The 57,024-nt window shown below is 59.5% G+C and carries 50 protein-coding genes and 1 pseudogene (1 of these 51 only partly in view); 27 read left to right on the top strand and 24 right to left on the bottom strand.

The window, feature by feature from the left end; genetic code table 11:
* The 4 genes and pseudogenes from ACIQU2_RS17375 to ACIQU2_RS17360 form a co-directional block, all read left to right on the top strand.
* Positions 1 to 1,097 carry the 3' portion of a hypothetical protein gene (locus ACIQU2_RS17375; protein ID WP_403142821.1) on the top strand. The gene continues 10 nt to the left of window position 1, outside the view, so the window shows 1,097 of its 1,107 coding nt (coding positions 11-1,107); its start codon lies beyond the left edge, outside the window; it ends in the stop codon at positions 1,095 to 1,097.
* A gap of 418 nt (positions 1,098 to 1,515) precedes the next feature.
* Complete coding sequence (locus ACIQU2_RS17370) at positions 1,516 to 1,911, top strand: DUF6124 family protein (RefSeq protein WP_403142818.1); 396 nt, start codon at positions 1,516 to 1,518, stop codon at positions 1,909 to 1,911.
* 283 nt (positions 1,912 to 2,194) lie between these two features.
* Positions 2,195 to 2,560, top strand: coding sequence for a DUF2388 domain-containing protein (locus ACIQU2_RS17365; RefSeq protein WP_403142816.1), 366 nt, complete (start codon positions 2,195 to 2,197; stop codon positions 2,558 to 2,560).
* A 37-nt stretch (positions 2,561 to 2,597) separates the two neighbouring features.
* Positions 2,598 to 2,699 (top strand): annotated as a pseudogene (locus tag ACIQU2_RS17360) (DUF6124 family protein); the annotation flags it as partial.
* 253 nt (positions 2,700 to 2,952) lie between these two features.
* On the opposite strand, the gene ACIQU2_RS17355 reads toward ACIQU2_RS17360, so the two are convergent.
* From ACIQU2_RS17355 to ACIQU2_RS17345, 3 genes are all read right to left on the bottom strand, one after another.
* Positions 2,953 to 3,228: an HU family DNA-binding protein gene (locus ACIQU2_RS17355; protein ID WP_003213368.1), complete on the bottom strand. Its 276-nt coding sequence runs from the start codon at positions 3,226 to 3,228 to the stop codon at positions 2,953 to 2,955.
* A gap of 194 nt (positions 3,229 to 3,422) precedes the next feature.
* Positions 3,423 to 4,571, bottom strand: a complete 1,149-nt coding sequence (locus tag ACIQU2_RS17350; RefSeq protein ID WP_403142814.1) for an NAD(P)/FAD-dependent oxidoreductase — start codon at positions 4,569 to 4,571, stop codon at positions 3,423 to 3,425.
* 22 nt (positions 4,572 to 4,593) lie between these two features.
* Positions 4,594 to 4,761 (bottom strand): rubredoxin, encoded by a 168-nt coding sequence (locus ACIQU2_RS17345; RefSeq protein WP_347802562.1) that lies wholly within the window; start codon positions 4,759 to 4,761, stop codon positions 4,594 to 4,596.
* A gap of 200 nt (positions 4,762 to 4,961) precedes the next feature.
* Here ACIQU2_RS17345 and ACIQU2_RS17340 point away from each other — a divergent pair, with 200 nt between their 5' ends.
* Positions 4,962 to 5,525: a chorismate--pyruvate lyase family protein gene (locus ACIQU2_RS17340; protein WP_403142812.1), complete on the top strand. Its 564-nt coding sequence runs from the start codon at positions 4,962 to 4,964 to the stop codon at positions 5,523 to 5,525.
* Complete coding sequence (gene ubiA, locus ACIQU2_RS17335) at positions 5,525 to 6,415, top strand: 4-hydroxybenzoate octaprenyltransferase (protein WP_403142809.1); 891 nt, start codon at positions 5,525 to 5,527, stop codon at positions 6,413 to 6,415. Before ACIQU2_RS17340 ends, ubiA begins: the two co-directional genes overlap by 1 nt.
* Before the next feature lie 49 nt (positions 6,416 to 6,464).
* Here ubiA and ACIQU2_RS17330 read toward each other — a convergent pair whose 3' ends face one another.
* Complete coding sequence (locus ACIQU2_RS17330; protein ID WP_403142806.1) at positions 6,465 to 6,857, bottom strand: hypothetical protein; 393 nt, start codon at positions 6,855 to 6,857, stop codon at positions 6,465 to 6,467.
* Between the two features lie 153 nt (positions 6,858 to 7,010).
* Between ACIQU2_RS17330 and phoB the strand changes: the two genes are divergently transcribed.
* The 3 genes from phoB (at position 7,011) to ACIQU2_RS17315 (ending at position 10,532) form a co-directional block, all read left to right on the top strand.
* Positions 7,011 to 7,700: a phosphate regulon transcriptional regulator PhoB gene (gene phoB / locus ACIQU2_RS17325; RefSeq protein ID WP_129439913.1), complete on the top strand. Its 690-nt coding sequence runs from the start codon at positions 7,011 to 7,013 to the stop codon at positions 7,698 to 7,700.
* Positions 7,701 to 7,781: 81 nt separating this feature from the next.
* A complete protein-coding gene (gene phoR / locus ACIQU2_RS17320; protein ID WP_403143008.1) occupies positions 7,782 to 9,068 on the top strand; it encodes a phosphate regulon sensor histidine kinase PhoR in 1,287 nt (428 codons plus the stop codon).
* Between the two features lie 123 nt (positions 9,069 to 9,191).
* Positions 9,192 to 10,532 carry a hemolysin family protein gene (locus ACIQU2_RS17315; protein ID WP_347804077.1) on the top strand — a complete coding sequence of 447 codons (1,341 nt, stop codon included), beginning with the start codon at positions 9,192 to 9,194 and terminating at the stop codon, positions 10,530 to 10,532.
* Between the two features lie 131 nt (positions 10,533 to 10,663).
* Here the strand turns inward: ACIQU2_RS17315 and ACIQU2_RS17310 are convergent, their stop codons facing one another.
* The 8 genes from ACIQU2_RS17310 to ACIQU2_RS17275 all read right to left on the bottom strand — a co-directional run bounded on the left by ACIQU2_RS17310 (position 10,664) and on the right by ACIQU2_RS17275 (position 21,450).
* On the bottom strand, positions 10,664 to 11,560 hold the full coding sequence (locus tag ACIQU2_RS17310) for a peptidoglycan DD-metalloendopeptidase family protein (RefSeq protein ID WP_403142802.1): 897 nt from the start codon (positions 11,558 to 11,560) through the stop codon (positions 10,664 to 10,666).
* A 232-nt stretch (positions 11,561 to 11,792) separates the two neighbouring features.
* Positions 11,793 to 12,743: a response regulator gene (locus ACIQU2_RS17305; protein ID WP_347804079.1), complete on the bottom strand. Its 951-nt coding sequence runs from the start codon at positions 12,741 to 12,743 to the stop codon at positions 11,793 to 11,795.
* A gap of 167 nt (positions 12,744 to 12,910) precedes the next feature.
* Positions 12,911 to 13,672: a phosphate signaling complex protein PhoU gene (phoU, locus tag ACIQU2_RS17300; RefSeq protein ID WP_008150055.1), complete on the bottom strand. Its 762-nt coding sequence runs from the start codon at positions 13,670 to 13,672 to the stop codon at positions 12,911 to 12,913.
* A 71-nt stretch (positions 13,673 to 13,743) separates the two neighbouring features.
* Complete coding sequence (gene pstB / locus ACIQU2_RS17295) at positions 13,744 to 14,577, bottom strand: phosphate ABC transporter ATP-binding protein PstB (RefSeq protein WP_347804081.1); 834 nt, start codon at positions 14,575 to 14,577, stop codon at positions 13,744 to 13,746.
* A 129-nt stretch (positions 14,578 to 14,706) separates the two neighbouring features.
* On the bottom strand, positions 14,707 to 16,377 hold the full coding sequence (gene pstA / locus ACIQU2_RS17290) for a phosphate ABC transporter permease PstA (RefSeq protein WP_347804082.1): 1,671 nt from the start codon (positions 16,375 to 16,377) through the stop codon (positions 14,707 to 14,709).
* A gap of 15 nt (positions 16,378 to 16,392) precedes the next feature.
* Positions 16,393 to 18,675: an ABC transporter permease subunit gene (locus tag ACIQU2_RS17285; RefSeq protein WP_403142797.1), complete on the bottom strand. Its 2,283-nt coding sequence runs from the start codon at positions 18,673 to 18,675 to the stop codon at positions 16,393 to 16,395.
* Positions 18,676 to 18,908: 233 nt separating this feature from the next.
* Positions 18,909 to 19,910, bottom strand: a complete 1,002-nt coding sequence (locus ACIQU2_RS17280) for a phosphate ABC transporter substrate-binding protein PstS (protein ID WP_347804084.1) — start codon at positions 19,908 to 19,910, stop codon at positions 18,909 to 18,911.
* Positions 19,911 to 20,151: 241 nt separating this feature from the next.
* Entirely contained in the window at positions 20,152 to 21,450 is a 1,299-nt protein-coding gene (locus tag ACIQU2_RS17275; RefSeq protein WP_347804085.1) for an MFS transporter, read from the bottom strand.
* A gap of 364 nt (positions 21,451 to 21,814) precedes the next feature.
* Here ACIQU2_RS17275 and ACIQU2_RS17270 point away from each other — a divergent pair, with 364 nt between their 5' ends.
* Entirely contained in the window at positions 21,815 to 22,219 is a 405-nt protein-coding gene (locus tag ACIQU2_RS17270) for an acyl-CoA thioesterase (protein ID WP_003177184.1), read from the top strand.
* 57 nt (positions 22,220 to 22,276) lie between these two features.
* The gene (locus ACIQU2_RS17265; RefSeq protein WP_347804086.1) at positions 22,277 to 23,176 is read left to right on the top strand and encodes a D-hexose-6-phosphate mutarotase; all 900 of its coding nucleotides are present in this window, start codon (positions 22,277 to 22,279) and stop codon (positions 23,174 to 23,176) included.
* Between the two features lie 86 nt (positions 23,177 to 23,262).
* Here ACIQU2_RS17265 and ACIQU2_RS17260 read toward each other — a convergent pair whose 3' ends face one another.
* From ACIQU2_RS17260 to ACIQU2_RS17240, 5 genes are all read right to left on the bottom strand, one after another.
* Positions 23,263 to 23,799, bottom strand: a complete 537-nt coding sequence (locus ACIQU2_RS17260; RefSeq protein WP_347804087.1) for a DUF3299 domain-containing protein — start codon at positions 23,797 to 23,799, stop codon at positions 23,263 to 23,265.
* 88 nt (positions 23,800 to 23,887) lie between these two features.
* Positions 23,888 to 24,133 (bottom strand): GlsB/YeaQ/YmgE family stress response membrane protein, encoded by a 246-nt coding sequence (locus ACIQU2_RS17255; protein WP_347804088.1) that lies wholly within the window; start codon positions 24,131 to 24,133, stop codon positions 23,888 to 23,890.
* 107 nt (positions 24,134 to 24,240) lie between these two features.
* Positions 24,241 to 25,323: a 5-(carboxyamino)imidazole ribonucleotide synthase gene (locus ACIQU2_RS17250; RefSeq protein ID WP_403142793.1), complete on the bottom strand. Its 1,083-nt coding sequence runs from the start codon at positions 25,321 to 25,323 to the stop codon at positions 24,241 to 24,243.
* A gap of 11 nt (positions 25,324 to 25,334) precedes the next feature.
* Positions 25,335 to 25,826 carry a 5-(carboxyamino)imidazole ribonucleotide mutase gene (purE, locus tag ACIQU2_RS17245; RefSeq protein WP_008150032.1) on the bottom strand — a complete coding sequence of 164 codons (492 nt, stop codon included), beginning with the start codon at positions 25,824 to 25,826 and terminating at the stop codon, positions 25,335 to 25,337.
* A gap of 329 nt (positions 25,827 to 26,155) precedes the next feature.
* Positions 26,156 to 27,064, bottom strand: coding sequence for a LysR substrate-binding domain-containing protein (locus tag ACIQU2_RS17240; protein WP_347804090.1), 909 nt, complete (start codon positions 27,062 to 27,064; stop codon positions 26,156 to 26,158).
* Positions 27,065 to 27,244: 180 nt separating this feature from the next.
* On the opposite strand from ACIQU2_RS17240, the gene aspA reads away from it, so the two are divergent.
* The 6 genes from aspA (at position 27,245) to ACIQU2_RS17210 (ending at position 35,155) form a co-directional block, all read left to right on the top strand.
* Complete coding sequence (aspA, locus tag ACIQU2_RS17235; protein WP_403142790.1) at positions 27,245 to 28,669, top strand: aspartate ammonia-lyase; 1,425 nt, start codon at positions 27,245 to 27,247, stop codon at positions 28,667 to 28,669.
* A gap of 500 nt (positions 28,670 to 29,169) precedes the next feature.
* Positions 29,170 to 30,621 (top strand): alanine/glycine:cation symporter family protein, encoded by a 1,452-nt coding sequence (locus tag ACIQU2_RS17230; RefSeq protein ID WP_403142787.1) that lies wholly within the window; start codon positions 29,170 to 29,172, stop codon positions 30,619 to 30,621.
* A 98-nt stretch (positions 30,622 to 30,719) separates the two neighbouring features.
* The gene (locus ACIQU2_RS17225) at positions 30,720 to 31,724 is read left to right on the top strand and encodes an asparaginase (protein WP_403142784.1); all 1,005 of its coding nucleotides are present in this window, start codon (positions 30,720 to 30,722) and stop codon (positions 31,722 to 31,724) included.
* 100 nt (positions 31,725 to 31,824) lie between these two features.
* On the top strand, positions 31,825 to 32,823 hold the full coding sequence (locus ACIQU2_RS17220; RefSeq protein WP_403142781.1) for an AraC family transcriptional regulator: 999 nt from the start codon (positions 31,825 to 31,827) through the stop codon (positions 32,821 to 32,823).
* Between the two features lie 172 nt (positions 32,824 to 32,995).
* A complete protein-coding gene (locus ACIQU2_RS17215; RefSeq protein ID WP_403142779.1) occupies positions 32,996 to 34,027 on the top strand; it encodes a histone deacetylase family protein in 1,032 nt (343 codons plus the stop codon).
* Between the two features lie 12 nt (positions 34,028 to 34,039).
* Positions 34,040 to 35,155 (top strand): polyamine ABC transporter substrate-binding protein, encoded by a 1,116-nt coding sequence (locus tag ACIQU2_RS17210; RefSeq protein ID WP_347804096.1) that lies wholly within the window; start codon positions 34,040 to 34,042, stop codon positions 35,153 to 35,155.
* A gap of 22 nt (positions 35,156 to 35,177) precedes the next feature.
* Here the strand turns inward: ACIQU2_RS17210 and ACIQU2_RS17205 are convergent, their stop codons facing one another.
* Positions 35,178 to 36,728, bottom strand: a complete 1,551-nt coding sequence (locus ACIQU2_RS17205) for a PLP-dependent aminotransferase family protein (RefSeq protein WP_403142777.1) — start codon at positions 36,726 to 36,728, stop codon at positions 35,178 to 35,180.
* A 90-nt stretch (positions 36,729 to 36,818) separates the two neighbouring features.
* Between ACIQU2_RS17205 and ACIQU2_RS17200 the strand changes: the two genes are divergently transcribed.
* The 3 genes from ACIQU2_RS17200 to ACIQU2_RS17190 are packed head-to-tail and all read left to right on the top strand — an operon-like array spanning position 36,819 to position 38,587.
* Positions 36,819 to 37,442 (top strand): FMN-binding negative transcriptional regulator, encoded by a 624-nt coding sequence (locus ACIQU2_RS17200; RefSeq protein ID WP_403142774.1) that lies wholly within the window; start codon positions 36,819 to 36,821, stop codon positions 37,440 to 37,442.
* Between the two features lie 9 nt (positions 37,443 to 37,451).
* The gene (locus tag ACIQU2_RS17195; protein ID WP_403142771.1) at positions 37,452 to 37,898 is read left to right on the top strand and encodes a GNAT family N-acetyltransferase; all 447 of its coding nucleotides are present in this window, start codon (positions 37,452 to 37,454) and stop codon (positions 37,896 to 37,898) included.
* A 17-nt stretch (positions 37,899 to 37,915) separates the two neighbouring features.
* Positions 37,916 to 38,587, top strand: coding sequence for a GNAT family N-acetyltransferase (locus ACIQU2_RS17190; protein ID WP_403142770.1), 672 nt, complete (start codon positions 37,916 to 37,918; stop codon positions 38,585 to 38,587).
* 125 nt (positions 38,588 to 38,712) lie between these two features.
* On the opposite strand, the gene ACIQU2_RS17185 is transcribed toward ACIQU2_RS17190, so the two are convergent.
* Positions 38,713 to 39,612 (bottom strand): homocysteine S-methyltransferase family protein, encoded by a 900-nt coding sequence (locus ACIQU2_RS17185; protein ID WP_403142769.1) that lies wholly within the window; start codon positions 39,610 to 39,612, stop codon positions 38,713 to 38,715.
* A 112-nt stretch (positions 39,613 to 39,724) separates the two neighbouring features.
* Between ACIQU2_RS17185 and ACIQU2_RS17180 the strand changes: the two genes are divergently transcribed.
* The 3 genes from ACIQU2_RS17180 (at position 39,725) to ACIQU2_RS17170 (ending at position 44,025) form a co-directional block, all read left to right on the top strand.
* Positions 39,725 to 40,546: an ABC transporter substrate-binding protein gene (locus tag ACIQU2_RS17180; protein ID WP_403142767.1), complete on the top strand. Its 822-nt coding sequence runs from the start codon at positions 39,725 to 39,727 to the stop codon at positions 40,544 to 40,546.
* Positions 40,543 to 41,379 (top strand): amino acid ABC transporter permease, encoded by an 837-nt coding sequence (locus ACIQU2_RS17175; protein ID WP_258618363.1) that lies wholly within the window; start codon positions 40,543 to 40,545, stop codon positions 41,377 to 41,379. Before ACIQU2_RS17180 ends, ACIQU2_RS17175 begins: the two co-directional genes overlap by 4 nt.
* 222 nt (positions 41,380 to 41,601) lie before the next feature.
* Positions 41,602 to 44,025, top strand: a complete 2,424-nt coding sequence (locus tag ACIQU2_RS17170; protein ID WP_403142764.1) for an autotransporter domain-containing protein — start codon at positions 41,602 to 41,604, stop codon at positions 44,023 to 44,025.
* A 78-nt stretch (positions 44,026 to 44,103) separates the two neighbouring features.
* On the opposite strand, the gene oadA is transcribed toward ACIQU2_RS17170, so the two are convergent.
* Both oadA and ACIQU2_RS17160 read right to left on the bottom strand, forming a co-directional pair.
* Positions 44,104 to 45,927 (bottom strand): sodium-extruding oxaloacetate decarboxylase subunit alpha, encoded by a 1,824-nt coding sequence (gene oadA, locus ACIQU2_RS17165; protein ID WP_403142761.1) that lies wholly within the window; start codon positions 45,925 to 45,927, stop codon positions 44,104 to 44,106.
* Between the two features lie 11 nt (positions 45,928 to 45,938).
* Positions 45,939 to 47,354, bottom strand: coding sequence for an acetyl-CoA carboxylase biotin carboxylase subunit (locus tag ACIQU2_RS17160; protein ID WP_282376359.1), 1,416 nt, complete (start codon positions 47,352 to 47,354; stop codon positions 45,939 to 45,941).
* A gap of 190 nt (positions 47,355 to 47,544) precedes the next feature.
* Between ACIQU2_RS17160 and ACIQU2_RS17155 the strand changes: the two genes are divergently transcribed.
* A complete protein-coding gene (locus ACIQU2_RS17155; protein WP_347804105.1) occupies positions 47,545 to 48,507 on the top strand; it encodes a LysR family transcriptional regulator in 963 nt (320 codons plus the stop codon).
* Here ACIQU2_RS17155 and ACIQU2_RS17150 read toward each other — a convergent pair.
* From ACIQU2_RS17150 to ACIQU2_RS17140, 3 genes are all read right to left on the bottom strand, one after another.
* Positions 48,449 to 48,658, bottom strand: coding sequence for a PA3496 family putative envelope integrity protein (locus ACIQU2_RS17150; protein ID WP_347804106.1), 210 nt, complete (start codon positions 48,656 to 48,658; stop codon positions 48,449 to 48,451). The two genes, ACIQU2_RS17155 and ACIQU2_RS17150, sit on opposite strands and share 59 nt — an antisense overlap.
* A gap of 208 nt (positions 48,659 to 48,866) precedes the next feature.
* Positions 48,867 to 49,733 (bottom strand): transcriptional regulator HexR, encoded by an 867-nt coding sequence (hexR, locus tag ACIQU2_RS17145; protein WP_008156648.1) that lies wholly within the window; start codon positions 49,731 to 49,733, stop codon positions 48,867 to 48,869.
* A 135-nt stretch (positions 49,734 to 49,868) separates the two neighbouring features.
* Positions 49,869 to 52,742, bottom strand: coding sequence for an EAL domain-containing protein (locus ACIQU2_RS17140; RefSeq protein ID WP_403142757.1), 2,874 nt, complete (start codon positions 52,740 to 52,742; stop codon positions 49,869 to 49,871).
* Positions 52,743 to 53,000: 258 nt separating this feature from the next.
* On the opposite strand from ACIQU2_RS17140, the gene uvrD reads away from it, so the two are divergent.
* The 3 genes from uvrD to ACIQU2_RS17125 all read left to right on the top strand — a co-directional run bounded on the left by uvrD (position 53,001) and on the right by ACIQU2_RS17125 (position 56,917).
* Positions 53,001 to 55,184, top strand: a complete 2,184-nt coding sequence (gene uvrD / locus ACIQU2_RS17135; RefSeq protein ID WP_010465377.1) for a DNA helicase II — start codon at positions 53,001 to 53,003, stop codon at positions 55,182 to 55,184.
* A gap of 313 nt (positions 55,185 to 55,497) precedes the next feature.
* Positions 55,498 to 56,373 (top strand): Tim44 domain-containing protein, encoded by an 876-nt coding sequence (locus ACIQU2_RS17130; RefSeq protein ID WP_347803312.1) that lies wholly within the window; start codon positions 55,498 to 55,500, stop codon positions 56,371 to 56,373.
* Positions 56,374 to 56,509: 136 nt separating this feature from the next.
* The gene (locus ACIQU2_RS17125; RefSeq protein ID WP_008156656.1) at positions 56,510 to 56,917 is read left to right on the top strand and encodes an SMI1/KNR4 family protein; all 408 of its coding nucleotides are present in this window, start codon (positions 56,510 to 56,512) and stop codon (positions 56,915 to 56,917) included.
* Positions 56,918 to 57,024 lie beyond the last annotated feature (107 nt).

Raw genomic sequence — 57,024 nt, 5'->3', positions numbered from 1 at the left:
GAACAATATTTTTCGCAGCGCTTGTGTGGCTGCCTTTTGCAAACGCCGCAGAGTCCCGCCCAATAGAGGGGGATTATTATTTGTACGGGGCCATGGAAATGGCCGCTAGGCTGGTTCTTCAAAAGGACGGATCTTTTGCAGCAGCTGCTGCGTACGGGAGTGCCAACGGTGCTGCGAAGGGAACGTGGAGTATCGAGAGCAATACGCTGACGCTAACAAGTGAAGCTGACCCTCATGCAGCTAAAAAACTGGCTTTCGAAATGCCCAGAACAAGGAACCTGGCTGAATTGGAGGAGAGTTATCGAATCCAGCACGGCAATTACGACGAGATCGATAACGACACGGCTAACTACGCACAGACTCACTACATTTTGCAGATGCAATACGACCAGCACCCAAAACCTCCGGCCATCGATCCTGTGTACCTTTATTTTGAGTTTTCCGCAGGCCCCGGGAGCCAGCAGTTATTGGAGTCAAATGAAACAACGGACCTCTGGCTGCCTTACGACCCACAAAGAACGCTGACAAAAATAGGCTTTGGGACCTCCCGTGATTCCGGCCCGACTCAATGGATTGACGTTTCGCCGGATAGCCGCTGGTTCGGTATCGGCTGGAAAAAAGAGAAAAGCCAGCCTATCGCGTTCACCCCGCGTAAAGAAAAGGGACTGGCCGAAATTCAACGTGATCTGAACGATGATGAACAAGGTCGAATTCTGAAGAATTACCTCATCACGGTTTATCACTTCGATCCAATCAGCACGCCCGCCATAACGCCTGTCGATGTGTACTTGAGATTTGACGACGGCTCTACCAAGCAACAGGTCTGGGCGGATTCGAAGCAAGAGAGATTATCCCTGCCCTACTCTCCCACGAGGACCTTGGAGAAGATCGGCCTGCACACTCAAGGCTCAAAGGACGAAATCGAGTGGATTCCTACCCTGCCTGATATGAGATGGATGCGTGTGGATTGGAAGGATTACGCCGTACCCGCCAATGGTGAGTTGTCTCTTCTGTTTCAGGACCTGCGACTCGCCATCGAGCCTGACTGCCTCGCGGTAGATTTTGGCAACGGCAAAGCATGCTTTCGCCGTCGTTAACATGCTCGGTCTGGTGAGGATTTTCAGGAAGCTCAGGTGTTGCTTCTCCACGGCTTAAACATCGCTCGACAACGACCGTTTAAAACGCCTCAAGGTTACGTCCTGCAAGCTACAACACCTTGCGCTGTTGCCTACGGCTACGCCAGAATCCGCCGGCTTGTGCGCCTTGGGGGCGGTCGGTAACTTGGTTCCTGTCACTGCTCATCAGTGATCGGGTTTAGTCGCTCGCTGGTAATTGAAGTTGCACAAGCTTCTGTCAGACAGGTATTTCCTACCTGCATTTGATGGTGGCTGTGCGTAGGGCACCTTCGGGTGCGCCGGCTTCTTCAATTCCCCGGTCCGACTAACCTGCGTACAGCTGCCACCCCTTCGTTTAGTCGGCGAAGTGTTGTCAGCATCATTCAAGGAATTGAAGATCATGTTCAAGGTCACACCAAACCCGCCGGACACCGACCCAATCTCCCCCTACGAAAGCCCCGATTCAAACAAACTCAACGAAGCCGCCGAGCGCGCCCTCGACCATCACTTCCCGCCAGCCGAACCCAAACCACCAAAACGCAACGGCCAGCTCTTCAGCGTCTGCCCGGGTATCAACCCTGAAACCCTTCTCGCCAATGCCTCGGAAGATTTGCTGTCCATCAGCGCCATCGCCGCGAACCTCGCCGACGATGTGGACGGTTCCCGCCGCTCCGTAGCCTTGGCGCTCAGCCGCATGGCTGACGGCGTGCATTTGTTGGTGGAGCGAACGCTGGATTATCTGGATGAGCCCGAGATGGCGGCGATTTTTGCCAAGCAACAAAGCAAAGTCAGCTAATTCACCAAGTCGTAAAGCAACCCCGATGGGTGTGTTCCTCGCCATCGGGGGTTTTCTCGTCAAGGTGCCCAGCACGCGGCTGGGCGCACAAAAACCAAAACATTTACCTTCTCTGTTTCCGGAACACCTGTAGGAGGCGTCCGGTTTGGTCTCCTTGGGCTTGAAGTCCCTATCTGCTTCGGTAGTTTGCACAAGCACTCTCAATGTTGAGTCGGTGCGGCACGTCGCTTATGGCAGCGCGCTCACGCTTAGGGCGACCACAGACAGGGAGTTCAACCAGATCATGACTACTCGACGCAATAAAAAATGGACTGTGGCCTTCGGGAGCGTATGGGGGGCCATGATCACACTCCTAGGTAGCGACTCTGTTCGGGCTGAGCCTACTTATACCCCCTCGTCATTCACTGGATACGGGTTGCTCATCACAACGGTCGGACCGTTTATTACGACAACGAACGACATCAAAAAAGGCTTTTCCAAACTCTACATTCAGGCAGTGAAAGACGGTGCCGCCGCTTATATCGCTACCGACGGCGATCTTGATGGCCCCATGCTTGAATCTGCATGGCGCGCGCATTTGGAGCAGCACGCTGATCTTCAGCCAAGCAAGAAAGAGTTTGCCCACATGGTATTAGCTACCTATGGATGAACAACCGAGTTTCTGGCAATTGAAAGGAATCACTTAACGCAACGGCCAACTCTTCAGCGTCTGCCCAGGCATTAACACTGAAGCACTGCTCGCCAACGCCTCGGGAGATCTACTGTCCATCAGCGCCATCGCCGACGATGCGACCCTGTAGCAGCCTGCGTTCGGCTGCGTAGAAGTCGTAAACGCTGAGTGCTCGGCGGGTCTGATACACCGCATTGTCTGATTTTACGACTGCTGCGCAGCCGAACGCAGGCTTCGCCAGCTGCTACACGGATCGCGTCTTGGCTTAACTGATTGGCGTTACCCTCGCCCCATAAAAAAATGGGCACCCAACCTCGTTGGCGTGCCCATTTTTTATCCCGCTCACCCGCTACGCGGGAAGTCGGTGCGTGTTACGGATTAACGCTGTCTTTCAACGACTTGCCTGGCTTGAACGCAACAGTGTTGCTGGCCTTGATTTTGACGGGCTCACCGGTTTGCGGGTTTTTGCCGGTGCGGGCACCGCGGTGGCGTTGCAGGAAGGTACCGAAGCCCACCAGCGTAACGCTGTCCTTGCGGTGCAGAGCGCCGGTGATTTCTTCGAGAACGGCGTTGAGAACGCGGTTGGCCTGCTCTTTGGTGAGGTCTGCTTTTTCAGCAATTGCTGCGGCGAGTTCTGGTTTACGCATGTTAGTGAAGCCCCTTTGACGGTTTTTTGTTGTTATGTCCGTGCTGTTCTCGTTGGAACAGCGCCCAAAGCGCCGCAGGTGCTCTACTCTGCGGCAGACGGGAGTGAGGATGGCACGCACGGAAGAGCCGCGCCAGTCTCGGCGCGACCTTTGTAAGGGCAAAAGAGGGGTGATTCCGACAGAACGACCGGTATTTACGCCAGCAGTGCCGGAAGCTCTTTGTTCAGGGCCAGTTTTTCCATCACCGCCGCGCCTGTCAGGGCATAACCCAGCAGTTTGCCGCTGGCATCGCGGCACAATACCTTGATGTCCGCGCCCTGCCCTTCGACTGTCCAGACGCCCTCCGAACCCCGTGGTGGCGGTGAAACCACCAAGGGGCAGACCGGCGTTTTAACGGTGATGGGCATCGGGCCATAGCTCACCGCCGTCGGGTTTCCGGCGAGGGTCTGGGCCAGCGCTCTCGCACAGCTCATGAGGGGCATGACGTACAACAGATTCAGCCCATCGACCTCGGCGCAGTCGCCCAAGGCATAGATATTGGCGTGGGAGGTTTTCAGCTGACGATCGACCACCACGCCGCGATTGACCTGCACACCGGCCGCAGCCGCCAGGTCGATGCGCGGACGCAGGCCAATGGCCGACACCACCACATCGCAAGGAATCACCTGGCCGTCGGACAGATGCGCCTCCAGTCCATCAACAACTCGCTGCAAGCGATTGAGCACCGGCCCCAAGTGGAAGCGTGCGCCCAGGCTTTCCAGACCTGCCTGGACCGCAGCGGCCGCCGCCGGGTGCAGCAAGGTCGGCATGACCTGCTCGCACGGTGCAACCAGTTGTACCTCGTAGCCGCCAAGGATCAGGTCGTTGGCGAACTCGCAGCCGATCAGGCCGGCGCCGAGCAACAACACCCGACGTTTGCCGTCCGCCGCTGCGCGAAAGCGTGCGTAGTCTTCCAGATCGTTGATCGGGAAGACTGCGTCAGCCGCATCGCCTTCGATCGGCACTCGCACGGTTTCCGCGCCCCAGGCGAGGATCAGGTCACGGTAAAACACCGCTTCCTCACCGATCCACAAGCGCTTGTGACCAGGGTCGATGCCGCTGATGCGCGTGTGTGTACGCACTTCGGCCTTCAACTGCTCGGCCATGGTGCCGGGTTCGGCCATGCTCAGGCCGTCGGCGTCTTTGTTTTTGCCGAAGCCGGTGGAGAGCATCGGCTTGGAGTAGGAGCGTCCGTCATCTGCAGTAATCAGCAGTAGCGGGGTTTCGCCATCGAGTTTGCGAAACTCCCGGGCCAGGTTGTAGCCAGCCAGCCCGGTACCGACGATCACGACAGGTGCGTTCATTCCTTACTCTCCTCTAAAAGTCTTAGTTGATTTCGATCATTTCGAAATCCATCTTGCCTACGCCGCAGTCCGGGCACAGCCAGTCTTCCGGCACGTCTTGCCACAGGGTGCCGGCCGCAATGCCGTCATCCGGCCACCCGTCGGCTTCGTTATAAATCAGGCCGCAGACCACACATTGCCACTTTTTCATTCACGTACATCCTCAAGATTCAGGCTTTTGCCGGCGCGAACGGTCGATGGTTGGAGCGCTGCCGTCCGGCTCAGCGCGTTTTGTACTGATCGGGCCCGGCAGATGCAAGCCTGTTCGACGCAATGGTCGGCCGGATCAATCAAAATCGCAGGCTGACATGGTAAGCTCGCCGCCTCATTTGCTGCCAATAATGACTCACTGTGCCGCACTCAAAATCCCCCGCCGCGACCCCGCTTTGGCTCCCTCGAGGCCAACTGACGCCCCTCCCCGACACGTCTACGCTCGACTGGCTGTTCGACGAAGGCTCTTTGACCCGACGGCTGATCCGTTTGTCGAATGACGGCTTCAGCGTCACGCCCCTTTTCGAAGGCTGGCAGCTCCTGCGCGCCGACGAATGTGCCGCGCTGGACCTGGCCGAAGGCAGTGAGGGCTGGGTGCGCGAGGTGTATCTGCGCGGCCACGGCGAAGCCTGGGTGTTTGCCCGCAGCGTGGCGGCGCGTAGTGCGTTGCAGGGCGACGGTCTGCACATGGACGAATTGGGCAGCCGCTCCCTGGGCGAATTGCTGTTTTGCGATCAGGCATTTCAACGGCGCGTCATTGAGGTTTGTCACTATCCTCAGGAGTGGCTGCCGATGGAGTCCCGAGCACCTGAACTGTGGGGCCGTCGCTCGCGTTTCGATCGCGGCGCCTTGAGCGTGCTGGTGGCCGAAATTTTCTTGCCGACCTTGTGGAACGCTACCCGCGCCCATCCGGAGAATTGCTGATGTACCAGAGCCTGCTCAAGTCCCTGAATCGCTTGAATCCACGGGCCTGGGATTTCATTCAGCTGACCCGCATGGACAAACCGATCGGCATTTATCTGCTGCTGTGGCCGACGCTGTGGGCACTGTGGATTGCCGGCAAAGGGTCGCCCTCGTTGGCCAACATCGTGATTTTCGTCCTGGGCGTGGTACTGACCCGCGCCGGCGGCTGCGTGATCAATGACTGGGCAGACCGCAAGGTCGACGGCCACGTGAAACGCACCGAACAGCGGCCATTGGTGAGCGGCAAGATCAGTTCCAAAGAAGCACTGGTATTCTTCGCGCTGCTGATGGGCCTGAGTTTCCTGCTGGTGTTGTGCACCAATGCGGCAACGGTCTGGCTGTCGTTCGGCGGTTTGGCACTGGCCTTCACTTACCCGTTCATGAAGCGCTACACCTATTACCCGCAAGTGGTGCTGGGCGCGGCGTTCTCCTGGGGCATGCCGATGGCGTTCACCGCCGAGACCGGTGAACTCCCGGCGGCGGCGTGGTTGCTGTGGATCGCGAACCTGCTGTGGACCGTCGGCTATGACACCTACTACGCCATGACCGACCGCGACGACGACTTGAAGATCGGCGTGAAATCCACGGCGATTCTGTTTGGCGAGGCGGACCGGGTGATCATCCTGACCCTGCAAGGGCTGGCACTGGGTTGCCTGCTGCTGGCCGGGTCGAAATTCGAGCTCGGTGGCTGGTTCCACCTCGGATTGCTGGCGGCGGCGGGCTGTTTTGCGTGGGAGTTCTGGTACACCCGCGGTAAAGACCGGATGCGTTGCTTCAAGGCTTTTTTGCACAACCACTGGGCCGGGTTGGCGATTTTTGTCGGGATTGTGCTGGATTACGGGTTGCGTTGAATCAAACCTGCTCCCGGCATGGGGGCAGGTTTGTGGTTTCTGGACTCGCTTACTTCTTCGGTCCGGTATTGGTGATGACGTGCCAGACGTCCTTCATTTTGTCGCCTACCATGTCACCGGGTTTTTTGTCATTCACGAACGTGTAAAGCGGTTTACCGTCGTAGGCATACTGACTCGTGCCGTCATCGCGCGTGATAACGCTCCACTTGCCTTCGGCCTTTGCACCCGCCGGAGCCATCATTGGCGGCCAGTTCTTGGCACAATCATCGTTACACATTGACTTGCCGCCAGCATCCTTGTCGAACGTGTACACCGTCATACCCTTATGATCGACCATCATTCCGTCTTTCATCATTGCTGGCTCAGCCGCGAAGGCCATCGATGGCAACGCCAGGGCCGCGGTCAGCATCAGAGCCTTGATGGATTGCGAGTATTGCTTCATGGAAACCTTCCTTTTGTGGTTGTCAGGATTCGGAATTAGAGCTTAGTTCAGGATCACAACAATCGCAGGGCGACTAAAATACTGTCACACGACTGCAATAATTCCGTTATCTAATGCGGCGCAAGACAGTTAAATGACAAGAGGATTAAAGGCATGGTTGGCAGGAGCATTCTGATCGTCGACGACGAAGCGCCCATTCGCGAAATGATCGCCGTTGCGTTGGAAATGGCCGGCTATGACTGCATAGAGGCTGAGAACTCGCAACAGGCCCACGCCATCATCGTCGACCGTAAGCCGGACCTGATCCTGCTCGACTGGATGCTACCCGGCACGTCCGGCATCGAGCTGGCCCGACGCCTCAAGCGCGATGAGCTGACCGGGGACATCCCGATCATCATGCTCACCGCCAAGGGCGAAGAGGACAACAAGATCCAGGGCCTGGAAGTCGGCGCCGATGACTACATCACCAAACCCTTTTCACCACGTGAGTTGGTCGCGCGCCTGAAGGCCGTGTTGCGCCGTGCCGGTCCAACCGATGGCGAGACGCCGATCGAAGTCGGCGGCCTGCTGCTGGACCCGATCAGCCACCGCGTGACCATCGACGGCAAACCCGCCGAGATGGGCCCGACCGAATACCGCCTGCTGCAATTCTTCATGACCCACCAGGAACGTGCCTACACCCGCGGCCAGTTGCTGGATCAGGTCTGGGGCGGCAACGTTTATGTCGAAGAGCGCACCGTCGACGTGCACATCCGCCGCCTGCGCAAAGCCCTCGGCGATGCTTACGAAAATCTGGTACAAACCGTGCGCGGCACCGGCTACCGGTTCTCCACCAAGGCCTGACACGGACCTTTCCCGCCCGACAAGCTGACAAGGACGCGCGCTCAAGTGAACCAAAATTGGCATGGCACCCTGATCCGCCACATGCTTTTGCTGGTGACCGGTTGCCTGGTGATCGGCCTGATTACCGGCTACTACGGCTGGAGCCTCGCCGCGGGCCTGGGCCTTTACCTGGCCTGGACCCTTAAGCAACTGCTGCGTCTGCACGAATGGCTGCGCCTGCACAAACCCGAGGAAGCACCGCCCGATGGTTATGGCCTGTGGGGCGAAGTGTTCGACAGCATCTACCATCTGCAACGTCGTGACCAACGTGTTCGTGGGCGCCTGCAAGCGGTGATCGACCGGGTCCAGGAGTCGACTGCAGCGCTGAAAGATGCGGTGATCATGCTCGACAGCGACGGCAACCTCGAATGGTGGAACCGCGCCGCCGAAACCCTGCTCGGCCTCAAGACCCCGCAAGACAGCGGCCAACCGGTCACCAACCTCGTCCGCCATCCGCGCTTCAAGGAATACTTCGAGCAGGACAGCTACGCCGAACCCCTTGAAATCCCCTCGCCGACCAATGATCGCGTGCGCATTCAGCTGTACATCACCCGCTACGGCAACAACGAACATCTGATGCTGGTGCGCGACGTCACGCGTATTCATCAGCTGGAACAGATGCGCAAAGACTTCATCGCCAACGTTTCCCACGAATTGCGCACGCCGTTGACGGTGATCTGCGGTTATCTGGAAACCCTGCTCGACAACGTCGAAGACGTGAACCCGCGCTGGTCCCGTGCCTTGCAGCAGATGCAGCAGCAAGGCGGACGCATGCAGACGTTGCTCAACGACTTGCTGCTGTTGGCCAAACTGGAAGCCACCGATTACCCGTCGGACAACCAGCCGGTGGCCATCGACGGCTTGCTGCAATCGATCAAGAGCGACGCTCAGCAGTTGTCCGCCCAGCGCAATCAGAAGATCACCCTGGAAGCCGACCCGACGATTCTGCTCAAGGGCAGCGAAGCCGAATTGCGCAGCGCGTTTTCCAATCTGGTGTTCAACGCGGTGAAATACACCCCGGCCGAAGGCAATATCCGCATTCGCTGGTGGGGTGATGAGCAAGGCGCACACCTGAGCGTGCAGGACTCTGGCATCGGTATCGACAGCAAACACCTGCCGCGCCTGACCGAACGCTTCTACCGCGTCGACTCCAGCCGCAACTCCAACACTGGCGGCACCGGCCTCGGTTTGGCGATCGTCAAACACGTGCTCCTGCGCCATCGCGCGCGGATGGAGATCAGCAGCGTGCCGGGCCATGGCAGTACGTTTACCTGCCACTTCGCCCCCGCCCAGGTCACCAAATCGCGGGTCATCAGCACCGCTGACTGATACCGGCCAGCACTCACCACTAGGCAATCGCCCGGTCAGCCGCTACATTGGCTGACTTGCGCCTGCTCTTCAGACGCACTTTTTTCTTTCCTTTCGAATACACGGAACCCGCAAAACTCCATCATGGACCCATCCCCTGGCTTGACCCTCGCGACACTCTTCGCCGATTTCGGCATGATTCTTTTTGCTCTGATCCTGGTTTTGCTCAACGGTTTTTTCGTTGCGGCGGAATTTGCCATGGTCAAATTGCGCTCGACCCGGGTCGAAGCCATCGCTGAAAAAAACGGCTGGCGCGGACACATCCTGCGCACCGTTCACAGTCAGCTCGATGCTTATCTGTCGGCGTGCCAATTGGGTATCACCCTCGCCTCCCTGGGCCTTGGCTGGGTCGGTGAGCCGGCGTTCGCGCACATCCTCGAACCGATCCTTGAAGCCGTCGGCGTGCAATCGCCCGAAGTGATCAAAGGCGTGTCGTTCTTCGCCGCGTTCTTTGTCATCTCGTACCTGCACATTGTGGTCGGCGAGTTGGCCCCGAAATCCTGGGCCATCCGCAAACCCGAGCTGCTGTCGCTCTGGACCGCCGTGCCGCTGTACCTGTTCTACTGGGCCATGTACCCGGCCATTTACCTGCTCAACGCCAGCGCCAACCAGATCTTGCGGATCGCCGGCCAGGGTGAACCCGGCCCCCATCACGAGCATCATTACAGCCGTGAAGAACTGAAACTGATCCTGCACTCCAGCCGTGGCCAGGACCCGAGCGACCAAGGCATGCGCGTTTTGGCCTCGGCGGTGGAAATGGGCGAGCTGGAAGTGGTCGACTGGGCCAATTCCCGGGAAGATCTGGTGACGCTGGAATTCAACGCGCCGCTGAAGGAAATCCTGGCGATGTTCCGTCGCCACAAATTCAGCCGTTATCCGGTGTACGACAGCGAAAGCCAGGAGTTCGTCGGCCTGCTGCACATCAAGGATCTGCTGCTGGAACTGGCGGCCCTGGACCACATTCCCGAGTCGTTCAACCTCGCCGAACTGACCCGGCCGCTGGAGCGGGTTTCGCGCCATATGCCGCTGTCGCAGTTGCTGGAACAGTTCCGCAAAGGCGGCTCGCACTTCGCCGTGGTCGAAGAAGCCGATGGCAACATCATCGGCTACCTGACCATGGAAGACGTGTTGGAAGTACTGGTCGGCGACATTCAGGACGAACACCGCAAGGCTGAGCGCGGGATCCTCGCGTACCAGCCGGGCAAGCTGCTGGTGCGCGGCGACACGCCGCTGTTCAAGGTCGAGCGCCTGCTGGGCATCGATCTGGACCACATCGAAGCCGAAACCCTCGCCGGTCTGGTCTACGAAACCCTGAAACGGGTGCCGGAAGAGGAAGAAGTGCTGGAAGTCGAAGGCTTGCGGATCATCATCAAGAAGATGAAAGGGCCGAAGATCATTCTGGCCAAGGTGTTGATGCTCGATTGAGTGCAATGCGGGAAACCGCATTGACCCCAAAAGATCGTCCGAACGCGGCCCGAGCCTTCGGCAGCTCCTACATGTGGATTGCGATTCCCTGTAGGAGCTGCCGCAGGCTGCGATCTTTTGCCTTTATGGCCTCACTGTTTGCCGAGCGCAAAGTTGGGCAGGCTGCCCACCGGTCGATTGAACTGGTACGGGATCGACACCAGCCCCAACCCGGTATTGCGCTGCACCACGAAATGCAGGTGCGGCCCGCTGCTGTTGCCGGTATTGCCCGACAAGGCCAGCGGACTCCCCACCGACACCCGTTGCCCCTCGCGAACGCTCACCGAACCTTGCTTGAGGTGCAGATACACGCCCATCGTCCCGTCATCGTGCAGCACCCGCACGAAATTACCCGACGGATCGGTGCCGCGCCCGGTCTGGGCATTCTCGGTTTTCACCACCACACCGCCACGCGCCGCGATGATCGGCGTGCCTTCAGGCATGGCGATGTCCATGGCATAGCGGTTCTTTGGACCAAAGTGGCTGTATTGACCGTTGGCGCCCTGACTCAGCCGAAACGGTCCGCCACGCCACGGCAGCGGGTATCGATAGGCCATGGCGGCCCCTGAGGGGTCGCCCAGGGAGTATTCGAATTTTGGGGTGTACGCGAGCGGCCTTTCGGGCTGCGTGGCTGTGAGCAGCGCCAGACGAATACTGCTGCGTGCCGGCATCACCCGGCGAATCGGTCGGCTCGGCGCACCACTGACGTTCTTCAGCCCGCCGAAGCTCAACTCGATTTCTACCGGCGCATACAGGTCATTGCGCACGTAAACGCTGTCCACGCCCTTCTTCTTCGTGATGACGAGGTACACCTGACGCTCAAGATTCTCGACCATGCGATCACGAAAAACGAACACCTTGGAGCCCGTCGTGGGGCGGTCGCTGTAGGAGACCACGCCATTGGCGTCGGTGGACTTGTAGATCGTCATGGCCAGCGCCGAGGCAGAGGCCATGAAAAGACCGCAGAAAAACAGCAGGCGCGCGAGCATGGGCAAGATTCTGTCGAGTAAGGCCTGGGTAGGAGCCTAGCAGCTGCAATGGACCCGGGTAGTCGGCAGATGTTTCAAAATGGGCAGTTCAGCGGATGTGTGGTGAATCTGATGGCCCCTTCGCGGGCAAGCCACGCTCCCACAGGATTTCGGTTGTTGTCGATGACATGAACGACACAAAACCTGTGGGAGCGTGGCTTGCCCGCGAAGACGGACTGTCTGGCGACGGGAATTACGCGCCGGGCACGAAATGCTTCTGCGCCGTGCCGCGGGCAATCAGGCGGGAGATGTAGTCGAGCTTCTGCGCATCCTGGTCGACAAAGCGGAACGTCAGTTGCAGCCATTCGCTGTCTGGTTTCTGCTCGTGGGCGACGATCGCGTGCAGGTAGCCGTTCAGACGGGCGGTTTCGGCGTTGTCGCCCTGCTCCAGATCGAGCACCGCGCTGTCGAGCACTTGCGGCAGCGTATCGGTGCGCTTCACCACCAGCAACGCTTCCTTGAGACTCAAGGCCTTGATCACACATTGCTGAATGCCGTTCGGCAGGCGCAGTTGGCCCTGGCCACGACCGCCCGTTGGCGCTGCGGAGGACGCTGGAGGCTTGATCGGCGGGCTGTTGAGCAGACCGCGAGACGGAGCAGCCGCCGGGGCCGGCGCAGCGGCGGCAGGTTTGGCGAACGGATTGACCGGCGCCGCGGCGGGTGCGACCACGGCAGCCTTGCCGCCCGTCAATGCGCTCAACGAATCGTTGCCGAACGCCGAGTTCATTTTGGTCGGCGCGCTGTTCATCAAGGTGTCGAGCTTGCCGACCTTGTTCAGGGCCTGCTTGACCTTGGTCAGCAGTTGCTCGTTGGTGAACGGCTTGCTGACGTAACCGGAAACGCCGGCCTGGATCGCCTGGACGACGTTCTCCTTATCGCCCCGGCTGGTCACCATCACGAACGGCATGGTCTTGAGGTTGTCCTGCTCGCGGCACCAGGTCAGCAGCTCCAGGCCGGACATTTCCGGCATTTCCCAATCGCACAGGACCAGGTCGAACGCTTCCCGAGCCAGCAAGGCCTGAGCCTTCTTGCCGTTGACCGCGTCTTCGATCCGGATCCCCGGGAAGTAGTTGCGCAAGCACTTCTTCACCAGGTCACGAATGAACGACGCATCGTCCACGACTAACACACTGACCTTACTCATCCATCACCCCTTTAAAAAATCCCGGCAAGCATACCGCTTTGCTGATGGCACATTGCCAAAAACCTTCAGTCACGCCGGGACTTTTCGTTCGCGGGTGCTGCTTTCGAATTCATCAACCACAAACAAAAACGCCCGGCCAAAAGGCCGGGCGCTTTTCTCAGGCAATCTTACTTATCGTCAGCTTTGCCCGGAACATTAGCGGTTTCGCCACTTGTGCCTTCAACTTCTTCTTTCATGCGCTTGAGGCCCAGGTGCCGCACGTCAGTGCCGCGCACCAGGTAAATCACCAGCTCCGAGATATTGCGTGCGTGGTCGCCGATCCGTTCCAGCGAACGCAGCACCCAAATGATGCTCAAGACCCTCGAGATAGAGCGCGGGTCTTCCATCATGTAGGTGGCAAGTTCACGCAGGGCGGTCTTGTATTCACGGTCGATGATCTTGTCGTACTGGGCCACCGACAACGCCAGGTCGGCGTCGAAGCGGGCAAAGGCGTCCAGTGCATCGCGAACCATGTTGCGCACCTGGTCGCCGATGTGGCGAACCTCGACGTAACCTCGCGGGGCTTCGCCTTCTTCACACAACTGGATGGCGCGACGGGCGATCTTGGTCGCTTCGTCACCGATGCGCTCCAGGTCGATAACCGACTTGGAGATGCTGATGATCAAACGCAAGTCCGACGCTGCCGGCTGACGGCGGGCCAGAATGCGCAGGCATTCTTCGTCGATGTTGCGTTCCATCTGGTTGATCTGGTCGTCGATCTCGCGAACCTGCTGGGCCAGACCGGAGTCGGCCTCGATCAGCGCGGTCACCGCGTCGTTGACCTGCTTTTCCACCAGCCCGCCCATGGCCAGGAGGTGGCTGCGCACTTCCTCGAGCTCAGCGTTGAACTGCGCGGAGATGTGATGGGTAAGGCCTTCTTTACTAATCATGTTGGCGTCCTTGGAGCGTCCGGTAAGGTGCGGTGGACCGCAGCGTCAGTTCAGTGAGCAACAACAGCTTCCTAGCCGTAGCGACCAGTGATGTAGTCTTCGGTCTGCTTCTTCGCCGGATTGGTGAACAGGGTGTCGGTGTCGCCGAATTCCACCAGTTTGCCCATGTACATGAACGCCGTGTAATCGGAAACCCGCGCGGCCTGTTGCATGTTGTGGGTCACGATGACGATGGTGAACTTGGATTTCAGTTCGTAGATCAGCTCTTCGACTTTCAGCGTGGAGATCGGGTCGAGTGCCGAGCACGGTTCGTCGAGCAGCAGCACTTCCGGCTCCACGGCGATGGTACGAGCAATCACCAGACGTTGTTGCTGACCACCGGACAAGCCCAGCGCCGACTCATGCAGACGGTCTTTGACTTCGTCCCACAGCGCCGCGCCTTTCAACGCCCACTCGACGGCTTCGTCGAGTACGCGTTTTTTGTTGATGCCCTGGATGCGCAGGCCGTAAACCACGTTCTCGTAGATCGTTTTCGGGAACGGGTTGGGCTTCTGGAACACCATGCCGACGCGACGACGCAGCTCGGCCACGTCTTCGCCCTTACGGTAGATGTTGTTGCCGTAGAGGTTGATTTCCCCTTCTACTCGGCAGCCGTCGACCAGGTCGTTCATGCGGTTGAAGGTACGCAACAGCGTGGACTTGCCGCAGCCGGACGGGCCGATGAAGGCGGTCACGCGCTGTTTCGGGATGTTCAGGCTGACGTCGTACAGCGCTTGTTTGTCGCCGTAGAACAGGTTCAGGCCCGGCACTTCGATGGCCACGGTTTCCTGCTCAAGGCTAAGGCTCTGCTTGTCGCGACCCAGTGCCGACATGTTGATGCCGTGGGTATGTGCTTCGTGCTGCATGGGAGGCTCCCTGTGCTAACAAATTCGGTTCGGTTTTGTGGGAGCGAGCTTGCTCGCGAAGGGGCCATCACTGGCGCCAAAAGCTTCGCGAGCAGGCTCGCTCCCACATAAAAATCAGTGCTGCATGAATCAGCTATCCAGCGCTTTGTATTTTTCGCGCAGGTGGTTACGGATATAGACGGCCGACAGGTTGAGCGTGGCGATCACCAGCACCAGCAGCAGCGCCGTGGCGTACACCAGCGGCCGTGCGGCCTCGACGTTCGGGCTCTGGAAGCCGACGTCATAGATGTGGAAGCCCAAGTGCATGATCTTCTGATCCAGGTGAAGGTACGGGTAGTTACCGTCCAGTGGCAGCGATGGCGCCAGTTTCACCACACCGACCAGCATCAGCGGCGCCACTTCACCGGCGGCGCGAGCCACGGCGAGGATCATGCCGGTCATCATCGCCGGACTGGCCATCGGCAGCACGATCTTCCACAAGGTTTCAGCCTTGGTCGCGCCGAGAGCCAACGAGCCTTCACGCACGGTGCGAGGAATCCGCGCCAGGCCTTCTTCCGTGGCCACGATCACCACCGGCACCGCCAGCAGCGCCAGGGTCAGGGAGGCCCAGAGCAGACCCGGGGTACCAAAGGTCGGTGCCGGCAGTGCTTCCGGGAAGAACAACCGGTCGACCGAGCCGCCGAGTACGTAGACGAAGAAGCCCAGACCGAACACGCCGTAGACGATGGCCGGAACACCTGCCAGGTTGTTCACTGCGATGCGGATCAACCGCGTCATGGTGTTCTGTTTCGCGTATTCGCGCAGGTAGACCGCTGCCAGCACGCCGAATGGCGTCACGACCATCGCCATGATCAGGGTCATCATCACAGTGCCGAAAATCGCCGGGAAGATCCCGCCTTCGGTGTTCGCTTCACGCGGGTCGTCACTGAGGAATTCCCACATCTTGCTAAAGTAGAAACCGATCTTGGTGAAGGTGCCCATCGCGTTCGGCTGGTAGGCATGAACCACTTTGCCAATACCGATTTCGATCTCTTTGCCGTTTGCATCGCGGGCCGTCAGGCTGTCGCGATTGAACTGGGCGTGCAGGTCGTTCAGGCGGACTTCGATGTCTTGATAACGAGCGTTGAGCTCGGCGCGCTCGGATTCCATGTCCGCTTGTGCGGCGGCGTCGAGCTGGCCGGCCAGTTCCAGTTTGCGGCCGTGCAGACGGACGCGCTCAAGACCTGCGTTGATCGCGCCGATGTCGGCTTTTTCCAGGCTCTTGAGCTGCGCGGCAAGATTGTTGACGCGATCGACACGGGCCTGCAACTCAGGCCACGCGGCCTCGCCTTCAGCGATGACCTTGCCATCCTGCTTGACGTTGACCAGGTAGCCGTAGAAGTTGCCCCACTCGCGACGCTCAATGGCCATCAACTCAGGCGGGGTCTTCTGGTTAGTCAGCCACTCGCCGACGATCCAGGTGAAGTCGTTGCCGTTCAAGTCACGGTTGCCGACCTTGATCAGCTCGCGGGTCATGAACTCCGGGCCCTGATCGGGCACCGGCAGGCCAGCGCTTTTCAGGCGCTCGCGCGGCACTTCTTCTTTCTGCACGATCTCGCCGATGACCAGGTGATTGGCCTGGCCTGGCACGTCGTAGCTGGCGTGAATCAAGTCCGCCGGCCAAAAATGACCCAGACCGCGCACGGCAATCACCGCCAGCAAGCCAATGGTCATGATGACCGCGATGGACACCGCGCCGCCGCTGATCCAGACGCCGGGGGCGCCGCTCTTGAACCATCCTTTCAGGGAGTTCTGTTTCACAGACTTCTACCTTTCTTAAAGCGACGAGTATTTCTTGCGCAGACGCTGACGAATCAGGTCCGCGAGGGTGTTCATGACGAAGGTGAACAACAGCAGCACCAGCGCCGAGAGGAACAGCACGCGGTAGTGGCTGCCGCCGACTTCCGATTCGGGCATTTCCACCGCAACGTTGGCGGCCAGGGTGCGCAGGCCTTCGAACAGGTTCATTTCCATGACCGGGGTGTTACCCGTAGCCATCAGCACGATCATGGTTTCACCGACCGCACGGCCCATGCCGATCATCAACGCCGAGAAGATGCCCGGGCTGGCGGTAAGGATCACCACCCGCGTCATGGTCTGCCACGGCGTGGCACCGAGGGCCAGGGAGCCGAGGGTCAAGCCGCGAGGCACGCTGAACACGGCGTCTTCGGCGATGGAGTAGATGTTCGGGATCACCGCGAAGCCCATGGCCAGACCGACCACCAGAGCGTTGCGCTGGTCGTAGGTGATGCCCAGGTCGTGGGAGATCCACATGCGCATGTCGCCACCGAAGAACCAGGTTTCCATGTACGGGCTCATGTACAGCGACAGCCAGCCCACAAACAGAATTACCGGGATCAGGATCGCGCTTTCCCAGCCGTCCGGCACTTTCAGGCGAATCGACTCAGGCAGGCGGCTGAAGACGAAACCCGCCACCAAAATGCCGATCGGCAAGAGCATCAGCAAGCTGAAGATGCCCGGCAAGTGCCCTTCCACATACGGTGCGAGGAACAGGCCGGCGAAGAAGCCGAGGATCACCGTCGGCATCGCTTCCATCAGTTCGATCACCGGTTTGACCTTGCGGCGCAAGCTTGGGGCCATGAAGTACGCGGTGTAGATCGCAGCGGCGACGGCCAGCGGTGCGGCCAACAGCATGGCGTAGAACGCGGCCTTCAAGGTACCGAAGGTCAGAGGAGACAAGCTCATCTTCGGTTCGAAGTCCGTGTTGGCGGCGGTCGATTGCCAGACGTATTTAGGTTCGTCGTAGTTCTCGTACCAGACCTTGCTCCACAATGCGCTCCACGAAACTTCCGGGTGCGGATTGTCCAGCAGCAGTGGCTGCACTTTACCGTTGGCCTCGACGATGATGCGGTTGGCACGCGGCGACATGCCGAAAATGCCCTGGCCTTCCACCACCTGATCGACCAGCAACGTGCGGTGAGCGGTACTGTGGAAGACGCCGAGCTTGCCGGACGCGTCGAGGGCTACGAAACCTTTGCGACGCTCTTCGGCGCTGATTTCAACAATCGGCGTGGTGCCCATCTGGAAGGTACGAATCTGCTTCAGACGCAGTTCGCCGTCCGGGTCGCGAGCCATGAACCACTGGGCCAGACCACCTTTGGAGTCACCGAGGATCAGCGAGATACCGCCCACCAGCTGGGTGCTGGCGGTAATCTCGGCATCGCCGTTTTCAAGCAGTTTGTAGCGACCGTTGAGGCTCTTGTCGCGCAGGCTGAACACGTCGGCCTGAGCACGACCGTTAATCACATACAGCCACTGCTGACGCGGATCGACGAAGATGTTCTTCACCGGCTCGTTCATCTGCGGCAGATCGATACGCTTCTGCTCGCTGGTGATTTCGCCGGTCATCACGTTTTCTTCGCTGGTCAGCGACAAAACATTGAGTTGTGAACCGGTGGAGCCGACCAGCATCAGGGTCGAATCGGTCGCGTTAAGGCTGACGTGCTCCAGGGCACCGCCCGCCTCGTTCAACGCAATCGGGGTTTCGCCGTACGGGTATTCGACCGCTGGCGTAATGGTTTTCTTGCCGTCCGGATAGCTGACTTTATAGGTGTGACGGAACACCAGTGCCTGACCGTTGGACAAGCCCACCGCTACCAGCGGATGGCCTGGCTGGTCTTCACCGATGGACGTCACGCTGACGCCAGCCGGAACCTTCAGATCGACACGCTTGAGTTCAGCGCCACTGTCGATATCGAAGAACAGTGCCTGGCCCTTGTCGGAAACCCGCATGGCGACCTGGTTCTGTTCTTCCAGGGAGATCATCAACGGCTTGCCGGCGTCTTGCATCCAGGCGGGCGTGATGGCGTCCTTGGCGGTCAGGTCGGCGCCCTGAAACAGGGGCGCGACAACGTAAGCGAGGAAGAAAAAGATCAGCGTGATCGCGCCGAGAACGGCGAGGCCGCCCACGAGGACGTACCAGCGGGTCAGGCGATCTTTCAGCGCGCGTATACGGCGCTTGCGTTGCAGCTCAGGCGTATTGAAGTCAATTCGCTTGGGGGGATTAGTAGTCATGGTGGAATTGGCCAGATCATTCATGCGCACACCCTAGCGATCCTATGTGACAGAAAGATGACAATGCAGTGACGCAACAAATCCGCCGCCCGTGGGAACTGGCAGCGGACCGAAAATTTGGGGGGTGTGTAGAAGCTGTCGAGGGAACCGAGGCTGCGATCTTTTGATCTTGCAGTTGGAAGCCAGATCAAAAGATCGCAGCCTCGGTTCCCTCGACAGCTCCTACACAGGTCCGGGTTTACCCCGGACCTAGGGTTTTACTTTTTTACGACTTCAGCGCCGCCTTCCGCAAGACCCAGGTCAGCCAGTGCTTTTGCAGCAACCTTGGCCGGCAGTGGGATGTAGCCGTCTTTCACTACAACTTCCTGGCCCTGTTTGGACAGAACCAGTTTCACGAACTCGGCTTCCAGCGGGGCCAGAGGCTTGTTCGGGGCTTTGTTGACGTAAACGTAGAGGAAGCGCGACAGCGGGTATTTGCCGTTCAGGGCGTTTTCTTCGGTGTCTTCGACGAACTCAGTGCTGCCTTTCTTGGCCAGGGCCACGGTCTTCACGCTGGCAGTCTTGTAGCCGATGCCCGAGTAACCGACGCCGTTCAGCGAGGAACTGATCGACTGCACGACCGAAGCCGAGCCAGGTTGTTCGTTAACGTTTGGCTTGTAGTCGCCTTTGCACAGGGCTTCTTCTTTGAAGTAGCCATAGGTGCCGGATACCGAGTTACGACCGAACAGTTGAACCGGCTTGTTGGCCAGGTCGCCAGTCACGCCCAGGTCACCCCAGGTTTTCACGTCGGTTTTAGCGCCGCACAGACGAGTGGACGAGAAGATCGCGTCGACTTGTTCCATGGTCAGGTGCTGGATCGGGTTGTCCTTGTGCACAAACACAGCCAATGCATCCACGGCGACCGGGATAGCGGTTGGCTTGTAGCCGTATTTGGTTTCGAAGGCTTGCAGTTCGTTGTCCTTCATTTTGCGACTCATCGGGCCCAGGTTAGCGGTGCCTTCAGTCAGCGCAGGTGGTGCGGTAGAAGAACCGGCAGCCTGAATCTGGATGTTTACGTTCGGGTATTCTTTTTTGTAGTTCTCAGCCCACAGGGTCATGAGGTTGGCCAGAGTATCGGAGCCGACGCTGGACAGGTTGCCCGACACACCAGTGGTCTTGGTGTAGCTCGGGATAGCAGGGTCAACAGCGGCAACCGCGTTGGCAGTCGCAACGCCAGCAGCGACAAAAGTCATTGCCGCCATCAAACGCTTCAGTTTCATGCCTTACTCCTAGCAGATAGGTGTGTTAAGTCGGGGCCAAGTATCAGCAGGCCGTGTGAACACTCTATGGCTGAAATATGACAATTAGATGAAAGGCCAGCATTCGGCTTTTTGCAGGATATTTCGAGTCGCCTTCATCGCGAGCAAGCTCGCTCCCACAGGGATTCTGCGGCGAACACAGAACCAATGTGGGAGCGAGCTTGCTCGCGATGGGCCCGTACAGGCGATGAAAAAGGTCGGCTTAGCGGCCCTTCTTCCAGAGGTAAGCACCCACCAGAATCCCGACACCGCAAATGATCGCCACGTAATAGGCAGGCCCCATCGGGCTTTCCTTGAGCAGCAGGGTGACAACCATCGGGGTCAGGCCGCCGAAGATGGCGTAGGCCAGGTTGTAGGAGAACGACAGCCCGCTAAAGCGCACCACCGCCGGGAAGGCTTTGACCATCACATACGGCACTGCACCGATGGTGCCGACCAGCAAGCCGGTCAAGGCGTACATCGGAAACAGCCAGTCCGGGTGGTTGAACAGGTTGTGGTAGAAGGTCCACGAACTGATCAGCAGCAGAGCACTGCCGAACACGAAGACACGACCCGCACCGAAGCGGTCAGCCAGTGCACCGGAGGCGACGCAGCCCAGGCTCAGAAAAACGATCGCCAGGCTGTTGGCCTGCAATGCGGTGGTTGGCGAGAAGTGGTAGACGGTCTGCAGCACGGTCGGGGTCATCAGGATGACCACGATGATGCCAGCGGACAGCAGCCAGGTCAGCAGCATGGAAATCAGGATCGCCCCGCGATGGTCGCGCAACACGGCGCGTAGCGGCACTTCTTCTGCCAGGGCCTTGCGCAGTTGCAGCTCGGCGAATACCGGCGTCTCGTGCAACCAGCGGCGCAGGTAGACCGAGAACAGGCCGAATACGCCACCCAGCAGGAAAGGAATCCGCCAGGCGTAATCCGAGACTTCGGCAGGGGTGTAAATGCTGTTGATCGCCGTGGCGACCAACGAGCCCAGCAGGATGCCAGCCGTCAGACCGCTGGTCAGGGTGCCGCAGGCATAACCGATATGACGCTGCGGTACGTGTTCGGAAACGAATACCCACGCGCCCGGCACTTCACCGCCAATCGCAGCGCCTTGAATCACCCGCATCAGCAGCAACAGGATCGGCGCCCACATGCCGATCTGCGCGTAAGTCGGTAGCAGGCCCATGATCAGGGTCGGCACCGCCATCATGAAAATGCTCAGGGTGAACATCTTCTTGCGTCCCAGCAGGTCGCCGAAGTGCGCCATGACGATGCCGCCCAGTGGCCGCGCCAGGTAGCCGGCGGCAAAGATCCCGAAGGTCTGCATCAAGCGCAGCCACTCGGGCATGTCGGCCGGGAAGAACAGCTTGCCGACCACCGTGGCGAAGAACACGAAGATGATGAAATCGTAAAACTCCAGCGCACCGCCCAGGGCAGACAACGACAAAGTCTTGTAATCGCTGCGGGTCAGCGGACGTGCGGATTGAGTGGACTGCGCGATGCTCGAGGGCGCTGTGGTCATGGCAAGGCTTCTCTTATAGTCGGATCTGCAACCCCAACAACGCTGGCTGAGGCTTGGGCAGGTCCGGCACGATAACAAATTGTTCGAAAAAGCACATAGAGGTGCGTATTTGACGGTCGAAATGAGAACCGGACGGTCGTCTCGGAGTCTACCGACCGATATACTCGCAATCCTGCACCTGCTTGTAAGGGGTTGCTGTGCGAAAACGTCGTTGGCAGCCGTCAGCCGATTTCGCAGAGTTTCCCTTTAGGCGCCTTACGAAAAACGTGACGAACGTAGTATGTTCGGGGCTGAATCGTTTTTCCTTGAGACGGCTATTCACCTGAAGTACCAATGAGAGTCACGGGTCAGAGGCACCCCCGGCATGATAGAGCTCGAACAAGAAGATCCAATCCCGCAAGGCGACCTGGCCCTGCAAATTACCGCGCTTCCCCGCGAAACCAACGGCTTTGGCGATATTTTCGGCGGTTGGCTGGTGTCGCAGATGGATTTGGCCGGCACCGCAATGGCCAGCAAAGTCGCGGGTGGCCGCGTGGCTACGGTTGCGATCGACCGCATGGCGTTTCTGGTTCCGGTCGCGGTGGGCGCTCAGCTCTCCTTCTATACCCAGGCGCTGGAAATCGGCCGCAGCTCGATTCAGATGATGGTCGAAGTCTGGAGTGACGATCCGCTGTCCAGCGAGTGGCGTAAAGTGACTGAAGCCGTGTTTGTGTTCGTCGCCATCGACGGCAGCGGTCGCACCCGTTCGGTTCCGCCTAGAGCTCGTTAAACACTGCGACCTTTCTGCGGTCCATTGCAGTCATTGTTCCTGATCGAGAGTTGCCCCATGAGCACGCCCAACGTTGAAGCCGTGAAACTGGATGAACTGAACTGCTGGCGCATCCGCCACGGTCAGGCCGAACTGCTGGTTGCCCAGCAGGGCGCGCACATCCTCAGTTATCAAGTGGCCGGGCAACCGCCGCTGATCTGGCTCAACGACGAGGCAGTGTTCAAGACTGGCAAGAGCATCCGCGCCGGGGTTCCGGTGTGCTGGCCGTGGTTCGGCAACTTGCCGCGCAACCCGCAGAGCGTTCAGGCGATGCGCGTCAGCAATGAAGCGCCGACCGCCCACGGGCTGGTAAGGGCGATGGACTGGGAACTGGGCGGCATTGAAACCGAGGGCGAAAGCCTCGAGGTGGAGTTTGTTCTGCCTTACCCTGAAGGCGGCTTGCCCGGCTGGCCGCATCAAGTGGATTTGAAGCTGAGCATTCGTCTGGATGAGCAACTGCACATCAGCCTGACCAGCCATAACCAGGGCGCTGACAAAGTCACCATCAGCCAGGCGCTGCACAGCTATTTCGCGGTCAGCGATGTACGCGAAGTGCATGTCGAAGGGCTGGATGGCTTGAGTTACATCGAAACCCTGGACGACTGGAAAACCGTCACTCAGACCGGCGATCTGCGTTTTGTCGGCGAGACCGATCGTATCTATCTCAATACCCCGGCGAAGCTGAGCATTGTCGATCCGGCCTGGGAACGGCGCATCGAGCTGACCAGCAGCGGCTCACGCTCGGCGGTGATCTGGAATCCGTGGATTGAACGCGCTGCGGCGTTCAGTGACATGGCCGACGATGGCTGGCAGCGCATGCTGTGCATTGAAACGGCGAATGTGATGGATGATGTGGTGACATTAGCGCCGGGTGCCAGTCACACGTTGGGCGTCAGCATCGGCAGCAAGCCGCTTTAAAGTCAAAAGATCGCAGCCTGCGGCAGCTCCTACGCCGATCTATGGAGGAGCTGCCGCAGGCTGCGATCTTTTGAGCCATCCTTCAATTACAGGTCAGACTCCTTCACCACTCTGACCTTCGCCGCATCCAGCGCATACGCTGCGTCAGCCAGGTCGTTGTTGACCTTCTCGACCTTCAGCGTGCCGGTCACCCACAGCGGTGTATAGATGTCATTCAGCTTCAAACCTTTCGGATAACGCACCAACACCAGTTGATTAGGCGGTGGTGGCGGCACGTGGATGCAGGCGCCCGGATACGGCACGAGGAAGAACAGCGTGCTGTGGCCCTTGGCGTCGGATTCCAGCGGCACCGGATAACCACCGATGCGGATGTTCTTGTCGTTCATCGACGGCACGGTTTTGGTCGAATACATCACCGCCGGCAAACCCTTGCTCTGCTTCATGCCACCCTTTTGGGTAAAGGTGCCATTGGCTTCGGGGGAGTTGTGGTCGATTTCGGGCATGGCCTCGAGGGCTTTCTGATCCGACTTTGGCATCAATTCGAGCCAGTCGGTTTCCGGCAGTTCGCCGGCGTGGGCAAGGCCCGTACCCAGTAAAAGGAGCGTGAACAGAAGACGGCGCATGGAGGTGCTCGGCAAAGGAGAGGACAGTGCAACGCCGAGCATTCTAGCCCTCCCGGCTTGCGCAGCAGAGAGGGCTTTGTCGCTTAAATCAGTTCCTTTTGATCAAGCCGTAGATCACCAGCAAGATCACGGCGCCCACCAGCGCACCCAGGAAGCCTGCGCCTTCCCCGGCCTGATAGAAGCCCAGAGCCTGGCCGCCATAAGTGGCCGCCAGCGAACCGCCGATACCGAGCAGGATGGTCATGATCCAGCCCATGTTGTCATCGCCCGGTTTCAGGAACCGAGCCAGCAGGCCGACGATCAAGCCGATAAAGATGGTTCCGATAATTCCCATGGCATTTCCCTCTGATTGAATGGCAATGCCCAAAGCCTAGTCAGACTTTGGCATCCTGCCATGAGAGAACGGCGGCCCCTGAATGGTTCCGCCGCTGCCACATGAAACTATTCGGCGATGAGCGCTTCGACCTTGAGGATCTGCTGCTCCAGCGTGGCCTTGTCGGCGCAGCGCAGGTTGGCGTGACCGACCTTGCGACCGACCTTGAACGCCTTGCCATAGTGATGCAGATGGCAATCGGCAATGGCCAGGACTTTCTCGGTCTCCGGCACTTTACCGATGAAGTTCACCATCGCGCTCTCGCCGACCTTGGCCGTCGAACCCAGCGGCAGACCGACAACGGCCCGCAGGTGGTTTTCGAACTGGCTGCACTCGGCACCTTCAGTGGTCCAGTGACCCGAGTTGTGCACACGCGGGGCTATCTCGTTGGCCTTGAGGCCACCGTCGACTTCAAAGAACTCGAACGCCATCACGCCGACGTAATTCAGCTGCTTGAGCACACGGCTGGAATAGTCTTCCGCCAAGGCTTGCAGCGGGTGGTCGGTGCTGGCCACGGACAGCTTGAGGATGCCGCTGTCGTGGGTGTTGTGAACCAGCGGATAAAACTTGGTCTCACCATCGCGAGCGCGCACGGCGATCAACGAGACTTCGCCGGTGAACGGCACGAAGCCTTCCAGCAGGCAAGCCACGCTGCCCAGTTCGGCGAAGGTGCCGACCACGTCTTCAGGCTTGCGCAGGACCTTCTGACCCTTGCCGTCGTAGCCCAGGGTGCGGGTTTTCAGCACGGCCGGCAGACCGATGGAAGCCACGGCAGCGTCCAGATCGGCTTGCGATTGAATGTCGGCGAACGCCGGGGTTGGAATCCCCAGGTCCTTGAACATGCTCTTCTCGAACCAGCGATCACGGGCGATGCGCAAGGCTTCGGCGCTCGGGTAGACCGGGACGAATTGCGACAGGAAAGCCACGGTTTCGGCCGGGACGCTTTCGAACTCGAAAGTCACCAGATCGACTTCATCGGCCAGCTGACGCAGGTAATCCTGATCGCCGTAATCGGCCCGCAGGTGTTCGCCCAACGCGGCTGCGCAAGCATCCGGCGCGGGGTCCAGGAAAGCGAAGTTCATGCCCAGCGGAGTGCCCGCCAGCGCCAACATGCGACCCAACTGGCCGCCACCGATTACACCGATCTTCATCGTCAACAACCTCAGGCGATGCGTGGGTCTGGATTTTCCAGGACGCTGTCTGTCTGCTCAGCGCGGAATTTTTTCAGCACCGCGTGGAACTGCGGGTGCTTGGCGCCAAGGATGCTTGCCGAGAGCAGCGCTGCGTTGATCGCGCCGGCCTTGCCGATGGCCAGGGTGGCGACCGGAATGCCCGCAGGCATCTGCACGATAGACAGCAGCGAATCGACGCCCGAGAGCATCGACGACTGCACCGGCACACCCAGTACCGGCAGGTGGGTCTTGGCCGCACACATGCCTGGCAAGTGGGCCGCGCCGCCGGCACCGGCGATGATCACCTCGATGCCACGCGCCTCAGCCTCTTCGGCGTACTGGAACAGCAGGTCCGGGGTGCGGTGGGCAGAGACCACTTTCACCTCGTAAGGAATGCCGAGCTTTTCCAGCATATCGGCGGTGTGGCTAAGGGTGGACCAATCGGACTTGGAGCCCATGATCACGCCAACCAGTGCACTCATCGTCGTGCCTCTTCTCTCTGGGCGCCCGCAGGCGCGTCAAAAAACAACAAGCCACGCAAAATGCGTGGCTTGATTGTACGAATTATGGCCGGACGAACCGGCCGAAGGCCGCGCAGTATACCTCAATGAAGCAGATAAACAGCCCCCGATACGACCATCTGTCATTCGGGGCAAAGTGCCGGTTTTATTGACTTGAAGGTCAATCAATTACACCACCAATCCCTGTGGGAGCGAGCTTGCTCGCGATAGCGTCGGGACAGTCACTATTGATGTTGAATGTTAGTCCGCCATCGCGAGCAAGCTCGCTCCCACAGGGTTAGTCGATGTGCTCAAGTACCTTGCGCGGCGCCACCCTCAAGTTTGCGCCACAGCAACCGCACGTTCGCCTTGCGCACCAGCGCGCAGCGGTACAGACGAATCTCCAGTGGCACATGCCATTGCGGGCCGCCGCAAACCACCAGTTCACCCCGAGCCAGTTCGGCGCGCACGCTGAGCCGCGGCACCCAGGCAATGCCCAATCCTTCCAGCGCCATGCTTTTAAGGCTGTCGGCCATGGCAGTCTCATAAATGGTGGTGAAGCGCAGCGCACGCTGGCGCAGCAGCATGTTCACCGAACGCCCTAGAAACGCCCCGGCGCTGTAAGCCAGCAGCGGAACACTGCCTTCGCCTTCCAGATCGAACAGTGGCTTACCGTCGGCATCAGCCGCGCAAACCGGGAGCATTTCGGTGTCGCCAAGGTGCAGCGACGGGAAGATTTCCGGGTCCATCTGCATCGCGGCATCCGGGTCGTAGAACGCCAGCATCAGATCGCAACCGCCTTCACGCAGGGCATGCACCGCGTCACCGACGTTGGTTGCCACCAGGCGCGTCGCGATGTTCAGGCCTTCATTACGCAACTGCGCGATCCAGCGCGGGAAGAAACCCAGCGCCAGAGAGTGAGCGGCGGCGACCTGCATCACCTCGCCCTGCCCGCCTTCCAGGTGATGAAGGTGACGCAACACTTCACCGAGCTGCTCGACCACCGTCCGCGCGGTGACCAGAAACAACTGCCCCGCCGCCGTCAATTCGATGGGCGTGCGCGAGCGGTTGACCAATTGCAGGCCCAACGCGGCCTCCAGGCTGCGGATTCGCCGGCTAAAGGCAGGCTGCGTCACGAAGCGTCGTTCGGCAGCCTGGGAGAAGCTGCGGGTGGCGGCCAGAGCACTAAAGTCCTCAAGCCATTTACTTTCAAGGTTCATCACGCCCTCCCGGACACGCACCAATTTAGGTCACACGCTCGCCGCAGACACGGCGTCACACGGGCATTATGCCGAATGTGCATAGGCCAGTGTTTAACAGCATTGGCCGAAAATTCTCCACAAGCCTAGCATTTGCAGTGTTCCGGCACAGACCGGGTCCATATCGAGATGATTTCTATCATGTCCTCCGCTGCATCTTTCCGCACAGAAAAAGACCTGCTTGGCGTACTCGAAGTACCTGCTCAAGCGTATTACGGCATCCAGACCCTGCGAGCGGTGAACAACTTCCGTCTCTCCGGCGTTCCGATTTCGCATTACCCGAAGCTGGTTGTCGGCCTGGCAATGGTCAAACAGGCCGCCGCTGACGCCAACCGCGAACTGGGTCACCTGAGCGAAGCCAAGCACGCTGCCATCAGCGAAGCCTGTGCACGTTTGATCCGCGGCGATTTCCACGAAGAGTTCGTGGTGGACATGATTCAAGGCGGCGCTGGCACTTCAACCAACATGAATGCCAACGAAGTCATCGCCAACATCGCGCTGGAGGCCATGGGTCACCAGAAGGGCGAATACCAATACCTACACCCGAACAACGACGTGAACATGGCGCAGTCGACCAACGACGCCTACCCGACCGCGATCCGTCTGGGTCTGCTGCTAGGTCACGACGCGCTGCTGGCCAGCCTCGACAGCCTGATCCAGGCGTTCGCCGCCAAAGGTGTCGAGTTCAGCCACGTATTGAAGATGGGTCGTACGCAGCTGCAAGACGCCGTGCCAATGACCCTGGGTCAAGAATTCCGCGCTTTCGCCACCACGCTGGGCGAAGACCTGGCGCGTCTGAAGACACTGGCTCCTGAGCTGCTGACCGAAGTGAACCTGGGCGGCACAGCGATCGGTACCGGCATCAACGCCGACCCACGCTACCAACTCCTGGCCGTTCAGCGTCTGGCACTGATCAGCGGTCAACCGCTGGTTCCAGCCGCCGACCTGATCGAAGCCACCTCCGACATGGGTGCCTTCGTGCTGTTCTCCGGCATGCTCAAGCGCACCGCGGTCAAGCTTTCGAAGATCTGCAACGACCTGCGCCTGCTGTCCAGCGGCCCACGCACCGGCATCAACGAAATCAACCTGCCGGCGCGCCAGCCAGGCAGCTCGATCATGCCTGGCAAGGTCAACCCGGTTATCCCGGAAGCGGTTAACCAGGTGGCGTTCCAGATCATCGGCAACGACTTGGCGCTGACCATCGCAGCCGAAGGCGGCCAACTGCAACTGAACGTGATGGAGCCGCTGATCGCGTTCAAGATCTTCGACTCGATCCGCCTGCTGCAACGCGCCATGGACATGCTGCGCGAGCACTGCATCGTCGGCATCACCGCCAACGAAGAGCGTTGCCGTGAACTGGTCGAGCACTCGATCGGCCTGGTCACCGCGCTGAACCCGTACATCGGCTATGAAAACGCCACCCGCATCGCCCGTATCGCCCTCGAAAGCGGCCGCGGCGTGCTGGAACTGGTGCGCGAAGAAGGCTTGCTCGACGACGAAATGCTCGCCGACATCCTGCGCCCGGAAAACATGATTGCTCCGCGTCTGGTGCCTCTGAAGGCTTAACCGAACGCAACGCCGGCGCTTGCTCTTTTAACGAAGAGCACGAAGCGCCACGCTCACCAGGTCGAGGGACTAGACACCTCTCACCTTTTGAGGGCTTGGGGATTTATTCCCCAAGCCCTTTTTTTTAACTCTTTTGCGGATACGAATATGTCTGAAACCGCAAAGATCGCAGCCTTCGGCAGCTCCTACAGGATTTGATGTACACCCTGTAGGAGCTGCCGAAGGCTGCGATCTTTTGATCTTGCAGCACCTCGTTTCGATGCTTGCACCACAACCGTGCAGACGGACGGCACGCTCATAGGTATAGTGCCGCCCCTCTTCGCGTGAGCGGTCGTCGGTAACGAGGCCCAAACCCATGCGAAACCCGAACTAATAACAACCTGCGATATGGAACCGGGACGAACCTTCGCCTCACCTGTTGTGCCACGCGCAAGCCGGTGTAACGCGACATTTCTGCCCCTCCAGCATTTGCCTAAACAAAAAACAGCGAGGAATAATCCATGCTCGAAGTCATTAACGACTTCCTCTCAGGGAAAGTATTGATCGTGCTCATTGTCGGGCTCGGTAGCTACTTCACGATCCGCTCGCGTTTCGTTCAATTGCGCCACTTTTTCCACATGTTCGCGGTGTTCCGCGACAGCCTGAAAAGCAGCGCCGGTCAACTCAGTTCGTTCCAGGCCTTGATGCTCAGCCTCGCCGGTCGCGTCGGTGCGGGTAACATCGCCGGTGTGGGTATCGCCGTGACCTTGGGTGGTCCGGGCGCGGTGTTCTGGATGTGGGTGACCGCGTTGGTCGGCATGTCCAGCAGCTTCTTCGAATGTTCCCTCGGCCAGCTCTACAAGCGCTGCGATTCCGACGGCACGTACCGTGGCGGCCCGTCCTATTACATCCAGCACGGCCTGCAGAAACGCTGGCTGGGCATGATCATGGCGTTCCTGCTGCTGATCACCTTCGGCTTCGCCTTCAACGGTCTGCAATCCCACGCCGTGACCCACTCGCTGAAAAACGCTTTCGACCTCGACCCCACTTACACGGGCCTGGCCCTGGCGGTGTTGCTGGGTCTGGTGTTCATCGGTGGTATCAAGCGGATCGCCAAGGTCGCTGACCTGTTGGTGCCGGTGAAAACCCTGGTGTACATCGGCGTGACCATCTACGTGATCGTGCTGCAATTCGACCACGTTCCGGGCATGTTGATGACCATCGTCAAAAGCGCCTTTGGTCTCGACCAGGCCTTCGGCGGCCTGATCGGCAGTGCCATCGTCATGGGCGTGAAGCGTGGCGTGTTCGCCAACGAAGCGGGCCTGGGCAGTGCGCCGAACGTGGCCGCTGTGGCCTCGGTCGAGCACCCGGTTTCGCAAGGCGTGGTTCAGGCGTTCAGCGTGTTCCTCGACACCTTTGTGATCTGCACCTGCACCGCGTTGCTGATCCTGCTCTCGGGCTTCTACACACCAGGCTTCGAAGGCGACGGCATTGCCCTGACCCAGAACTCGCTCGCTGCCGTGGTCGGTGACTGGGGCCGGAGCTTCATCTCCGTGGCCCTGTCGTTGTTCGTGTTCACCTCGATCCTCTACAACTACTATCTGGGCGAGAACAACCTGCGGTTCCTGATCGGTGAAAACCGCAAGGCGCTGATCGGCTACCGCGCACTGGTACTGGTGTTGATCTACTGGGGTGCGATCGAGAACCTGGGTACGGTGTTCGCATTCGCCGACATCACCATGACCCTGCTGGCGTTCGTGAACCTGATCGCGCTGTTCCTGCTGTTCAAAGTCGGCATGCGCATCCTGCGTGACTACGATGACCAGCGCGCGGCCGGTATCAAGACGCCAGTGTTCGATTCGAGCAAGTTCCCGGATCTGGACCTGGACTTGAAAGCCTGGCCCGCCAATCCGCCAGCGGCCGCCATCAAGGCTGAAGCTGAACCGCAAGGCGTACCCGCAGCGCAACGCTGATCGGTAAAAACCGGGCGCATCCCCTGCGTCCGACGTGACACAACGTGCGGTCAGCGTCATGCTCGACCGCATGCTGTTATCGTTCTCGGAGAACCCCCATGAATTCCTCGACCTATCCTGCCACCCAGCACGTCATGGTGCTCTACACCGGTGGCACCATCGGTATGCAAGCCAGCGTTCACGGCCTGGCCCCGGCGTCCGGTTTTGAAGCGCGGATGCGCGAGTATCTGCACAGCCAACCTGATCTCGTTGTGCCGCAGTGGCGCTTTCGCGAGATGTCGCCGCTGATCGACAGCGCCAACATGAGCCCGGCTTACTGGCAGCAACTGCGTGAAGCGGTGGTTGACGCGGTGGATGTGCAGGGTTGCGACAGCGTGCTGATCCTGCACGGTACCGACACCCTGGCCTACAGCGCTGCTGCTATGTGTTTTCAATTGCTCGGCCTGCAGGCCCGCGTGGTGTTCACCGGCTCCATGCTGCCGGCCGGCGTGACCGACAGTGATGCCTGGGAAAACCTCAGTGGCGCGCTGGTTGCTTTGGGTCACGGCCTTGCGCCGGGCGCTCATCTGTACTTCCACGGCGAACTGCTGGACCCGACCCGTTGCGCGAAGGTGCGCAGTTTCGGTCGTCATCCGTTCAAGCGACTGGAGCGTCAGGGCGGCGGCGTGAAAGCGCCAGCGCTGCCAGTGGAGTTGCATTACCGCAAGATCAAGCAATTGGCGAAAGTCGCTGTGCTGCCGCTGTTCCCCGGCATCGGCGCCGAGATACTGGACGGCCTGCTCGACAGCGGCATTCAAGGCCTGGTGCTGGAGTGCTACGGCAGCGGTACCGGGCCGAGCGACAATCCGGAGTTCCTCGCCAGCCTGGAACGGGCGCGGGACAAGGGTGTGGTGGTGGTCGCGGTTACGCAATGCCATGAAGGTGGCGTCGAGCTTGACGTTTACGAGGCTGGCAGTCGGTTGCGTGGCGTTGGCGTGCTTTCGGGTGGTGGCATGACCCGTGAAGCCGCGTTCGGCAAGTTGCATGCGCTGTTGGGTGCAGGGCTGGAAACTACTGAAGTTCGACAACTAGTAGAACTAGACCTCTGCGGCGAACTGAGCTGACACCACACAAAACCCTGTGGGAGCGAGCTTGCTCCCACAGGGGATCATCGTCAGGCATGTAACTTGCTGCCGTTCCAGCATCCCAAGGCTGGAACACCCCATGCTCCACTCCCACCTCACCACCCTCAACGCTGTCTCCCTGGTGCTCAACGCCTTCAAGGCTGAAGGCCTGTCGAGCGAAGCACTACTCGCCGGAAGCGGCATCAGCGCGGCGGATCTGAGCCGGGCGGACACGCGCATCACCACCAATCAGGAGATGCAGGTCTGCGCCAACGCCGTCGCGCTCAAGCGTGATATCGGCCTGGAATTGGGCCGGCGAATGCATGTTTCGTCCTACGGCATGCTCGGGTACGCCTTACTCACCAGCGCCACTTTAGGTGACGCCTTACGGCTGGCACTGCACTATCCGGCGCTATTAGGAACACTGTTCGAGTTGAGCCTGGAAGAGGATAACGAGCGCATCTGGCTCACCGCGGGCGACTATCGGGAAAACCCTGCGCTGGCGCCATTCAATGTCGAGTTTTGCCTGGTTTCGATGAAGGTCACTTGCGAAGACCTGCTCGGCCAACCGTTGCCGCTGCTTGGCGCCCGCTTCGAATACCCGGCACCGGACTATCAGGCACGCTACACCGAACGTTTCGATTGCCCCTTGCAGTTCGACGCTGCGTCCAACGCCTTCGCCTTTGATAAACGCTGGCTCGATCAACCCTTGCCACTGGCCGACGTCATCACCCATCAGGCCATGGCCGAACGCTGCCGCAAACAGAACACCGAGTTCACGGGTCGCCAGGTCTGGCTGGGACGAATCCGCCAGCTACTCAGCGCACAGTTGAATGCGGCGCCTGGCCTCGAAGGTTTGGCCGAACAGATGAATTGCTCGGCGCGCACCTTGCGTCGGCACTTGAAGGATCTGGGGTGCAGCTATCAGGAATTGCTTGATGAGCTGCGGTTCGAGCAGGCCAAACGCATGCTCTGCGAGGATCAATTGCCGATCTATCGGATTGCAGAAGCGCTGGGGTTCAGCGAGACCGCGAGTTTCCGTCATGCGTTTGTGCGCTGGAGCGGCGTGGCGCCCAGTCAGTTCCGGCCACACGGATAGCCCCTGTGGGAGCACTCCATGCTCTGAGGTGGGGCATGTCGCGCCAACAAGGGGCGAATTCCGGTCAATTCTTTTGGCCATATCGATCCCCTTTTGGCCTTTCCTGCCGTTCTCTCAAACGCCGCGCGCCGCAAGACTGTGTTCAACCGAATCAGCCTGCGGAGAACAAGAAATGCTGACGATCTACTCGGACGATCACCACCTGCACCATGGCCGTTGTGAATTGATGGACGGGCAACTGATGCCCTGCTTCGAAATGCCTTCGCGGGCCGACCACGTTCTGCAACGCGTGCAGTACCGCGCCCTCGGCCCTGTAGAGGCGCCGCAGGATTTCGGCCTCGACCCGATCGCACGCATCCACAGCCGCGATTATCTCGACTTCTTCAAAGGTGCCTGGGCGCGCTGGACCGAATTCGGTACCGACGGCGACTTGCTGCCCTACACCTGGCCGGCCCGCACCCTGCGCCGGATCATGCCCACCAGCCTGCACGGCCAACTCGGCTATTACAGCTTCGACGGCGGCGCACCGATTACCGCCGGTACCTGGCAAGCGGCATACAGCGCGGCGCAAGTCGCGTTGACCGCTCAAGCCGTCATTCAACGCGGCGCCCGCAGTGCCTTCGCCCTGTGTCGTCCACCGGGACACCACGCCGCCAGCGATTTGATGGGCGGTTATTGCTACCTCAACAATGCCGCCATCGCTGCGCAGGCGTTCCTCGATCAGGGCCACAAAAAAGTCGCGATCCTCGACGTCGACTACCACCACGGCAACGGTACTCAATCGATTTTCTACGAACGCAGCGACGTGCTGTTCACCTCGATCCACGGGCATCCGGAAGCCGAGTTCCCGTTCTTCCTCGGGTATGAAGATGAGCGGGGTGAAGGGGCCGGCGAAGGTTTCAACTTCAACTACCCTTTGCCGGCCGGCAGCGGTTGGGACAGTTGGAGTGCCGCGCTGGAACACGCCTGCAAAGAGATCGAAAAGTACGGCGCCGATATCGTCGTCGTATCCCTGGGCGTCGATACGTTCAAGGACGACCCGATCTCCCAGTTCAAGCTCGACAGCCCGGATTACCTGGCCATGGGCGCACGCATCGCCGGCCTCGGCAAGCCGACGCTGTTCGTGATGGAAGGCGGCTACGCGGTAGAAGAAATCGGCATCAATGCCGTGAACGTTCTCGAAGGTTTTGAAAGCGCCCAATGAGGAATTAGAACAATGATCAGTCTCAAGCGTTTTATCGCGCCAGCACTCTTCCCCACAGTGCTGTGCGCCACAGTGCTCAGTGGTGCCGTCCACGCTGAAGAGCGAACGTTGCGCGTCTACAACTGGTTCGACTACATCACCCCCAAGGCGCTGGAAGACTTCAAGGCCCAGAACACCCAGACCAAACTGGTCTACGACATCTTCGACACCAACGAAGCACTCGAAGCCAAGCTGCTGACCGGCAACTCCGGCTACGACGTGGTGGTGCCATCCAACGTGTTCCTCGCCAAGCAGATCGAGGCCGGCGTTTTCCAGCCACTGGACCGCAGCAAACTGCCGAACTGGAACCACCTCGACCCCAAGCTGATGAAGCTGATCGAAGCCAACGATCCGGGCAACAAATTTGCCGTGCCGTACATGTACGGCACCATCCTGATCGGCTTCAACCCGGACAAGGTCAAAGCTGCGCTGGGCGACAACGCGCCGGTGGACAGCTGGGACCTGATCTTCAAGGAAGAGAACATCAGCAAGCTCAAACAGTGCGGTGTTGCGCTACTCGACTCGCCGTCGGAGATCCTTCCGCTGGCCCTGCAACACCTCGGACTGGACCCCAACAGCAAGAAACCGGCGGACTACGAAAAGGCTGAAGCGCTGTTGATGAAGATCCGTCCTTACGTCACCTACTTCCATTCTTCGAAGTACATGGCCGACATCGCCAACGGTGACATCTGCGTCGCTGTCGGTTACTCCGGCAGCTTCGCCCAGGCCGCCAACCGCGCCAAGGAAGCCAAGAACGGCGTGATCGTCGACATGCGCCTGCCGAAAGAAGGCGCGCCGATCTGGTTCGACATGCTTTCGATCCCGAAAGGCGCGAAGAACCCGGAAGACGCCTACACCTTTATCAACTACTTGTTGCAGCCGCAGGTGATTGCACCGGTCAGCGACTTCGTCGGCTACCCGAACCCGAACAAGGACGCCACAGAATTGGTCGACCCGGCGATCCGCAACAACCCGAACCTGTACCCGACCGAAACGGCGATGAGCACGCTCTACACCCTGCAACCCCTGCCCCGTGACGCCGAACGGGCACGAACCCGGGCCTGGACCAAGATCAAGTCCGGGACCTGACACCTGACGGAAGTCCTCGATCTCAGGGCCGCCAAGCCTTTTGCAATCGCCCGAGCGCTGCGCTGATCGCCGCCTCGGGCACCGCCGCAAAGCCCAGCACCAACCCGGCGCGTTGATCCACAGTGTTTCTCGAATCCGGTAGCCAGTAACTGCTCAGGCCGTTGATCTCGACATCAACGCTGGCGGCGGCTTCAATCAGTTCGCGTTCGCGGGCCTGAGTGTCGACCGCCACTGTCAGGTGCAGCCCTGCCGCCACACTCGGCAGGCTGCCAACCCCGGGAATATCCGAGGGCCAGTTGGCCAGAAGTGTGTTGCGGCGACTCAACGCGGCGCGGCGCATGCGGCGGATATGCCGCTGGAAATGCCCGGCCGCCATGAACTCGGCCATGACGGCCTGGGTGCTCACCTCGGAATGCCGAACATCGACCGCGCGACGCTGGGCGAAAGCGTCCACCAATGCCGGTGGCAGCACCAGATAGCCCAGGCGCAATGCCGGGAAAGCCACTTTGCCGAAAGTGCCGACGTAGAGCACCCGCCCGTGACGATCAAGCGCAGCCAGCGGTGCCAGTGGCGCGCCGCTGTAACGATACTCGCCATCGTAATCATCCTCGACGATCCAACCCTGGGTTCGCTCGGCCCAGGCCAACAACTCCAGCCGCCGCGCCAGACTCATCACCACCCCGGTCGGGTACTGATGCGACGGAGTGACATAGGCCAGACGACAATCGTTGAGCCCGTTCAATTCGGTGCAGTCGATGCCCTCGCTGTCCACCGCCACCCCGTGCAATCGCGCACCGGCCACGGCGAACGCATGACCCGCCGCCCGATACCCCGGATTCTCAATCGCCACGCCATCGCCCGGCTCTACCAGCAGCTGTGCACAAAGGCTAATCCCCTGCTGTGCGCCACTGGTGATCACTATTTGCTCAGTCGTGCACTGCATCCCCCGGGAACTGCGCAAATACGCGGCAATCAGACCGCGTAATCGTGCATCGCCCGCAGGATCGCCGTAACACAGCTGCTGGAGATCCGGTTTACGCCAGAAAGCCGCATTCAGCTTGGCCCAGACCTCGAAAGGGAACAGGTCGAAAGCCGGAACACCCACCCGAAATGCACGGGGTGGACCGACGGGAGGCAAGGCCAAATGATTCCTTTCAACCCGCCCCAATGCGCCGCTGTGGATAACTTTGCTGGATGAAACCACAGGTAAATCCAGCCAATTTGTGGATAAGGCTGTGGGTAACCCTGTTGACAACCCTGTGGATACTTTTGTGGATAGTTTTTTCACCGACAACACTGATTGAGGCAATTGCGCGACATACGTCCCGTCACCCACACGCCCTTCAATAAAGCCCTCGGCGTAGAGCTGATCGTAGGCCCGGACCACGCTGTTTCGGGAAATCGACAACGCCGCCGCCAGATCACGACTGGCCGGTAATCGCGTACCGCTGGCCAGCCGACCGTCGAGCACTCGCACCCGCAAGGCCTGATAGAGCTGACGACTCAAACCCTGACGGCGATCGAGTTCGATACCCGCCGGGTTGAATGACAAGGACAGTGGCTCGCTGGTCATGGCAATGGACCTATGAAATTGGTCGTTAATGGCTCTTACAACAGACCAATAGCCTGCCTAGGATGCAGGCATTCGCCAAGGAAAATCTCCATGTACACGCCAAGTAGCTTTGCCATAGATGATTTGCATGAACTGCACCAGCAGATACTCGGTACCCGCCTCGCTGTGTTGGTCACACACGGGGAACAAGGTCTGCAAGCCAGCCATTTGCCGCTGCTGCTGAGTTCAGACCAGGGCCCGAATGGCACCCTTTTTGGACACTTTGCCAAGGCCAATCCGCAATGGAAGGAACTGCAGAACGGCGCCGAAGCCCTGGTGATTTTTGCCGGTGCCGACGCTTACGTCAGCCCGGGGTTTTACCCGAGCAAAGCCGAGCACGGCAAAGTGGTGCCGACCTGGAACTACGTCGCCGTGCATGCGTACGGCACGGCCGAAGTGTTCACCGACGCCGATCGCCTGCGCACTCTGGTCAGCGCGCTGACTGATCGTCATGAAGCGAGTCGCGCCAGTCCATGGAAAGTCGCCGATGCCCCCGCCGACTACATTGATGGGATGCTCAAGGCCATCGTCGGTTTTGCCTTGCCGATCCAGCGCCTGGAAGGCAAACGCAAGCTCAGCCAGAACCGCAACGCTGCAGACATCACCGGTGTGCGCGAGGGGCTTGCCGCCAGCCCTGATGTGCACGACCAGGCCCTCGCCCACTTGATACGTTAAGGAACGAACATGAGTCAGATCGACATCCGCCAGATCACCGCCGACGACCGCGCCGCCTGGTTGCCCTTGTGGCAAGCGTACCTGCGCTTCTACAACACCGAACTGCCTGAGGCCGTCACCCAAAGCACGTGGCAGCGCCTGGTCGACCCGAGCGAACCGACCCATGCCGCGCTGGCCTGGGCCGACGGCAAAGCGGTGGGCATGGTGCACTTCATCTACCATCGTTCGAACTGGAGCATCGAAAACTCCTGCTACCTGCAAGACCTGTTGGTAACGCCTGAAACCCGCGGCACTGGTGTCGGCCGACAGTTGATCGAATTCGTTTACGCGACAGCCAAAGAGGACGGTTGCTGCAAGGTCCACTGGCTGACCCACGAAACCAATACCACTGCGATTCAGCTCTATGAGCGCATCGCCGAACGCCCCGGTTTCATCCAGTTTCGCAAAGCCATTTAAGGTTCAAGGAGAGCAGCATGTCGATTTCACTCGCCGACTGGAAAGGCGTTCCGGCACCGTCGGTTCAAACCATCGAAGGGCGTTTCATCCGCCTGGAAAAACTCGACCCGGCGCGTCACGCCGACGGTTTGTGGAAGGCCCTGCAAGGCCCGGGTTCGGACCCAAAACTCTGGGACTATTTGCCATACGGTCCTTTCCCGGAGCGCAGCACTTTCAACGATTGGCTGAACAATCATGCGGCCAATAGCGACCCGTATTTCTTTAGTGTGATCGACCGTGCCAGCGGCGATGTGCAGGGCATCCTCAGTTTGATGTCGATTGTTCCTTCACAAGGTCGGATCGAGATCGGCCATGTCACTTTCGGTGCGCCGATGCAGCGCTCACCGAAAAGCACCGAGGCGGTTTATTTGCTGGCCAAGGAATCCTTTGCGCTGGGTTATCGCCGTCTGGAGTGGAAGTGCAACAACGGCAATGCCCGCTCCAAATACGCGGCCGAACGGCTGGGGTTCAGTTTTGAGGGCGTGTTTCGCCAGCACATGGTGGTCAAGGGTCAGAACCGGGATACGGCGTGGTATTCGATTCTGGACTCGGAATGGCCAGCGATCGGGGCAGGGTTTGAGCACTGGCTGTCCGATGAGAACCAGGCGGATTCGGGGCAGGTGAAAACCCTGGCCGAGTGCCGCAGGTAAAACATCGGCGCCTGGACGGACTACCTATATCGCGAGCAAGCTCGCGCCCACAATTGATCTGCGGCGATCCCCAATATTGCGTTCACCGAAAATCCCTGTGGGAGCGAGCTTGCTCGCGATTGGCTTCACGCTAATTTCTGGGCAAGCACCGCAATGTGCTCCGGCCCGATCCCGCAGCAACCGCCCAAATGACTGGCGCCGCGCTCTTTCCAATCCGCCGCCCACTGCAAGTAACCCGGCGGATCGAGATCGTCACGCAACGGGTCCAAACCGTCGTTGGCCGTGGCCTCTTTCGGTTGCGGCGGGAAGGCATTGGCGTACGCGCCGATGTGAATCTTCACCCCCAAACGCTCGAAGGTTTCCCGCGCGGCATCAATCGCAGCACCGATCACTTCCGGCTGGCTGCAATTGAACAGCAACGTCTCGACGCCCAGCTCAGCCGCCACTGCTGCGGCGTCAGCCACCGGCTCACCCGAACGCAGGCGCGGCACCTCATCCGTGTCCTCATCCTTCAGGGTAAACGACAGCCAGAACGGTTTGCCGTCCGTTGGCAGACCGGCATGGATCGCTCGCGCTTCAACGATCGAGCTCTGGGTTTCCGCCAGCCACAGATCGACATGAGGCGCGAGACCCTTCACCAGCGGCGTCAACAATTCAGTCACCCGAGCAGCATCGAAAAGGTCCGGACGGTAGGAGCCAAACAGCGGCGGCAATGAACCGGCCACCCGCACCGCTTTGCCCGAAACCTCTACAGCGCGCCGAGCCAGCTCACCGGCCAACGCCGCGAGCGCCTGCCCTTCGGCTGCAAAACGCTCTTCGCCAATGTGAAACGGCACCACCGCGTAACTGTTGCTGGTGATCACGTTCGCACCACTTTCGATATAAGCCGTGTGTACCGCCTGTACCGCTTGCGGCGCTTCGCTCAAGGCCAGCGCCGACCACTCGGGCTGCCTGAACGGCGCGCCTCGGCGCTGCAACTCACGACCCATGCCGCCATCCAGAATTACTGTGCTTGCTGCGCCCATATGCTTTTCACTCATAAGCTTATGAAAATAACTCACTACCAGAGTCTTACTTATAACTATTTAATACGCACCATCCGGTTAATAACAACCTCTTTTTTATCAGGGATCGACTGTGAAATTCCAACCACTCCTGGCCCTGGGCCTGACGATTCTGGCTGCCTCCACCCAAGCCTTTGGCGGCGCCACGCTGGATCGCGTCGAAAAAAAGAAAGAATTGGTGGGCGTGTTGATGGAAAGCTATCCACCCTTCTCGTTCCTCAACAATCAGAATCAACTCGACGGCTTCGACGTCGACGTGGCCAAGGCCGTGGCAGACAAACTGGGCGTCAAACTGCGCCTCGAAACCCCGTCCTGGGACGTGATCGCCGCCGGCCGCTGGAGTGGGCGCTACGACATCTGCATCTGCTCCATGACCCCGAGCAAGGCCCGCGCTGAGGTCTTCGACTTCCCGGTCGAGTACTACGCCTCGCCAGCCGTGATCGTGGTCAACACCAAGGACGACAGCATCCACAGTGCCAAAGACCTGAGCGGCAAGAAAGTCGGCCTCACCAGTGCCTCCAGCTACGAAAGCTACCTGAACAAAAACCTGGTGATCGAAGGCGCCGAGGACACTCAATTGCAGTACCCGTTCGAAGACGTGCAGATCGCGCCGTATGACACCGACAATGTCGCCTTCCAGGACCTCGGCCTGGGCGCTGGAGTTCGACTGGACGCGATCCTCACCAACCTTGTCACTGCACAACCGCGCCTGACCGAAGACAAACGCTTCAAGCTCGCTGGCGAGCCGCTGTACTCGGAGCCGAACTCGGTGGCCATTGAAAAAGGCGACGCCCAGTGGGACGCCAAAGTGCGTGAGGTCTTCGCTCAGCTGAAACAGGACGGCACCCTGAGCAAGCTGTCGCAAAAATGGATCGGTGCCGACATCAGTAAATGACTTCTTTCCCAAAACCTCCCCAGCCGCCGCAACCGGTGGCTGAGTCGCTGTTGCAACGGATCTTCGGTTTCCGCACGCGGCTGTACCTGACCTGGGCAGCGATGTTCGGGTTGTTCGCCAGTTTCTTCCTGAGCTTCGACCTGAAGTTCTCGATCATCCTCGACAAACTGCCGAACCTGATCGGCCTGCACCTGGCGCCCAACGGCTTTTTGCAGGGCGCGGCGCTGACGCTGTTTCTGTGCCTGTGCTCGATCGTGACCTCCTCGCTGCTGGGCTTCATCACCGCCCTGGCGCGGCTGTCGAAAAGCGCCGTGGCCTTCGGGATTGCGAGCTTCTATGCCTCGTTCTTTCGTGGCACGCCGCTGCTGATCCAGATCTTGCTGATCTACCTCGGCCTGCCACAACTCGGCATCGTCCCGGGCGCCATCGCCGCCGGCATCATCGCCCTGTCGCTGAACTACGGCGCATACCTGAGCGAGATCTTCCGCGCCGGCATCCTCGGCGTCCCCCACGGCCAACGCGAAGCATCCCTGGCCCTGGGCATGCGCGAAACAGTGATCTTCTGGCGCGTCACCCTGCCCCAGGCCATGCGCACCATCATCCCGCCGACCACCAACCAATTCATCTCGATGCTCAAAGACTCGTCGCTGATCTCGGTGATGGGGGTTTGGGAGGTTATGTTTTTGGCGCAATCGTATGGGCGGTCGAGCTATCGCTACATCGAAATGCTGACGACAGCGGCGGTGATTTATTGGGTGATGTCGATCGGGTTGGAGCTGATTCAGGCGAGGATGGAGCGGCATTATGGGAAGGCTTACTTGAGCCGTAGTTAGCGAAAGGCAGATGAGTTTCCGCGTTTGCGATAGCCGACCATGTCTCGATTTACTGTAAGAAAAAGCGTCAGCCCGAACGGGTAAAAACAGCCTTCCTCAGGAGGTTGGCAATTTTCTACACAACCTTCTGACAACCCCCGCAAGCCCACCGGAAGCAGCTGACATCGGCACCTATAGCCTCCCTCTTAGAGTTTGGCCTCCTGTCAAAAGAGGCCATACTCGATGCCCGTTCAACACAAATACCGACCACAACACTTGGCGCTGGCCATTGCGCTTGCGCTGGGTTGCGCTGAATTTTCGATGGCTCAGCAGATCTCCGCGGATACCACCGCACCACCGATTGAATCGCCAGAGCAGCTCATGGCGGCGCTGGACGCATTTATAAATGATCCCGCCACCAACAAGACCACCATCAACAAAGCAGCCGATGGTACTAATCGGACATTCGGCAATGGAGATGATCTGGTCATTGTGTCTGGCCGCGGAGCCCTTTCCGGATTGATCGACGGTGGTGACGGTCTCAACTTCCTGCAACTCGATACCGCGAGCGGTGGCACGTTAGGCGAGAGTCGTCGTTTTGAAGGCCTGGAGCTCAAACGAAGCACTTGGACCATGAATGGTTCCGGTGATTTCAGTACCGGTGTCTTGATACGTTCAAAAGCAACGCTAATCAATAATGGGCATATCCAGGGTGGGGCGTTGGCCCAAGGAACGCTTGTCAACAACGGAAAGATTGGCGGCGGAGCGACCGTGCAATCAGGAGGCATCCTGAACAACCCAGGAACTATCGAAGGCGCCGTCGTTATCCATGAAAAAGGCGCTTTTGCGGGCAACGGTTTAACGGGTTCCCTGAAGGTAAATGGAAAGCTTTCTGTCGACGGTTTGCACGGCGCACCGACAGTTAACGGTGACTTAAATCTCTCCAAAACTGCCGAGCTAACCTACGAGGTCAATGCCGACCGCAAAAGTGAAACGATATTAGTCGATGGCACCGCCAGCCTTGGCGGCGCCACACTGAACATCGTTGCAGCACCGGGTGACTACCCGCTAATCAGCGAAAACCACATCCTTGCTGCCAGTAAAGTCGAAGGAGAATTTGGGAAAGTCATCAATAACCTTGTCTTTTTAACGCCCAAGCTCGACTACGAAGAAAAGAGAGTCAACCTGATCCTCGTCCGTAACGATGTGACGATCGAGAGTGTCGCAACCACGGATAACGGGAAGGAAGTCGCCCAAAGCATTGAAGAGCCAAAGGACATACCTCAAGCACCCTCCGTCGCTGAAGCGCCGAATCCACCTGCAAGCTCCGAAACATCCGTTCCCGTCTCCACACCGACAACTACAGCTGAAAAACCTTCGACAGCCGCAACTCCACCTACCACCGACAAGCCCGTCACAGTCGCAACGCCACCTACCACCGACCAGCCCGTCACAGCCGCAACGCCACCCACCACCGACCAGCCCGTCACAGCCGCAACGCCACCCACCACCGACCAGCCCGTCACAGCCGCAACGCCACCTACCACCGACCAGCCCGTCACAGTCGCAACGCCACCCCCTGCTACCAATTCCGTCGCCATAGTGCCAAAGGCATCCAGCCCCACAAACGCTGCTGTCGCAGCCCTGCTCAGCGCTGACAAACAAACGGCATCTGTTGCCATCGAACAGCTGGCCGGCGGCCAGAACGCCAACCTTGCGAAAGCGACCCTGAACAGTGACAGCCCAATCAGCGCGACCATGCTCTCGGCCATGCGTCAGCTGGACAGCGCCAGTAGCTACAGCAATTCCACCAGGCGCAATGGACCACGCCTGGCCGCCGGCAGCGAAGACAATGGCCGAGTCTGGCTTCAAGCATTGGGTCACGGTGGGACACTGGATCGCGACCACGACGCTCTGAAACACACAACCCACGGCCTGGTACTGGGAGCTGATTGGGGCATCGATGAGGAATGGCGCATCGGGGTGATGAGCGGCAAATCCGAAACGCGCCTGGACAGCCGCGGACTCGACGGCGATCTCGACAGCTGGCATTTGGGAGCTTATGCCCTACGTCAAAACGGACCAATGTCCCTGCGCCTGGGCGCGACCTATAGCAACCACGACGGCAGCACTAAACGCCGGGTTGCCTTCAAAGGTTTCAGCGACCGTCCTGAAGGCCGTTACGATGCCAACACCCAGCAGGCCTTTGCGGAAGTGGGTTACAACCTGGGCCAGGCCAACGTCAGCATCGAACCGTTTGCCAGCCTGGGCTACCAACGCTATCAGCGCGACACTTACACGGAAAAAGGTGGCGCAGCGGCACTGAAGGTCCACGGTCAAACCCAGAACAACATGAACAGCACATTCGGCCTGCGGCTGGCGAAGCTCAACACTCTGGATAACGGCATGCAACTGACGCCGCGATTCAGTGCCGGCTGGAAACACACTTACGGGGACGTCTACAGCGATACCCGCCAACGATTGGTGACGGGCGGAAAAAACTTCACCGTTTCCGGTGCGACGCTGGATCGTGACAGTCTGCTGGTCGATGCAGGGCTGGACCTTGGATTGTCAGCAAAACACACCCTGGGCGTCGGCCTGACTGGCGAGATCGGCACCGACAGCCGAAACCACGGCGTCACGGGTCAGTGGCGAATGAGTTTCTAACAGCCACAAACCCGGGGCGAAAAAAAAGGGGAGCACGTGCCCCCCCGAGGTTTAAAGCGGTATATCGAGGCTGTTAACTCAGCCTTCGATCTCGATCAGTATTTCGCCCGGGTTCACCCGGTCGCCCTTGGCCACGTGGATGGCGGTGACTTTGCCGGCGATGGCCGCCTGGACTTCGGTTTCCATCTTCATCGCTTCGGTGATCAGCACGGCCTGGCCGGCTTTCACGGTGTCGCCTTCCTTGACCAGTACGTCGACGATGTTGCCCGGCATGGTGGTGCTGACGTGGCCCGGTGCAGTGGCTTGCTTGCGCTTGCTGCTGCCGCCGCTGACGAATTCGTTGAGCGGTTCGAACACCACTTCTTCCGGCATGCCGTCGATAGACAGGTAGAAGTGGCGCTTGCCTTCAGCCTTGACGCCGACACCGGTGATGTCGACGCGGTAGGTTTCGCCGTGGACGTCGATGACGAACTCGGTCGGCACGCCTTCGCCACCGGCCGAGGTCACGCCGCCTGCTTCAGGAATCGGCAGCAGCACTTCAGGGGTCAGGGTGCCGGCGGCGCGTTCTTCGAGGAACTTGCGACCGATGTCCGGGAACATAGCGTAGGTCAGCACGTCTTCTTCAGACTTGGCCACCGTGCCGATTTCGCCACGCAGCTTGATCATTTCCGGCTTGAGCAGGTCGGCCGGACGCACGTCGATCACTTCTTCGCTGCCGATGGCCTGGCGACGCAGTTTTTCGTTCACGGTGCCCGGCGCCTTGCCATATCCGCCTTGCAGGTAAAGCTTCACTTCGTTGGTGATGGTCTTGTAGCGCTCGCCGGCCAGCACGTTGAAGAACGCCTGGGTGCCGACGATCTGCGAGGTCGGGGTCACCAGCGGAGGGAAGCCGAGGTCTTCACGAACGCGCGGGATTTCGGCCAGCACTTCGGCCATGCGGTTCAGAGCGCCCTGCTCTTTCAATTGGTTGGCCAAGTTGGAAATCATCCCGCCCGGCACTTGGTTGACTTGCACACGGGTGTCGACGGCGGTGAATTCGCTTTCGAACTGGTGGTACTTCTTGCGCACAGCGTAGAAGTACAAGCCAATCTCTTGCAGCAGTTCCAGGTTCAGGCCGGTGTCGTACTCGCTGCCTTTAAGGGCGGCGACCATCGATTCGGTGCCCGGATGGCTGGTGCCCGAGGCAAAGCTGGAGATCGCGGTGTCGATGTGATCGGCGCCGTTCTCGATGGCCTTCAGTTGGCACATCGTTGCCATGCCAGCGGTATCGTGCGAGTGAATGAACACGGGCAGCGATTGCTCGGATTTCAACGCTTTGACCAGTTCGCCGGTGGCGTACGGAGTCAGCAGGCCAGCCATGTCCTTGATCGCCACCGAGTCGCAACCCATGGCTTCCATTTGCTTGGCTTGCGCCACGAACGCCTCGATGGTGTGCACCGGGCTGGTGGTGTAAGCGATGGTGCCTTGAGCGTGTTTGCCAGCCGCTTTCACCGCTTCGATGGCGACTCGCAGGTTACGTACGTCGTTCATGGCGTCGAAGATGCGGAACACGTCGATACCGTTGACCGCAGCTTTGGCGACGAAAGCTCTGACCACGTCATCGCTGTAGTGGCGATAGCCCAGCAGGTTCTGGCCACGCAGGAGCATTTGCAGACGCGTGTTAGGCAATGCCGCGCGCAGTTGGCGCAGGCGCTCCCACGGGTCTTCTTTCAGGAAGCGTACGCAGGCGTCGAAGGTCGCGCCGCCCCAGCATTCCAGCGACCAGTAGCCGACTTTGTCGAGCTTGTCGCAGATCGGCAGCATGTCTTCGGTGCGCATGCGGGTCGCGAGCAGCGATTGATGGGCGTCGCGCAGGATTGTGTCGGTAACGTTTATCTTTTTAGAAACAGGGGGCTTGCTCATTGTTCTATTCCTCACAGGCCTGCGTGGGCGGCGATGGCGGCGGCGATGGCCAGGGCCAGCTCTTCGGGTTTGCGCTTGATCGAGTAGTTGGTCAGTTCAGGGTGGCTTTCAACGAAGCTGGTGTTGAACTGGCCACTCCGGAATTCCGGGTTACGCAGGATTTCCTGGTAGTACGCGGCGGTGGTCTTGACCCCTTGCAGACGCATGTCGTCGAGGGCGCGCAAGCCACGGTCCATCGCCTCTTCCCAGGTCAACGCCCATACGACCAGTTTCAGGCACATGGAGTCGTAGTACGGCGGAATGGTGTAGCCGGTGTAGATCGCCGTGTCGGTGCGCACGCCGGGGCCGCCGGGCGCGTAGTAACGGGTGATCTTGCCAAAGCTCGGCAGGAAGTTGTTTTTCGGGTCTTCGGCGTTGATCCGGAATTGCAGCGCGAAACCGCGGTGCTGAATGTCTTCCTGTTTCACCGAAAGCGGCAGGCCGGACGCGATGCGAATCTGCTCGCGCACGATATCGATGCCGGTAATTTCTTCGGTGATGGTGTGTTCCACCTGCACCCTGGTATTCATCTCCATGAAGTACACCTCGCCCTCGGCGAGCAGGAACTCCACGGTGCCGGCGTTCTCGTAACCCACGGCCTTGGCCGCACGCACCGACAGGTCGCCGATGTAGGCGCGCTGTTCAGGGGTCAGTTGCGGGCTCGGGGCGATCTCGATGAGCTTCTGGTTGCGACGCTGGATCGAGCAATCACGCTCGAACAGGTGCACCACGTTGCCAAAACTGTCGCCGAGGATCTGCGCTTCGATGTGTTTCGGATTGACGATGCATTTTTCGAGGAATACTTCCGCCGAACCGAAAGCCTTGGTGGCTTCGGAAATGACTCGCGGGAATGCTTGTTCAAGTTCTTCGCGGCTATCGCAGCGACGGATACCACGACCACCACCACCGGAAGTCGCCTTGAGCATCACCGGATAACCGATGCGGTCGCCTTCGATCAAGGCTTCCGCGATATCCGCGACGTTGCCTTCGGTACCCGGGGTGACGGGTACGCCAGCCTTGATCATGCTGCGACGGGCTTCAGTCTTGTCACCCATGCGGCGAATCACTTCAGCCGATGGACCGATGAACTTAATGCCGCGCTCGGCGCAGATATCTGCCAGTTCAGCGTTTTCCGAGAGGAAACCGTAGCCGGGATGCAACGCATCACAACCGGTTTCTACCGCCAGATTCACCAGCTTGCGCGCATTCAGGTAACCGGCCAGTGGCTCGGCACCGATGCTGTGGGCCTCGTCCGCACGCTTCACATGCAGCGCATGGCGGTCGGCGTCGGAATAGATCGCGACCGAGCGAATGCCCATCTCGGCGCAGGCACGTACGATTCGTACGGCAATCTCACCACGGTTGGCGATCAGGATCTTTTTTATCACTTGGAGGTTCCCTTGAGCCGGTGGTACCCACGACCTGCTAGACCAGGTCGACGCGTGACCAAATGTTTCGATTCAGTCGCAGCTCCACACTAGCCCCCACAAGGGATTAACAAAAATGATTAATAATTGGGTCAGCCATAAGTAAAGACTTATAGTTGACGCATCAGCCTGCGGTGAGAGTGTCTATAAAATGCGTAAGTCCTTGATGCGTATGACTTTGCGTCAATTACAGATCTTCAATGAAGTCTGTGATTTGAGGTCCTATAGCCGCGCAGCCGACGAAATGTCTCTCACACAACCTGCCGTGAGCCTACAGATTCGTCAACTTGAAGAGCTGATTGGTCAGCCTTTGTTCGATTACGTCGGCAAAAAGCTCTACATGACCGAGGCAGCCGAGGCCCTTCAGCGCGCCAGCCGGGACATTTTCGGACGCCTGGAAAACCTCGACATGCAGCTTTCAGACATGCAGGGATCGCTGCAAGGACAGCTGAAACTGGCGGTGGAATCCAGCGCCAAGTATTTCGTGCCGCATCTGTTTGCCGCGTTCAAGCACCAGCATCCGGAAGTGAACCTGCACCTGACGGTGGTTAACCGCGGACAAGTGATTCGACGCCTGTCGGACAACCGCGATGATTTGGTGATCATGTCGATGGTGCCGCAAGACATGGGGCTGGAGTTTCTGCCGTTTCTCAACAATCCAATCGTGGCCGTGGCGCCGCCGGATCATCCGCTGTCCCACATGGGACCGCTGCGCTTGCAGGATCTGGAGCCTTATACGCTGCTGTTGCGCGAACCGGGCTCCGGTACGCGACTGGCTTGCGAGGAGTATTTCAAGGAGAAGCGCGTGCACTTCACGCAGACCCAAGAGGTGGCGTCGGCCGAAGCCCAGCGTGAATGCGTACGGGCGGGTCTGGGCCTGGCGCTGTTGACGCGCCACGCCCTGAACCTTGAATTGGCGACCGGCGCACTCATAGAGCTGCCGGTCGAAGAGCTGCCGCTGTACCGCAGCTGGTGCCTGGTACAAGCCAAGGCAAAACGGCTGTCACCGGTGGCGCACGCATTCCTTGCGTTTATTCGCAGTGAGCGGGTGCAGATCAGCGCGCTGGTTGAGCGTTTCGACGGGAAGTTGCCGGTGCCGCCTGCCAGTAATTGAGCTCCAGCTCAGGGAATTCACCGATCTCGGCCAGCAGTTGGCGACGTTCGCAGCGATCTTCGATAGCGCGGCGAAATTCCATGCGGCGCTGGTCTTCCTGCTGACGACGGGTTCTGGCGGCGCTGTTGCGTTCTTCGTAGGGCTGGGCCATTTCGAGTCTCCCAAGGCGATTACGGGAGTTTCAAGATAGGCGCGAGGGATGACGGTTTGGCGGCGGACGGGTTACAGGGAGATGAACCTTGCCGAGTCATGTGAACCCAAAAAGCAAAGATCGCAGCCTTCGGCAGCTCCTACAGATGTACACATTCCCATGTAGGAGTTGCCGAAGGTTCGGGCCGCGTTCGGACGATCTTTTGACTTTAATCGTCCAGCGCTTTTACCGATTTAGGCGACAGCCGCAAGCTGCGCAGGCTGCGCTTGACGCTCTTGAGGTGGTTGACCAGGCTCGGCCCGCGCGCCATGGCCACGCCCATCGCCAACACGTCGATCACCACCAGGTGGGCGATGCGCGAGGTCAGCGGCGTATAGATCTCAGTGTCTTCGTGCACATCGATCGCCAGGTTGACCGTCGACAGTTCGGCCAACGGTGTCTGGCTTGGGCACAAGGTAATCAGCGAAGCGCCGCTCTCGCGCACCAGGTTGGCAGTGATCAACAAATCTTTGGAGCGCCCGGACTGGGAAATACAGATCGCCACGTCGGTCGGTTTCAACGTGACCGCCGACATCGCCTGCATGTGCGGGTCGGAATACGCCGCCGCCGTCAGCAACAAACGGAAGAACTTGTGCTGGGCATCGGCCGCCACTGCGCCCGAAGCACCAAAGCCATAGAACTCGACCCGCTGGGCCTGCGACATGAGCGACACAGCACGCTGCAACTCCACCGGATCAAGCTTCTCGCGAACCTCCATCAGCGTGTGCAGGGTGGTGTCGAAGATTTTCAGGCTGTAGTCAGCGACCGAATCGTCTTCATGAATCGCAAACTGCCCAAAGCTCGCGCCAGCAGCCAGGCTCTGTGCCAGTTTCAGCTTCAAGTCCTGGAAACCGGAGCAACCGATGGCGCGACAGAACCGCACGATGGTCGGTTCGCTGATGCCCACGTTGTGGGCCAGGTCGGCCATGGAGCTGTGCATCACCGCCGCAGGATCAAGCAGCACGTGGTCGGCGACCTTGAGCTCCGACTTGCGTAAGAGGTGGCGTGACTGGGCGATGTGTTGCAGCAGATTCAAAGGGCTGGACTCTTTGTTATTGGCAGGTGCCGGGGATGTAGCACGCTTGTAGTTATACTACATGAATCGGCTTTTTGCCTGCTCAATGCGTAACTCGATGTCCCCATTTCACGCCACATGCGCTCCATGTAGCCCCTACAAGGGTTTCGCGTCCGCACGCAACAGCGCCGCCAGGCCGTCGGCCTCGACCGGGCGGCTAATCAAATAGCCCTGCACTTCATCGCAGTGCTCGGCTTTCAAAAACTCCAACTGCTCTGCCCGCTCCACACCCTCGGCCACCACTTTGAGCGACAAGCCATGCGCCATGGCAATGATTGCCCGGGTGATCGCCGCATCCTCGCTACCCTCCCCCAGACCGCGGATAAATGCCTGATCGATCTTCACGTAATCCACAGGGATGCGTTTGAGGTAGCTCAGGGACGAATACCCGGTGCCGAAGTCATCAATCGCCAACTTAACCCCCAAATCACGCAATTGCTGGAAGGTCGCGATGATGTGCTCGACGCTGTCCAGCAACTGACTTTCGGTGAGTTCCAGCTCGAGGTAGTGCGGCGCCAGACCGGTTTCCTCCAGCACCTGACGCACCAGGCTGACCAGTTTGCCCTGACGCAATTGATGCACCGACAGATTGACCGACACCCGAATTGGCGCAAGCCCCTGACGCTGCCACTCACAGGCTTGCCAGCAGGCCTGACGCAGCACGAACTCGCCGATCGGGCCGATCAATCCGGTTTCCTCGGCCAGGCCGATGAAGTCACCCGGCGGTACACGGCCCATGGTCGGGTGATCCCAGCGCACCAGCGCCTCGGCGGCATTCAACCGACCCGTGGCGAGGCACAGCTTCGGTTGGTAAAACACCTTCATCTGCTTCTCTTCGATGGCCTTACGCAGCTGATTTTCCAGCTGCAAGCGCTCCAGCGTGCTGGCTTGCAGGCTGTCGGTGTAGAACTGGAAGTTATTTCCGCCCAAGTGCTTGGCGTGCTGCATGGCCATATTTGACTGCTGGACCAGCGCGGAAATTTCTCGCGCGTTGTCCGGCAACATACTGATGCCCATGGACGCGCTAACCACCAGTTCATGGCCATCGACAGTGATAGGCAAGCGCAGCTTGGTTGACAGTCGGGTCGCCACTCGCGCCAGGCTCGACAGGTTGCCGTAGGCATTGAACAACACGGCAAACTCATCGCCGGATAAGCGAGCGATGGTGTCTGCTTCAGGCAACGCATTGACCAGACGCCGGGCCATCTTCTGCAAGAGCTGGTCGGCGATTTCATGGCCAAGGCTGTCATTGAGCAGTTTGAAACGATCCAGATTGATGTGCAGCAACGCCAGACTGCGGTAGCCGCCCTGGCGCACCCGCTGATGAGCCTCGCTTAGCCGTTCTCGGAATAGTGAACGGTTAGCCAGACCCGTCAATTCGTCGTAATGCGTCAGGTAACGCATGCGCTCTTCAGATTCGCGCCGAGCCGATAGGTCGGCGAAGAAGCCCACGATATGGCTTACATTTCCTCGAGTATCGCGCACAGCGTTCAGTTGCAACCATTGCGGATACAACTCGCCATTCTTGCGGGTTTCTACCAGCTCGCCCTGCCAGCTGCCGTGCTGCTCCAGCGCCTGATGAATCGCAGCGTAGTGCCGGCGGGCATCGCGGCTGCACGGCAACTCGACCACGTTGCGTCCGATCATGTCTTCAATGTCATAGCCAGTGACTCGGCTGAAGGCCTGATTGACCGCGATCAACGCGTAATTCGGATCGAAAATCACGATGCCTTCGCTGGCGGCTTCGAATACCGTCGCGGCCAGTTGCCGTTGCTCCTCCAGAGCTTTGCTGACGCTGATGTCGCGACGGGTGCCGACCATGCGGATCACCCGTCCATTTTCGCCGCGCTCAACCGCTCGACCTCGGTCCTCGATCCAGACCCAATGGCCATCGCCGTGGCGCACGCGGTACTCAATCTGGTAGTCCTCGCTGCGGCCCTTCAAATGCTCGACCAGCGCGCGCTTGAGCGATGGCAAGTCATCGGGGTGCAGGCGCGGCTTGAGGTGGCGAAGCATCGCCGTCACGAATTCCGGCTCCAGGCCGAACAGCTCTTGAAGCTGGGTGTGATGGACTTCATCGGTTTGCAGGTTCCAGTCCCACAACCCGAGCTCACTGGCCTTCAACGCCAGCGCCAGACGCGCTTCACTCTTGCTCAGGGCCTGATTGGCAACGTCCAGCTCCAGGCTGCGCTGGGCAACACGGCTTTCCAGCTCGATCTGAATTTGACGTAGCTCGTCTTCGGCACGTCGGCGCTGGTCGATTTCCTTGGCCAGCTTTTGATTGAGCTGGTCGCTGCAGCTTTGCGCCTGCTGCAAGTGCTCGATCAGCGCCTGATTCTGGAAGCGTCGCAACAGTCCGCTATCGATGAGCCGATTGACCTGCCAGGCGACCACACTCAACGCGCCCAGTAAAATCAGACCAAACCAGCCCCAGCCCTGACTCTGTTCATCGCCGCCCCAGAACAGATAGCCGATGGCCGGCAACAGACAGGGCAAGGTAAAGGACAGGAACGCCGGCAGGCTGACCGCGTAGGCAACGCTGGCCGAAAGGGCGGCGGCGCCGATCAGACCGAACACCCAGGCTTGTTGAATGAAGTTATCGGCGGGTACCAGCGCAATGCCGGCGCCGGCCAGGGTCAGGCCGGTCATGGCCGAACCCAGCAAAAACATGCGGCGCCAGATCGGATGGGCCTGACGATTGGGTATCGCCGAATCGAAGGCCGCGACTTGAATCACCCGCAACGCCACCAGCGACAACAGCCACACCAGCCAGACGCTGACCAGGAAGTAACGCTGCGGACTCCAAAGCAAGCCAGCGCAGACCAGACCGTTGATCAACATGAATAACGTGGGCAGCAACGAGCCCTGATAAAGCAGACGCGTGCGTTCGACCGCCATTTCCATGGCGTACTGTTTGCGGATAACCCGGGGCTCCACAACGGGGCCCGACAGGTCGGTGCTGAGGGTCATAGGCAATGTTCTTGTTCTTATAATGGTGAGCATGAGCCCGAAACGTCGACGGAGCATACACAAGCAAATGCCCGGACCAAACTGCTCCAGATCATAAAATCGACAAAAACTGCAACCCCCCATACCCGCTGAAAAGCCTCGAAGCGAGCCCCGCCAACGCCTGTAGCCAGTGACCGACCGGTCGTCATCCGTGCTTCTTTCATCGGCTAATGCAAAGCTCGGTTTGCCCGGTGTGACGGCGCACCCTAGAATGCCCCGATGCGCGATGATCTCTCCCTTCTGCTGAACTCCCTCAACGATGCCCAACGCCAGGCCGTAGCTGCCTCCGTGGGTCGTCAGTTGGTCCTGGCCGGTGCTGGTTCCGGTAAAACCCGAGTGCTGGTGCACCGTATCGCCTGGTTGATCCAGGTCGAAAACGCCTCGCCCCACTCAATCCTGTCGGTGACCTTCACCAATAAGGCCGCTGCCGAGATGCGTCATCGCATCGAGCAGTTGATGGGTATCAACCCGGCCGGCATGTGGGTCGGCACCTTCCACGGCCTGGCGCACCGCTTGTTGCGGGCGCACTGGCAGGAAGCCGGCCTGAGCCAGACTTTCCAGATTCTCGACAGCGACGACCAGCAACGGCTGGTCAAGCGGGTGATCCGCGAGCTGGGCCTGGACGAGCAACGCTGGCCGGCCCGTCAGGCCCAGTGGTTCATCAACGGGCAGAAAGACGAAGGTCTGCGTCCGCAACACATTCAAGCCAGCGGCGATCTGTTCCTGGCGACCATGCGCAGTATTTATGAAGCCTACGAGGCTGCGTGCCTGCGTGCTGGCGTGATCGACTTCTCCGAATTACTGCTGCGTGCCCTCGATCTGTGGCGCGATCATCCGGGCCTGCTGGCGCACTACCAGAAGCGCTTCCGGCACATTCTGGTGGACGAGTTCCAGGACACCAACGCCGTGCAGTACGCCTGGTTGCGACTGCTGGCCAAGGGCGGCGACAGCCTGATGGTAGTCGGCGACGACGATCAGTCGATCTACGGCTGGCGCGGCGCGAAAATCGAGAACATTTATCAGTATTCCGACGATTTTCCGGATGCTGAAACCATTCGTCTGGAGCAGAACTACCGCTCCACCGCCGGCATCCTTAAAGCAGCCAACGCCCTGATCGCCAACAACACGGGACGCATGGGCAAAGAGCTGTGGACCGATGGCGGCGAAGGCGAAGCGATCAACCTGTACGCCGCGTTCAACGAACACGATGAAGCACGCTACGTGGTGGAAACCATCGAAAGTGCGCTAAAAACCGGCTTGGCCCGCAGCGATATCGCGATTTTGTACCGCTCCAACGCCCAATCGCGCGTTTTGGAAGAAGCCTTGTTGCGTGAGCGCATTCCGTACCGCATCTATGGCGGTCAGCGCTTCTTCGAACGGGCAGAAATCAAAAACGCCATGGCCTACCTGCGTTTGCTGGAAGGTCGCGGCAACGATGCAGCGCTGGAGCGGGTGATCAACGTTCCGGCCCGTGGTATCGGAGAGAAAACCGTTGAAGCGATCCGCGACCATGCCCGTCACAGCGATGTGTCGATGTGGGAAGCCATGCGTCTGCTGGTGGCTAACAAAGGCTTGACCGGCCGTGCTGCCGGTGCTCTTGGGGCGTTTATCGAGTTGATCGAGAACCTCGCCGCCAAGTGCATGGAAATGCCGCTGCATCTGATGACCCAGACCGTCATCGAGCAGTCCGGTCTGATCGCCTATCACGAAGCGGAAAAAGGCGAGAAAGGCCAGGCTCGGGTAGAAAACCTTGAGGAACTGGTCAGCGCCGCGCGCAACTTCGAAAACGCTGAAGAAGACGAAGACCTGACGCCATTGGCGGCGTTCCTCGGTCACGCGTCACTGGAGGCCGGAGATACTCAGGCCGACGAGCACGAAGACAGCATTCAGTTGATGACTTTGCACAGCGCCAAGGGTCTGGAATTCCCTTACGTGTTCCTGGTGGGCATGGAAGAAGGCCTGTTCCCGCACAAGATGAGCCTTGAAGAACCGGGTCGTCTTGAAGAGGAGCGCCGTTTGGCCTACGTCGGAATCACCCGGGCCATGCAGAACCTGGTGATGACCTATGCTGAAACCCGACGCCTGTACGGCAGCGAGACTTACAACAAGGTGTCGCGTTTCGTACGTGAAGTGCCGAAAGGCCTGATCCAGGAAGTGCGGCTGTCCAACAGCGTCAGCCGTCCGTTCGGTGGTGGCCAGCAGCAGAGCTCCAGCAGCCTGTTTGGCGGTAGCGAGATCCCGGATACCGGGTTCAGCCTCGGCCAGGCCGTACGGCATTCGGTGTTTGGCGACGGTGTGATCCTGAACTTCGAAGGTGCCGGGGCTCAGGCGCGGGTGCAGGTGAACTTCAGCGAAGGCAGCAAGTGGCTGATGCTGGGTTACGCAAAGCTGGAAGCGATCTAAAGGCGACCGTCAGGGAGCATTTCTGTGGGAGCGAGCCTGCTCGCGATGAACGATGACGCGGTGTTTCTGCTGTTCCGCGGTGCGACTATCGCGAGCAGGCTCGCTCCCACAGTTTGATCGCGCAGTGGCACTGATCGCCTTTCCTACAGAACTTATCCGCTCGTCCTACGGACCAAAGTTAACAGGCCTTATTGCGCTGACTGAAGCTGAACGCAACCTGTCAGGCAAAAGCCCGAAACACTCTGCCGCTAGCCAGTGACACTTCAGCTGTGCAACATGGCGCGCGTGCCTTCCACAAATGGGAATTCCCTTTATGAAACGTTTTCTTAGCATCGCCATGGCGTTGTGCATTGGCCTGACGATGAGCCTCGACGCCAATGCCGCCAAGCGCTTTGGTGGCGGCAAGAGCTCCGGCGCTGCGCCGACTCACCAGACCAGCCAAATGGCTCCTTCTTCTGCCGCGGGCGGTGCTGCCGCCACTGCGGGCGCGGCCGGTGCCGCTGGCGCTGCCGCCAAGGCCGGCGGCGCTTCGCGCTGGCTCGGCCCTCTGGCCGGCATCGCGGCCGGTGGCCTGTTGGCCTCCATGTTCATGGGCGGCGGCTTCCAGGGCATGCAGATCTTCGACATCCTGATCATGGCCGTCATCGCCTTTCTGGTCTTCCGCTTCATCGCCGCTCGTCGTCGCAAGCAGCAGGAGCACATGGCTCCAGCTGGCGCACCGATGCAGCGTGAAGTGTTCGAGCAGAAGCCAGCGGCCATGGGTTCGATCTTCGGCGGCTCGGCAGCACCGGCTGCCGCTCGTCCGGTAATCAATGCTCCGGCCTGGTTCAATGAAAATAACTTCATTGAAGCGGCCCGCAACCACTTCCAGTCCCTGCAGCAGCACTGGGACGCCAACGAAATGGACAAGATCGCCGAGTTCGTGACCCCGCAACTGCTGGAGTTCCTCAAGCGCGAACGTGCCGACCTGGGCGAAGGTTTCCAGTCCACCTACATTGATAACCTCAATGTTCAACTGGACGGCGTAGATGACCGTGCCGACAAGACCATCGCCACCCTGACCTTCACCGGTGTGTCGAAGACCTCGCGTTTCGACCAGGGCGAAGTGTTCAGCGAAAGCTGGAACATGGAACGTCCGCAGGGCGAGAACCAGCCTTGGCTGGTCGCCGGTATCCGCCAGAACGGCTGATCCCTCCTGCGTTAAGCATGCTGTAATAAAAACCCCGGCCTCGGCCGGGGTTTTCTATTTCGCGGTTGCATCTATAGCGAGCTACTGTATAACCCGCCCCAACTAAACCGCGCCATCAAGCAAGAGGATCCCGGACGTGGAAGAAATCATCGAACAACTGCGTGAAGCCAACGAACCGGTACCGGTCCCCTTGGAGTTACCCGACGAAGATCAACTGGTGGAAATCGAAGAACAGCTGTTCATCGACATTCCATTTGTCTTCAGAGAATTTTTGCTGACCGTCAGCGACGTCGTCTACGGCAGCCTGGAGCCGGTGACCGTTACCGACCCGCAATCCCACACCTACCTGCCGGACGTTGCCGCCAACGCCTGGGATGCAGGTGTTGATCGCAGCATGATTCCGATCTGCCAGGACGGTGACAACTACTACCTGGTCGAAGAAGACGGCACCGTGGTGCTATGGTTGGCCGAAGAAGAGCTGATCGCCGAAGAAACCTGGGAATCGGTGTGGCACTGGGCGCGGGACGTCTGGCTGGAAAGCTGATCCGCCTCGACTTTGTAATTGGATGGACTCGCCCAAGCCGAGGCGTCAATGCGCCACGGTGGCAGTCTAATCAGCCAACGACAGCGAGGGCGAGTCCATGAAAAAGC

Source organism: Pseudomonas sp. NPDC098740, from assembly GCF_044760065.1.
Classification (GTDB): Bacteria; Pseudomonadota; Gammaproteobacteria; order Pseudomonadales; family Pseudomonadaceae; genus Aquipseudomonas; species Aquipseudomonas rossensis.
This window is presented reverse-complemented; position numbering and strand designations above follow the sequence as displayed.

Bases quoted from the DNA above. Each gene is read 5' to 3' on its own strand.
- ACIQU2_RS17155 (WP_347804105.1), top strand. From the start codon at position 47,545: ATGCGTAAGTCCTTGATGCGTATGACTTTGCGTCAATTACAGATCTTC.
- ACIQU2_RS17170 (WP_403142764.1), top strand. From the start codon at position 41,602: ATGCCCGTTCAACACAAATACCGACCACAACACTTGGCGCTGGCCATT.
- ACIQU2_RS17220 (WP_403142781.1), top strand. From the start codon at position 31,825: ATGCTCCACTCCCACCTCACCACCCTCAACGCTGTCTCCCTGGTGCTC.
- ACIQU2_RS17250 (WP_403142793.1), bottom strand. From the start codon at position 25,323: ATGAAGATCGGTGTAATCGGTGGCGGCCAGTTGGGTCGCATGTTGGCG.
- phoB (WP_129439913.1), top strand. From the start codon at position 7,011: ATGGTTGGCAGGAGCATTCTGATCGTCGACGACGAAGCGCCCATTCGC.
- ACIQU2_RS17265 (WP_347804086.1), top strand. From the start codon at position 22,277: ATGAGCACGCCCAACGTTGAAGCCGTGAAACTGGATGAACTGAACTGC.
- ACIQU2_RS17240 (WP_347804090.1), bottom strand. From the start codon at position 27,064: ATGAACCTTGAAAGTAAATGGCTTGAGGACTTTAGTGCTCTGGCCGCC.
- ACIQU2_RS17175 (WP_258618363.1), top strand. From the start codon at position 40,543: ATGACTTCTTTCCCAAAACCTCCCCAGCCGCCGCAACCGGTGGCTGAG.
- ACIQU2_RS17330 (WP_403142806.1), bottom strand. From the start codon at position 6,857: ATGAAGCAATACTCGCAATCCATCAAGGCTCTGATGCTGACCGCGGCC.
- ACIQU2_RS17275 (WP_347804085.1), bottom strand. From the start codon at position 21,450: ATGACCACAGCGCCCTCGAGCATCGCGCAGTCCACTCAATCCGCACGT.
- ACIQU2_RS17185 (WP_403142769.1), bottom strand. From the start codon at position 39,612: ATGGGCGCAGCAAGCACAGTAATTCTGGATGGCGGCATGGGTCGTGAG.
- pstB (WP_347804081.1), bottom strand. From the start codon at position 14,577: ATGCAGCACGAAGCACATACCCACGGCATCAACATGTCGGCACTGGGT.
- ACIQU2_RS17305 (WP_347804079.1), bottom strand. From the start codon at position 12,743: ATGAGTAAGGTCAGTGTGTTAGTCGTGGACGATGCGTCGTTCATTCGT.
- ACIQU2_RS17260 (WP_347804087.1), bottom strand. From the start codon at position 23,799: ATGCGCCGTCTTCTGTTCACGCTCCTTTTACTGGGTACGGGCCTTGCC.
- ACIQU2_RS17225 (WP_403142784.1), top strand. From the start codon at position 30,720: ATGAATTCCTCGACCTATCCTGCCACCCAGCACGTCATGGTGCTCTAC.
- ACIQU2_RS17280 (WP_347804084.1), bottom strand. From the start codon at position 19,910: ATGAAACTGAAGCGTTTGATGGCGGCAATGACTTTTGTCGCTGCTGGC.
- ACIQU2_RS17150 (WP_347804106.1), bottom strand. From the start codon at position 48,658: ATGGCCCAGCCCTACGAAGAACGCAACAGCGCCGCCAGAACCCGTCGT.
- ACIQU2_RS17210 (WP_347804096.1), top strand. From the start codon at position 34,040: ATGATCAGTCTCAAGCGTTTTATCGCGCCAGCACTCTTCCCCACAGTG.
- ACIQU2_RS17230 (WP_403142787.1), top strand. From the start codon at position 29,170: ATGCTCGAAGTCATTAACGACTTCCTCTCAGGGAAAGTATTGATCGTG.
- ACIQU2_RS17140 (WP_403142757.1), bottom strand. From the start codon at position 52,742: ATGACCCTCAGCACCGACCTGTCGGGCCCCGTTGTGGAGCCCCGGGTT.
- ACIQU2_RS17310 (WP_403142802.1), bottom strand. From the start codon at position 11,560: ATGCTCGCGCGCCTGCTGTTTTTCTGCGGTCTTTTCATGGCCTCTGCC.
- ACIQU2_RS17315 (WP_347804077.1), top strand. From the start codon at position 9,192: ATGGACCCATCCCCTGGCTTGACCCTCGCGACACTCTTCGCCGATTTC.
- ACIQU2_RS17215 (WP_403142779.1), top strand. From the start codon at position 32,996: ATGCTGACGATCTACTCGGACGATCACCACCTGCACCATGGCCGTTGT.
- phoR (WP_403143008.1), top strand. From the start codon at position 7,782: ATGCTTTTGCTGGTGACCGGTTGCCTGGTGATCGGCCTGATTACCGGC.
- ACIQU2_RS17255 (WP_347804088.1), bottom strand. From the start codon at position 24,133: ATGGGAATTATCGGAACCATCTTTATCGGCTTGATCGTCGGCCTGCTG.
- oadA (WP_403142761.1), bottom strand. From the start codon at position 45,927: ATGAGCAAGCCCCCTGTTTCTAAAAAGATAAACGTTACCGACACAATC.
- ACIQU2_RS17285 (WP_403142797.1), bottom strand. From the start codon at position 18,675: ATGAATGATCTGGCCAATTCCACCATGACTACTAATCCCCCCAAGCGA.
- purE (WP_008150032.1), bottom strand. From the start codon at position 25,826: ATGAGTGCACTGGTTGGCGTGATCATGGGCTCCAAGTCCGATTGGTCC.
- ACIQU2_RS17370 (WP_403142818.1), top strand. From the start codon at position 1,516: ATGTTCAAGGTCACACCAAACCCGCCGGACACCGACCCAATCTCCCCC.
- uvrD (WP_010465377.1), top strand. From the start codon at position 53,001: ATGCGCGATGATCTCTCCCTTCTGCTGAACTCCCTCAACGATGCCCAA.
- ubiA (WP_403142809.1), top strand. From the start codon at position 5,525: ATGTACCAGAGCCTGCTCAAGTCCCTGAATCGCTTGAATCCACGGGCC.
- ACIQU2_RS17270 (WP_003177184.1), top strand. From the start codon at position 21,815: ATGATAGAGCTCGAACAAGAAGATCCAATCCCGCAAGGCGACCTGGCC.
- phoU (WP_008150055.1), bottom strand. From the start codon at position 13,672: ATGATTAGTAAAGAAGGCCTTACCCATCACATCTCCGCGCAGTTCAAC.
- ACIQU2_RS17345 (WP_347802562.1), bottom strand. From the start codon at position 4,761: ATGAAAAAGTGGCAATGTGTGGTCTGCGGCCTGATTTATAACGAAGCC.
- ACIQU2_RS17365 (WP_403142816.1), top strand. From the start codon at position 2,195: ATGACTACTCGACGCAATAAAAAATGGACTGTGGCCTTCGGGAGCGTA.
- aspA (WP_403142790.1), top strand. From the start codon at position 27,245: ATGTCCTCCGCTGCATCTTTCCGCACAGAAAAAGACCTGCTTGGCGTA.
- ACIQU2_RS17130 (WP_347803312.1), top strand. From the start codon at position 55,498: ATGAAACGTTTTCTTAGCATCGCCATGGCGTTGTGCATTGGCCTGACG.
- ACIQU2_RS17205 (WP_403142777.1), bottom strand. From the start codon at position 36,728: ATGACCAGCGAGCCACTGTCCTTGTCATTCAACCCGGCGGGTATCGAA.
- ACIQU2_RS17200 (WP_403142774.1), top strand. From the start codon at position 36,819: ATGTACACGCCAAGTAGCTTTGCCATAGATGATTTGCATGAACTGCAC.
- ACIQU2_RS17195 (WP_403142771.1), top strand. From the start codon at position 37,452: ATGAGTCAGATCGACATCCGCCAGATCACCGCCGACGACCGCGCCGCC.
- ACIQU2_RS17350 (WP_403142814.1), bottom strand. From the start codon at position 4,571: ATGAACGCACCTGTCGTGATCGTCGGTACCGGGCTGGCTGGCTACAAC.
- ACIQU2_RS17190 (WP_403142770.1), top strand. From the start codon at position 37,916: ATGTCGATTTCACTCGCCGACTGGAAAGGCGTTCCGGCACCGTCGGTT.
- ACIQU2_RS17355 (WP_003213368.1), bottom strand. From the start codon at position 3,228: ATGCGTAAACCAGAACTCGCCGCAGCAATTGCTGAAAAAGCAGACCTC.